52 protein-coding genes, 2 tRNA genes and 3 rRNA genes (2 of these 57 running past the window's edge) are annotated in these 56089 nt (G+C 60.2%); 17 read left to right on the top strand and 40 right to left on the bottom strand.

Features of this window, described 5'->3' with window-relative positions; translation table 11 throughout:
* Positions 1 to 159: the 5' portion of an AzlD domain-containing protein gene (locus ACXX83_RS07100; protein ID WP_015095729.1), read on the bottom strand. 153 nt of this gene lie to the left of the window's left edge; only the first 159 of its 312 coding nucleotides appear in the window; it begins with the start codon at positions 157 to 159; its stop codon lies beyond the left edge, outside the window.
* Positions 159 to 857 (bottom strand): AzlC family ABC transporter permease, encoded by a 699-nt coding sequence (locus tag ACXX83_RS07095; RefSeq protein WP_041474903.1) that lies wholly within the window; start codon positions 855 to 857, stop codon positions 159 to 161. Before ACXX83_RS07095 ends, ACXX83_RS07100 begins: the two co-directional genes overlap by 1 nt.
* Positions 858 to 1026: 169 nt before the next feature.
* On the opposite strand from ACXX83_RS07095, the gene ACXX83_RS07090 reads away from it, so the two are divergent.
* The 3 genes from ACXX83_RS07090 (at position 1027) to ACXX83_RS07080 (ending at position 3559) form a co-directional block, all read left to right on the top strand.
* Complete coding sequence (locus tag ACXX83_RS07090; protein WP_015095731.1) at positions 1027 to 1962, top strand: sensor domain-containing diguanylate cyclase; 936 nt, start codon at positions 1027 to 1029, stop codon at positions 1960 to 1962.
* A gap of 286 nt (positions 1963 to 2248) precedes the next feature.
* Positions 2249 to 3124, top strand: a complete 876-nt coding sequence (dapA, locus tag ACXX83_RS07085) for a 4-hydroxy-tetrahydrodipicolinate synthase (protein WP_458547953.1) — start codon at positions 2249 to 2251, stop codon at positions 3122 to 3124.
* A 60-nt stretch (positions 3125 to 3184) separates the two neighbouring features.
* On the top strand, positions 3185 to 3559 hold the full coding sequence (locus tag ACXX83_RS07080) for a DUF2784 domain-containing protein (RefSeq protein ID WP_458547952.1): 375 nt from the start codon (positions 3185 to 3187) through the stop codon (positions 3557 to 3559).
* Positions 3560 to 3633: 74 nt separating this feature from the next.
* Here ACXX83_RS07080 and ACXX83_RS07075 read toward each other — a convergent pair whose 3' ends face one another.
* Together ACXX83_RS07075 and ACXX83_RS07070 are read right to left on the bottom strand one after the other, a co-directional pair.
* Entirely contained in the window at positions 3634 to 5178 is a 1545-nt protein-coding gene (locus ACXX83_RS07075; protein WP_458547951.1) for a sensor domain-containing diguanylate cyclase, read from the bottom strand.
* Between the two features lie 81 nt (positions 5179 to 5259).
* Positions 5260 to 5787 (bottom strand): DUF3087 domain-containing protein, encoded by a 528-nt coding sequence (locus ACXX83_RS07070; protein ID WP_458547950.1) that lies wholly within the window; start codon positions 5785 to 5787, stop codon positions 5260 to 5262.
* Positions 5788 to 6022: 235 nt separating this feature from the next.
* Between ACXX83_RS07070 and ppnN the strand changes: the two genes are divergently transcribed.
* A complete protein-coding gene (gene ppnN, locus ACXX83_RS07065) occupies positions 6023 to 7396 on the top strand; it encodes a nucleotide 5'-monophosphate nucleosidase PpnN (RefSeq protein ID WP_095967677.1) in 1374 nt (457 codons plus the stop codon).
* A gap of 89 nt (positions 7397 to 7485) precedes the next feature.
* Positions 7486 to 7926: an NUDIX hydrolase gene (locus ACXX83_RS07060; RefSeq protein WP_458547949.1), complete on the top strand. Its 441-nt coding sequence runs from the start codon at positions 7486 to 7488 to the stop codon at positions 7924 to 7926.
* Positions 7927 to 8096: 170 nt separating this feature from the next.
* Here ACXX83_RS07060 and ACXX83_RS07055 read toward each other — a convergent pair whose 3' ends face one another.
* The 17 genes from ACXX83_RS07055 to ACXX83_RS06975 form a co-directional block, all read right to left on the bottom strand.
* Positions 8097 to 8420 carry a DUF6124 family protein gene (locus tag ACXX83_RS07055; protein WP_458547948.1) on the bottom strand — a complete coding sequence of 108 codons (324 nt, stop codon included), beginning with the start codon at positions 8418 to 8420 and terminating at the stop codon, positions 8097 to 8099.
* 952 nt (positions 8421 to 9372) lie between these two features.
* Complete coding sequence (locus tag ACXX83_RS07050; protein WP_015095745.1) at positions 9373 to 9912, bottom strand: type II secretion system protein; 540 nt, start codon at positions 9910 to 9912, stop codon at positions 9373 to 9375.
* Positions 9887 to 10261 (bottom strand): type II secretion system protein, encoded by a 375-nt coding sequence (locus ACXX83_RS07045; protein WP_015095746.1) that lies wholly within the window; start codon positions 10259 to 10261, stop codon positions 9887 to 9889. The genes ACXX83_RS07050 and ACXX83_RS07045 overlap by 26 nt, the downstream gene beginning before the upstream one ends.
* 4 nt (positions 10262 to 10265) lie before the next feature.
* A complete protein-coding gene (locus ACXX83_RS07040; RefSeq protein ID WP_015095747.1) occupies positions 10266 to 10739 on the bottom strand; it encodes a type II secretion system protein in 474 nt (157 codons plus the stop codon).
* Between the two features lie 2 nt (positions 10740 to 10741).
* Positions 10742 to 12568, bottom strand: coding sequence for a secretin GspD/PilQ domain-containing protein (locus ACXX83_RS07035; RefSeq protein ID WP_015095748.1), 1827 nt, complete (start codon positions 12566 to 12568; stop codon positions 10742 to 10744).
* Positions 12565 to 13083: a hypothetical protein gene (locus ACXX83_RS07030; protein WP_458547947.1), complete on the bottom strand. Its 519-nt coding sequence runs from the start codon at positions 13081 to 13083 to the stop codon at positions 12565 to 12567. The genes ACXX83_RS07035 and ACXX83_RS07030 overlap by 4 nt, the downstream gene beginning before the upstream one ends.
* Positions 13083 to 13631: a pilus assembly protein PilO gene (locus ACXX83_RS07025; RefSeq protein WP_458547946.1), complete on the bottom strand. Its 549-nt coding sequence runs from the start codon at positions 13629 to 13631 to the stop codon at positions 13083 to 13085. Before ACXX83_RS07025 ends, ACXX83_RS07030 begins: the two co-directional genes overlap by 1 nt.
* Positions 13618 to 14163 (bottom strand): PilN domain-containing protein, encoded by a 546-nt coding sequence (locus ACXX83_RS07020; protein ID WP_102702445.1) that lies wholly within the window; start codon positions 14161 to 14163, stop codon positions 13618 to 13620. Before ACXX83_RS07020 ends, ACXX83_RS07025 begins: the two co-directional genes overlap by 14 nt.
* Before the next feature lies 1 nt (position 14164).
* Positions 14165 to 14968, bottom strand: coding sequence for a hypothetical protein (locus ACXX83_RS07015; protein WP_458547945.1), 804 nt, complete (start codon positions 14966 to 14968; stop codon positions 14165 to 14167).
* Positions 14949 to 16655, bottom strand: coding sequence for a GspE/PulE family protein (locus tag ACXX83_RS07010; RefSeq protein WP_458547944.1), 1707 nt, complete (start codon positions 16653 to 16655; stop codon positions 14949 to 14951). Before ACXX83_RS07010 ends, ACXX83_RS07015 begins: the two co-directional genes overlap by 20 nt.
* A gap of 84 nt (positions 16656 to 16739) precedes the next feature.
* Entirely contained in the window at positions 16740 to 17273 is a 534-nt protein-coding gene (locus ACXX83_RS07005) for a response regulator (protein ID WP_041474905.1), read from the bottom strand.
* Between the two features lie 225 nt (positions 17274 to 17498).
* Complete coding sequence (locus ACXX83_RS07000) at positions 17499 to 17780, bottom strand: peptidylprolyl isomerase (RefSeq protein WP_458547943.1); 282 nt, start codon at positions 17778 to 17780, stop codon at positions 17499 to 17501.
* Between the two features lie 13 nt (positions 17781 to 17793).
* Positions 17794 to 19344 (bottom strand): cytochrome c/ABC transporter substrate-binding protein, encoded by a 1551-nt coding sequence (locus ACXX83_RS06995; protein ID WP_458550165.1) that lies wholly within the window; start codon positions 19342 to 19344, stop codon positions 17794 to 17796.
* Between the two features lie 8 nt (positions 19345 to 19352).
* Positions 19353 to 19973: an SCO family protein gene (locus ACXX83_RS06990; protein ID WP_458547942.1), complete on the bottom strand. Its 621-nt coding sequence runs from the start codon at positions 19971 to 19973 to the stop codon at positions 19353 to 19355.
* Entirely contained in the window at positions 19970 to 20626 is a 657-nt protein-coding gene (locus ACXX83_RS06985; RefSeq protein ID WP_015095758.1) for an SCO family protein, read from the bottom strand. The genes ACXX83_RS06990 and ACXX83_RS06985 overlap by 4 nt, the downstream gene beginning before the upstream one ends.
* A gap of 12 nt (positions 20627 to 20638) precedes the next feature.
* Positions 20639 to 20833, bottom strand: coding sequence for a hypothetical protein (locus ACXX83_RS06980; protein WP_458547941.1), 195 nt, complete (start codon positions 20831 to 20833; stop codon positions 20639 to 20641).
* 208 nt (positions 20834 to 21041) lie between these two features.
* Positions 21042 to 21650 (bottom strand): lytic transglycosylase domain-containing protein, encoded by a 609-nt coding sequence (locus tag ACXX83_RS06975; protein WP_015095759.1) that lies wholly within the window; start codon positions 21648 to 21650, stop codon positions 21042 to 21044.
* A gap of 194 nt (positions 21651 to 21844) precedes the next feature.
* On the opposite strand from ACXX83_RS06975, the gene gspG reads away from it, so the two are divergent.
* The 3 genes from gspG (at position 21845) to ACXX83_RS06960 (ending at position 24135) form a co-directional block, all read left to right on the top strand.
* Positions 21845 to 22279 (top strand): type II secretion system major pseudopilin GspG, encoded by a 435-nt coding sequence (gene gspG, locus ACXX83_RS06970; RefSeq protein WP_015095760.1) that lies wholly within the window; start codon positions 21845 to 21847, stop codon positions 22277 to 22279.
* Between the two features lie 14 nt (positions 22280 to 22293).
* Positions 22294 to 23481, top strand: a complete 1188-nt coding sequence (locus ACXX83_RS06965; RefSeq protein WP_458547940.1) for a type II secretion system F family protein — start codon at positions 22294 to 22296, stop codon at positions 23479 to 23481.
* A gap of 156 nt (positions 23482 to 23637) precedes the next feature.
* Positions 23638 to 24135: a hypothetical protein gene (locus ACXX83_RS06960; RefSeq protein WP_458547939.1), complete on the top strand. Its 498-nt coding sequence runs from the start codon at positions 23638 to 23640 to the stop codon at positions 24133 to 24135.
* Between the two features lie 143 nt (positions 24136 to 24278).
* On the opposite strand, the gene ACXX83_RS06955 is transcribed toward ACXX83_RS06960, so the two are convergent.
* Complete coding sequence (locus ACXX83_RS06955; protein WP_126050658.1) at positions 24279 to 25175, bottom strand: LysR family transcriptional regulator; 897 nt, start codon at positions 25173 to 25175, stop codon at positions 24279 to 24281.
* 145 nt (positions 25176 to 25320) lie between these two features.
* On the opposite strand from ACXX83_RS06955, the gene ACXX83_RS06950 reads away from it, so the two are divergent.
* Positions 25321 to 26748 (top strand): mechanosensitive ion channel domain-containing protein, encoded by a 1428-nt coding sequence (locus ACXX83_RS06950; protein ID WP_458547938.1) that lies wholly within the window; start codon positions 25321 to 25323, stop codon positions 26746 to 26748.
* Between the two features lie 117 nt (positions 26749 to 26865).
* Here ACXX83_RS06950 and ycaC read toward each other — a convergent pair whose 3' ends face one another.
* The 6 genes from ycaC to ACXX83_RS06920 all read right to left on the bottom strand — a co-directional run bounded on the left by ycaC (position 26866) and on the right by ACXX83_RS06920 (position 32643).
* Complete coding sequence (ycaC, locus tag ACXX83_RS06945) at positions 26866 to 27492, bottom strand: isochorismate family cysteine hydrolase YcaC (RefSeq protein WP_102674533.1); 627 nt, start codon at positions 27490 to 27492, stop codon at positions 26866 to 26868.
* A gap of 68 nt (positions 27493 to 27560) precedes the next feature.
* Positions 27561 to 29399 (bottom strand): amidohydrolase, encoded by a 1839-nt coding sequence (locus ACXX83_RS06940; RefSeq protein ID WP_150724274.1) that lies wholly within the window; start codon positions 29397 to 29399, stop codon positions 27561 to 27563.
* Positions 29399 to 30007 (bottom strand): antibiotic biosynthesis monooxygenase, encoded by a 609-nt coding sequence (locus ACXX83_RS06935; RefSeq protein WP_458547937.1) that lies wholly within the window; start codon positions 30005 to 30007, stop codon positions 29399 to 29401. Before ACXX83_RS06935 ends, ACXX83_RS06940 begins: the two co-directional genes overlap by 1 nt.
* Positions 30000 to 30314 carry a DoxX family membrane protein gene (locus ACXX83_RS06930; RefSeq protein ID WP_458547936.1) on the bottom strand — a complete coding sequence of 105 codons (315 nt, stop codon included), beginning with the start codon at positions 30312 to 30314 and terminating at the stop codon, positions 30000 to 30002. Before ACXX83_RS06930 ends, ACXX83_RS06935 begins: the two co-directional genes overlap by 8 nt.
* A 257-nt stretch (positions 30315 to 30571) precedes the next feature.
* The gene (locus ACXX83_RS06925) at positions 30572 to 30829 is read right to left on the bottom strand and encodes a DUF6124 family protein (RefSeq protein WP_041474907.1); all 258 of its coding nucleotides are present in this window, start codon (positions 30827 to 30829) and stop codon (positions 30572 to 30574) included.
* Between the two features lie 896 nt (positions 30830 to 31725).
* On the bottom strand, positions 31726 to 32643 hold the full coding sequence (locus tag ACXX83_RS06920) for a LysR family transcriptional regulator (protein ID WP_458547935.1): 918 nt from the start codon (positions 32641 to 32643) through the stop codon (positions 31726 to 31728).
* A gap of 158 nt (positions 32644 to 32801) precedes the next feature.
* Between ACXX83_RS06920 and ACXX83_RS06915 the strand changes: the two genes are divergently transcribed.
* Positions 32802 to 33245, top strand: a complete 444-nt coding sequence (locus ACXX83_RS06915) for a helix-turn-helix domain-containing protein (RefSeq protein WP_126050642.1) — start codon at positions 32802 to 32804, stop codon at positions 33243 to 33245.
* A gap of 36 nt (positions 33246 to 33281) precedes the next feature.
* Here ACXX83_RS06915 and ACXX83_RS06910 read toward each other — a convergent pair whose 3' ends face one another.
* Positions 33282 to 34106: an alpha/beta fold hydrolase gene (locus ACXX83_RS06910; protein WP_458547934.1), complete on the bottom strand. Its 825-nt coding sequence runs from the start codon at positions 34104 to 34106 to the stop codon at positions 33282 to 33284.
* Between the two features lie 34 nt (positions 34107 to 34140).
* On the bottom strand, positions 34141 to 34716 hold the full coding sequence (locus ACXX83_RS06905; RefSeq protein WP_458547933.1) for a flavodoxin family protein: 576 nt from the start codon (positions 34714 to 34716) through the stop codon (positions 34141 to 34143).
* Positions 34717 to 35124: 408 nt separating this feature from the next.
* Between ACXX83_RS06905 and ACXX83_RS06900 the strand changes: the two genes are divergently transcribed.
* Positions 35125 to 37929, top strand: a complete 2805-nt coding sequence (locus ACXX83_RS06900) for an ATP-binding protein (RefSeq protein ID WP_458547932.1) — start codon at positions 35125 to 35127, stop codon at positions 37927 to 37929.
* Here ACXX83_RS06900 and ACXX83_RS06895 read toward each other — a convergent pair.
* Together ACXX83_RS06895 and ACXX83_RS06890 are read right to left on the bottom strand one after the other, a co-directional pair.
* Complete coding sequence (locus tag ACXX83_RS06895; RefSeq protein ID WP_126050635.1) at positions 37894 to 39378, bottom strand: ATP-binding protein; 1485 nt, start codon at positions 39376 to 39378, stop codon at positions 37894 to 37896. The genes ACXX83_RS06900 and ACXX83_RS06895 overlap by 36 nt on opposite strands.
* Before the next feature lie 161 nt (positions 39379 to 39539).
* Positions 39540 to 40490 (bottom strand): GlxA family transcriptional regulator, encoded by a 951-nt coding sequence (locus tag ACXX83_RS06890; RefSeq protein ID WP_458547931.1) that lies wholly within the window; start codon positions 40488 to 40490, stop codon positions 39540 to 39542.
* 306 nt (positions 40491 to 40796) lie between these two features.
* Here ACXX83_RS06890 and ACXX83_RS06885 point away from each other — a divergent pair, with 306 nt between their 5' ends.
* Positions 40797 to 41519, top strand: a complete 723-nt coding sequence (locus tag ACXX83_RS06885) for a pirin family protein (protein ID WP_458547930.1) — start codon at positions 40797 to 40799, stop codon at positions 41517 to 41519.
* 41 nt (positions 41520 to 41560) lie between these two features.
* On the opposite strand, the gene ACXX83_RS06880 is transcribed toward ACXX83_RS06885, so the two are convergent.
* A complete protein-coding gene (locus ACXX83_RS06880; RefSeq protein WP_126050629.1) occupies positions 41561 to 42625 on the bottom strand; it encodes an AraC family transcriptional regulator in 1065 nt (354 codons plus the stop codon).
* Between the two features lie 162 nt (positions 42626 to 42787).
* On the opposite strand from ACXX83_RS06880, the gene ACXX83_RS06875 reads away from it, so the two are divergent.
* The 4 genes from ACXX83_RS06875 (at position 42788) to ACXX83_RS06860 (ending at position 45867) form a co-directional block, all read left to right on the top strand.
* The gene (locus ACXX83_RS06875; protein WP_458547929.1) at positions 42788 to 43639 is read left to right on the top strand and encodes a 3-hydroxybutyryl-CoA dehydrogenase; all 852 of its coding nucleotides are present in this window, start codon (positions 42788 to 42790) and stop codon (positions 43637 to 43639) included.
* Entirely contained in the window at positions 43626 to 44285 is a 660-nt protein-coding gene (locus ACXX83_RS06870; protein ID WP_217837835.1) for a TetR/AcrR family transcriptional regulator, read from the top strand. Before ACXX83_RS06875 ends, ACXX83_RS06870 begins: the two co-directional genes overlap by 14 nt.
* Before the next feature lie 89 nt (positions 44286 to 44374).
* Positions 44375 to 44788: a VOC family protein gene (locus tag ACXX83_RS06865; RefSeq protein ID WP_217837834.1), complete on the top strand. Its 414-nt coding sequence runs from the start codon at positions 44375 to 44377 to the stop codon at positions 44786 to 44788.
* Between the two features lie 317 nt (positions 44789 to 45105).
* Positions 45106 to 45867 carry a bestrophin-like domain gene (locus tag ACXX83_RS06860; RefSeq protein WP_217837833.1) on the top strand — a complete coding sequence of 254 codons (762 nt, stop codon included), beginning with the start codon at positions 45106 to 45108 and terminating at the stop codon, positions 45865 to 45867.
* Positions 45868 to 45932: 65 nt separating this feature from the next.
* On the opposite strand, the gene rrf is transcribed toward ACXX83_RS06860, so the two are convergent.
* The 7 genes from rrf to ptrR form a co-directional block, all read right to left on the bottom strand.
* Positions 45933 to 46048 (bottom strand): 5S ribosomal RNA (gene rrf, locus ACXX83_RS06855).
* 169 nt (positions 46049 to 46217) lie between these two features.
* Positions 46218 to 49111: ribosomal RNA gene (locus ACXX83_RS06850) — 23S ribosomal RNA — on the bottom strand.
* Between the two features lie 240 nt (positions 49112 to 49351).
* Positions 49352 to 49427, bottom strand: a tRNA-Ala gene (locus ACXX83_RS06845).
* Between the two features lie 9 nt (positions 49428 to 49436).
* A tRNA-Ile gene (locus ACXX83_RS06840) sits at positions 49437 to 49513 on the bottom strand.
* A gap of 122 nt (positions 49514 to 49635) precedes the next feature.
* Positions 49636 to 51172, bottom strand: a 16S ribosomal RNA gene (locus tag ACXX83_RS06835).
* The 16S, 23S and 5S rRNA genes sit together here with 2 tRNA genes alongside, the layout of an rRNA operon.
* A gap of 699 nt (positions 51173 to 51871) precedes the next feature.
* Positions 51872 to 54076, bottom strand: coding sequence for an OsmC domain/YcaO domain-containing protein (locus ACXX83_RS06830; RefSeq protein ID WP_126050621.1), 2205 nt, complete (start codon positions 54074 to 54076; stop codon positions 51872 to 51874).
* Positions 54077 to 54153: 77 nt separating this feature from the next.
* A complete protein-coding gene (gene ptrR, locus ACXX83_RS06825; protein ID WP_458547928.1) occupies positions 54154 to 55032 on the bottom strand; it encodes a putrescine utilization regulator PtrR in 879 nt (292 codons plus the stop codon).
* Between the two features lie 100 nt (positions 55033 to 55132).
* Here ptrR and ACXX83_RS06820 point away from each other — a divergent pair, with 100 nt between their 5' ends.
* Positions 55133 to 56089: the 5' portion of an aldehyde dehydrogenase family protein gene (locus ACXX83_RS06820; RefSeq protein ID WP_458547927.1), read on the top strand. 435 nt of this gene lie beyond the right edge of the window; only the first 957 of its 1392 coding nucleotides appear in the window; the start codon lies at positions 55133 to 55135; its stop codon lies off the right edge, out of view.

Here is a 56089-nt window from a genome sequence, read left to right as displayed (position 1 = left end):
CACAATCGGCCCACAGATAGCCGTCAACATGCCCGGTACGGCAAACCCGAGGAATTGCCGGGCATTGCTGCTCAGGCGCACCGGCAGGCGCGGTTCGAGAAAAACGTAGCGGTTGAGGAACACCAACACGCCCATTCCGACAATCACAGCCCAGACCATCATGTGCGTCCACCGTAGAATTTATTGCAGACAAACCCGGCGGTCATCCCCGCCAGCCCCGACAGCACCAGCGCTGAACCCCATTGCCAGTAGCTGAACAGCACCGAGCAAAACAGCGACACCGCCACGCACACCACGGTCGGCACGTTGCGTACCACCGGGGTGATCAGGGCAATGAAGGTGGCCGCGATGGAGAAATCCAGGCCCAGGTGTTCAAGGCCCGGAATGCTGCTGCCGAGCACAATGCCCGCCAGGGTGAAGAGGTTCCAGGCGATGTAGAACGTCAGGCCCACGCCCAGGGCGTACCAGCGGTTGAATTGCTGCTTGTCGTGCTGACTGGTCAGGGCGAACAGCTCGTCAGTGAGCAAAAACCCCAGGCCCGCACGCCAGCGCCCCGGCAATGGTGAAATCACCGAGCGCATGCTCATCCCGTAAAGCAAATGCTGGGAGGTCAGCAGCAAGGTGGTGAGCAAGATCGAAAAGATCCCGGCACCGCCCTTGAGCATGCCGATGGCCACCAGTTGCGCCGCACCGGCAAACACAATGCTCGACAGGCCCTGCCCTTGCAGGGGCGTGAGGTTGGCTTCGATGGCCATGGAACCGGCCAGCAAGCCCCAGGGCGCGGTGGCCAGGGACAGCGGCATGATCGCCGCAGCCCCGCGCAGAAAGGCGCTGCGCGGCATGAGTGAGTTGGGCATGACGTTCTACAGACAGGGAAAGACCTGAGACTTTGCCAGCTGTGGCGGCCAATGGCTTGAACAATCTTGCTCACTGATACGCCCGCGTGCCATTCATCGGCTGCCTGCTTGATTCGCCAAGGTGGTAGCAACATGATGGCCCTGCATTTTTCATCGAGGCAGGCCCTTCATGAGTTCAGTCGAAACCGACAGCGACGTTTACAAAACCCTGCTTGAGTCGACCAAAGCCATTCCCTGGCGCATCGACTGGAAAACCATGACCTTCAGCTACATCGGGCCACAGATCGAAGAACTGCTGGGCTGGAAGCAGCACAGCTGGGCCTCGGTCAATGACTGGGTCGAGCGCATGCACCCGGATGACCGCGACTACGTGATGGACTTCTGTGTCTCGCAATCGCGGGCCGGCATCGATCACGAGGCCGACTATCGCGCACTGACCGAAAGCGGCGAGTACGTGTGGATCCGCGATGTGGTGCACGTGGTGCGCAAGGACGGCGAAGTCGAGGCGCTGGTGGGGTTCATGTTCGATATCAGCGAGCGCAAGAAAACCGAAGAACACCTGATCCGCCTGCAAAAACAACTGGAAGAGTATTCCTTCCAGGACGGCCTGACCGGTATCGCCAACCGCCGCATGTTCGACACCGTGCTGGAACGCGAGTGGAACACGGCCCAGCGCACCGCGTTGCCATTATCGGTGATCGTGCTGGATATCGACTACTTCAAGCAGTACAACGACCATTACGGCCACATCAAGGGCGACGAATGCCTGCGCCGCGTCGCGCAAACCTTGTCCCTGGCGGCGAACCGGCCACGGGATTTCATCGCCCGGATCGGCGGTGAAGAGTTCGTCTGGCTGCTGCCGGAAACCGATGCCGAATCCGCCAGACTGGTGGCGCACAAGTGTCTGCACCTGATTCGCCAGCAGCAGATCCCCCATGAATTCTCGAACGTGTCGAAGCTGCTGAGTATCAGCCTCGGCGTCGGCACCACCCTGGCATCGATGCATGCCACGGCCCTGGAATTCATCGAGCAGGTCGATCATCAGCTCTACAAGGCCAAGCACAATGGCCGGATGCGCGCCGAGTTCGCTGATTTTCGTGATTGACAAAAGGCGCGCCGACTTTTAAAACTGGGCGCCTCACTCAGGGTGTAAACAAGTATGTCCGCAACCTTCAAACTCGACTCTTCCGTCATTGGCTTGATTGCCAAGGCGCAAGGTTGCGTTGCGCACGCCCTCAAATCGAAGAAACAGTCGCTCATGTGACCGGGGCGCGCTGTCCCGTCAGATGAGCTGACAGGACATTGAGCGCGACGGACCACACTCCCCTTGCTTACTCTCCTTCCATGCCCCTGACGGTGACGAAATCGGTCAACCATCAGGAGAAAAAAGCATGTCAGCGTTTCAGGGTATCTGGGTTCCACTGGTCACACCTTTCCACAACGGCGCCATCGATTTCGTCGGCTTGCGCCGGCTGGTCAGCCACCTGCTGGAAAAAGGTGTCGACGGCCTCGTCGTTTGCGGCACCACCGGCGAGCCGGCGGCGATGGGCAAACATGAGCAACTGGCAGTGCTGGATGCGGTGCTGGAGCTGGTGCCGGCGCAACGGGTGGTCATGGGCCTGGCCGGCAACAACCTGACCGAGTTGTTGCAGTTCCAGAGCGAGATCCTGAAGCGCCCGGTGGCGGGCCTGCTGGTGCCGGCGCCGTATTACATCCGCCCGTCCCAGGCCGGCCTCGAAGGGTTTTTCCGCACGGTCGCCGATGCCTCCAGCGTGCCACTGATTCTCTACGACATCCCCTACCGTACCGGCGTGGCCTTCGAACAGGCGACCCTGCTCAACATCGTCGCCCACGAGCGGATCGTCGCGATCAAGGATTGCGGCGGTAACTTTTCCAACACCCTCGCCTTGCTCGATAGCGGCCATGTCGACGTGCTGTGCGGCGAAGACAACCAGATCTTCAATGCCCTGTGCCTGGGCGCCAAAGGCGCGATTGCCGCGTCGGCGCATATCCATCCGGAACTGTTCGTGCAGCTGCACCGGCAGATCCGCGACAACCAATTGGCTGAAGGTCGTGCCACGTTTTTCCGTTTGCTGCCACTGATCAACAGCCTGTTCCTGGAGCCCAACCCGGCCCCGGTGAAAACCGCGCTGGCCCTGCAAGGCTTGATCGGAGACGAACTGCGCGCACCGATGCAACGCAGCAGCGAATCGATGACCGAGCGTTTGCAAGGCGTGCTCAGGACATTGGATCGCGACAATCGATAGAGTGCCCGCCACCGGCCCGAGTACCATGGAGCGATTCGATCAGCCTTCAGGGGCACCGACATGCTGTACCGAATCGCCGCCGACGGGCTGATGCTGTTTCACCTGTCGTTCATTGTGTTTGTCGTGTTCGGCGGGCTGCTGATACTCAAATGGCGCCACCTGATCTGGTGGCATCCGCCCGCTGCGCTGTGGGGGATGGCGGTGGAGTTCTTCCACCTGCCCTGCCCGCTGACCGACTGGGAAAACCGCATGCGCCATGGGGCCGGGCAAACCGGCTATGGCGCTGGGTTCATCGAGCATTACATTTGGCCGGTGATTTACCCGGCGGGCCTTACGCCGACCATTCAACTGGGTTTGGGCAGCGTGGTGTTGGTGATCAATGTGTTGGTCTATCTTCGATTAATCAGGCAGTGGCGATTGCGGCGGGCAACCTGAAACCAGGATCAAAAGATCGCAGCCTGAGGCAGCTCCTACACAGGGAACGGACCGGTTTGCCTGACGCTTGAGCCTCAGTTGGCAATCACACTCATATTGCGCCCACTGGCCTTGGCCACGTACAGCGCCTTGTCCGCCGCACCGATCAGGTCTTCGGAGCGAACCTGGGACGCACCATTGCTCGCACACACGCCAACGCTGACGGTGACGGCGCCTTCCGGGCTGTCGCTGTGGGCAATTGCGGCCTGTAGCACCGCGCGACGGATTTTCTCCGCCACCAGGAATGCCCCCACGTAGTCGTTGCCGGGCAGCACCACTGCAAACTCCTCGCCACCATAACGGGCGGCCAGGTCACCGGGGCGCTTGATGTTGTCGGTGATGATCGCACCGACCTTGCGCAAACACTCATCACCGGCCAGGTGACCGTAGCGGTCATTGAACGGTTTGAAATGATCGACATCGATCATCAGCAGCGCCAACTCACTCTGGCTACGCCGGGCACGGCCCATTTCGGCATCGATGAAAGCGTCGAGCTGACGCCGGTTGGCCAGCCCCGTCAGCGCATCCTTGAGGGCCAGGCCTTCAAGGTTGCGATTGACCTCCAGGAGCTTGTCCTGGGTGTCCAGCAACTCGACCTGCGCCAGGTTCTGCTGCTTCATCAGTTTGATCAGCCGGAACCCCAGTACCCCGAGAACACCAAGCAAAAGCGTGACGATGCCGGCGCTGAGCAGCGTTTCCTTGCGCCAACTGGCCAGCACTTCATCCTTGTTCAGCGCGGCAAACACGATCAGCGGATAACCCTCGACCCGGCGGTACCCCGTCACCCGCTCGACACCGTCGACGACCGACGTGATCGTGGCCGTGCCCGCATCGCCCTTGGGCAGCAACTGGGTGAACAACGGGCTCTTGGCGAGACTGCTGCCGATATCCGACTCCTTGAAGGGTCGGCGAATGACAATGCTGGCGTTGTCGGCGATCAGGGTGATCACGCCGTTGCTGCCCATGTCGATGCTGTCGTAGAGCTGCAGGAAATGACTGAGGTAGATCGTCGCCAGCGCCACGCCAGCAAAACTGCCGTCGGGATGATTGAGCCGACGCGAAACCGTCAGGATCCACTCGCCGCTCGAGCGGCTCTTGATCGACGGCCCGATGTGCGGCCCACGGCTGGGGTTGTCGCGATGGAAGATGAAGTATTCGCGGTCGGAATTGTTGACGCCGGTCTGGCCGGCGCCATTGGAATTGGCGAGCCACTGCCCTTTTTCGTCGAAAACGAACAAGCCATGGAGCTGGCTCAACTCACTGCGCTGGGCATTGAGCAATGCCGGCAGCCGGGATTGATCCACGCCGTCGTGTTCCAGACGATCGACCAACGTGAACAGCAGCGTATCGGCCTGCTTGATCGTTGCCTGTGCTTGCGAAGCCAGCGTCTGCGCAAGGTTGGACATCACCACTTCCTTGTCATGCAGGTGGTACTGGCGTGAGCTCCAGGCTTCCCAGATAACGATAGCCACCATCGACAGGCACACCGCCATCAGCAAGGTCACCGCCGAGCGGACCTTGAGCCTTGGCACGGCTGACCGAAGCATTTGAATTTGATCGTTGATCAATGGATGTCCCATGGTAATCCCTGTGTCGATGACGGACGAACCTTCCTGATCGCCGTTTTTGCTCACTATGCCCGAGCCGGGCTCGCAATGATGTTAGCGCGACACCTGCTTGACCGCCTCCAGCCACGCCGGATCCAGCCGTGTCTGTTCGGTTTCGATTCCCTGCGCTTGCATCCGTTCCTTGTGCTGGTCCATTTCGCGGATCAACTGGCCATGGTCGCTGGAGTTGCCATCGAGTTGATGCATCTGGTTCAAGCCCAAATGGTAGAAACGCAACAGCTTCATCGCAACCGGATCACCCCGTTCCACGGCCGCCGTTACATGATGCATGACATTGGTGATGCTCATCAGGCTGCGCTTGAGCTGCCAGCTGTAGACCGCAGGCGCCATCCACGCCTGGCGCCAGAACACCTTGCGCATCAGCGCGACCATCGCCAGCACGGCAACAAACACGCCGCCGACGTTGAAGCGCAGATTGTCGCCCCCGGGCGTGCCGAACAGCGCCACCGCCGCCGTGGACAGCAGCATCGCCAGCGCCAGGAAGATCAGGGCAATGATGACCGTGCTGCGCCGCGTCTGTTGCCGGTAGGTGTCAGCGTTCATCGGCTGGATTTCAAACATTGCGTCGGTTTTTCCTGAGCTGAAAGGGTAAAAAGGGGGCTGAGGCAAAAAGTCAGCGGGCCATTATCGCCTCTACGAGGGATTTAGCTATGCTGGAGCTCCTTTTCATCTTTTCATCGTCAATCGGGGGACATGGCGAGACCGCGCAGTTCGTGCCATCTTCTTTCATGAATACACATCATTCGGATGCCATTCGTAGTTGCTGTGTGAATGACATCGTTTTAAGGATCATTGAATGACCCAACGCCAAGTTATCAACGCCTCCGTCAGTCCCAAAGGCAGCCTGGAAACGCTCTCGCAACGGGAAGTCCAGCAATTGAGCGAAGCCGGTTCCGGCAGTATCTACAGCCTCTTCCGCCAGTGCGCCCTGGCCATCCTCAACACCGGCGCCCATGTCGACAACGCCAAGACCATTCTGGAAGCCTACAAGGATTTCGAGATCCGCATTCACCAGCAGGACCGCGGTGTACGCCTGGAACTGCTGAACGCTCCGGCCGACGCCTTCGTCGACGGCGAAATGATCGCCAGCACCCGGGAAATGCTCTTCAGCGCCCTGCGTGACATCGTCTACACCGAAAACGAACTCGACAGCCAGCGCATCGACCTGAGCAACTCCCAGGGCATCAGCGACTACGTCTTCCACCTGCTGCGCAACGCCCGCACCCTGCGCCCCGGCGTCGAGCCGAAGATCGTGGTGTGCTGGGGCGGGCACTCGATCAACACCGAAGAGTACAAATACACCAAGAAAGTCGGCCACGAACTGGGCTTGCGCAGCCTGGACATCTGCACCGGATGCGGCCCCGGCGTGATGAAAGGCCCGATGAAGGGCGCGACCATCGCCCACGCCAAGCAACGCATCCACGGCGGCCGCTACCTGGGCCTGACCGAACCCGGCATCATCGCCGCCGAAGCGCCGAACCCGATCGTCAACGAACTGGTGATCCTGCCGGACATCGAAAAACGCCTGGAAGCCTTCGTCCGCGTCGGTCACGGCATCATCATCTTCCCGGGCGGCGCCGGTACGGCCGAAGAATTCCTGTACCTGCTGGGCATCCTGATGCACCCGGACAACGCAGGCCTGCCCTTCCCGGTCGTCCTCACCGGGCCCAAACATGCCGCGCCGTACCTGGAGCAACTGGACGCGTTCGTCGGCGCCACCCTGGGCGACGCCGCCAAGCAGCACTACCAGATCATCATCGATGACCCGGCTGAAGTGGCGCGCCAGATGACCCAGGGCCTCAAGGCGGTCAAGCAGTTCCGCCGCGAGCGCAACGATGCGTTCCACTTCAACTGGCTGCTGAAAATCGACGAAGGCTTCCAGCGCCCGTTCGACCCGACCCACGAAAACATGGCCAACCTGAAACTGAGCCTGGACCTGCCCTCCCACGAACTGGCGGCCAACCTGCGCCGCGCGTTCTCCGGCATCGTCGCCGGCAACGTCAAGGACAAGGGCATCCGCCTGATCGAAGAGCACGGGCCCTACCAGATCCGTGGCGACGCGGCGATCATGCAACCGCTGGACCTGCTGCTCAAAGCCTTCGTCGCCCAGCACCGCATGAAACTGCCGGGCGGCGCGGCGTATGTGCCGTGTTATCGGGTGGTGGCTTAACCCTTTCGGTGTAATAACGCCGACATGAGCTTTACCGTCGCGGGCCGCAGTGAAAGCTGCGGTTTGCGGCACTCTATGGAAAGAAAAAAATGCGCCAACGTAATTCCGCCAGACTGCTGGTGATCAATCCTGCACAACAGGTTCTGCTGTTTCACTTCCAGCACAAAGGCGATGCCCTCGACGGCCAAAGCCACTGGGCGACACCCGGTGGCGGGCTTGAGCCGGGTGAATCCTTTGAGGCGGCGGCGGTTCGTGAACTGTTTGAAGAAACCGGGCTGAATGTCGCAGCCGTGGGAGCCAGCGTTGCAGAGCGCAGTTTTCCGATGATGCTGCCAAGCGGCGAAACGGTGCTGTCGGTTGAGCAGTATTTTGTGGTTCATACCGACAGTGAACGCCTGTCCCGTGAGGGATGGACGGCTCACGAAGTCCGGGTAATGGCTGACCATAAGTGGTGGTCCGTAGCCGAACTGCGAGAGACCCGAGAAACGGTGTGGCCTGAGGAATTGATCAAGATGCTGGAAAGCGCCTGATGCGTTCCGGCGTACACAAACCCTGTGGCGAGGGGGCTCGCCCCCGTTGGGCTGCGCAGCGGCCCTAAAAGCCGTTACCCGGTTTCCCGGAGATAAACGTAAGGACCCTTTTTTGGGGGGTGCTTCGCACCCCAACGGGGGCAAGCCCCCTCGCCACAAAAGCTCGGCGTTTAGTCCAGTGGAGCAACGTTATCCAGTGCACGGTTGACCGCCAGGTCCGCCAGCATGATCACCTGCTGGATCCCCAGCAGCATGCTGCGTTGCGGACCATCCAGGAATGTTGCGAAATCACTGGCCATGACGCTCGCCGAGGCCAGCGATTCGCAGGCGTGGGCCAACAGGCTTTCGGTGTCGATGTTTGGCGCGATGATGAACATTGTGCTGGGGTTGTGGGGTGCGTTGTTTTTGAGGATGGCGGGTTTGAGGTGGAGAGTTGATGCACTCCGGGTGGTATCGGTTTCTGATTCGGGGGGATTGGGTGTGGGTTTGACCATGACGAAGCTCCTTGATTGATGGAGCCGCCACGATTCGCTGCGAAACGAAGCAGGTGGCGGCCATACGCAGGTTCGCAGACCGGGAATCAAGGAACCCGGCAGACCCGAAAGTCTCCCGCGCACAGCCGCCATAACGCAAAACAGTGGGCGAACAAAAGCGCCAACTGTATGGAAACGGTGGCGCTGAGCGCCTTGATTAACCCGGGCTGCGAAACCCGGTCGCTGAATTTGCAGCGACCCGACAACGATAGAGTCAGGGTCCAAGGCCCACAAGCCGGCGGATTCTGGCGTAGTTGTAGGCAACGACGCAAGGCGGTGTAGCCTCACTCCTGGTCCTACAGCCTTGCCTGACATCCATAATTTCTGGCCATTTCGCTGGTGTGAGGCAGAGGATTTTCGTTGGCTGCAAGGCCGTCTTCGCGAGCAGGCTCGCTCCCACAGTTGGGCTGGGTACATTCGAAAGAAATTGGTTGGCTGGCAGGCCGCCATCGCGAGCAAGCTCGCTCCCACAGAAGAGCAAAGGCAGGTCGGCGTACACCTTCGCTCTTCACCACTCATCAGGCCGAGCGTTAGCTCGCCTGCAGCTTGTGATCTTGATCCACCCGCCCCCTCGGCAGGCTGAGTGGAGGTGTTCATCCGGGGATGGGCGCGCAGCGCCGTTCGACGCAGTCGAACTCATTGCATGTAGGTCGAAGCGAAGCCGACCGGAGGGCAATGCCCCCGGATGGACACCGGAGCGAAGGAACCCCGAGCCTAAGCGAGGGGCCGTACGTAAGGGGCGAGCGTTTTTTGCTTCCTTTTTTAGGCGCTTGTAAAAAAGGGAGTCGCCGTCAGGGCGAAACCATAAGCCGCCGTTACCAAAAAAACGGATATGTACACAGTCAACAACGCCTTCGCGAGCAAGCCCACAATTGGACCCGGTATATCTGGCGCAAAACCCGCTCCCAAGGGTTCAAGGCTGCAATGCCTGGGGCGCGGTGGACTGTTCTTTGGGCAGCCCCTCGGTGCCATCGAGGACAACTTTCTCGGCCACGAACTGCCAATCCTTGTAGCTGGCCATGCCTTTGAAGTCCGACCACTCGCTGGGAAAGTTCTCTTGTTTGAGCGGCTTCTGCTCGGACGGGCAGTAGACACCGCTGATCCGTCCGTCGATACCGCGCATCAGCTCCCATTCGCCCCCCGTCATCGGCTCCGGGTACAACTGGCGGATATGGTGCCTGGCCGACGGGAAGCGCTCGTCCTGCAACAGGTCCGCGAGCTCTTTCGGGTACATGGCGACGCCGGGCGAACTGCGGTAATAGCTGCGCAGCGCCTGGGCATACTGCGTACCGACCCAGAGCAACTGGTGTTCGCGATCCCGGCGTGAAGCGGTGGCCCACAACTCGCCGGCACTGGCCAGGCCCATGCCGATCACGACAATCAGAAACAGCACACCCAGGTAGGTGAAGCCGTCCTGACCCGAAGGCTTACCACTCGGAATAAAGGCTGCCATCACGCGCCCTCCCGCTGGCGCCACTCTTGATATCGGCCACCCCGCCCGCCACGCCATCCGGTGGCGCGACCACGACCCAGGTGTCCTTGCGCTCGGCAATCGGGTCCAGCGGCTGGTTACGCAGGTAGCGCAGTTCGACCAGTTGTTCGATGGAGTCGGGATAACGCCCGGTGTCGCCGTAGTAGTGATCCAGCGCCTCGCGCATGGACGACAGGCTCTGGCGCAGGGTGGTCTCTTTCGAGGCTTCCAGGCTGGTGAAGTAGCGTGGCATGGCGATCGTCATCAGGGTCGCGATGATTGCCATGACCACCATCAGTTCCAACAGGGTAAAACCCTTTTGCCGACGCATATGCTCACCACTCACGATAGGCGATGCCGTTGAGACCTTTGCCCCGGGCCTTGGAGTAAACGTCAAAGACGTCCTGGCCCTCGCGCGGGTTCTCAGCCGAACTGTCATAGGCACGCAGGCCCCAGCCGCCCTCGTCGTCACGCTTGACGGTGGCCAGCGGATCACGGGGGATGCGCCGCAGGAAGTAGAACTTGGCCCCCTTGGCGCTGCGCACGTCACGTACACCCTCGACCAGCACTTTCAGGTTCGGCGGGTAGCCGTTGCTGTCGAGCGATTTCTCGATGTAGCCGGCGTCGAAGGCGCGTTTGTAGGCGTCGATGCCATCGCGGATCTGGTACAGCGCGGTCCGCAGTTCCTGCTCTTTGCCACGGCGCACCACCGTCTCGGTCAGCGGTGCGGCCATGCCGGCCAACAGGCCGACCAGGGCCAGCGTCACCACGACTTCGACCAGGGTAAAACCGCGTTGCGAGGCGCTCATGATCAAGGCTTCCCGACAGTAACCGTGGTGGCGATCGGTGCGCTCATGGGGCCGGTCTGAACCGTCGTGCTCATCGAACGGTCAGGGGCCTGGATGTGCATGCTGGTTTCGGTGCCGGTCGAGAATTCCATGTCCGACGGGCTCTGGTATGGCAGGTTGCGCACGATCCGCGGGGTGATCGACAGCACCAGTTCGGATTTGCTGATGTCGTCTTTGTTGCTGCCGAACAGGCGGCCCAGCCCAGGAATGTCGCCAAGGCCAGGGATCTTGTTACCGCTGCTGCCATGGTCGTTGCGCACCAGACCGGCGAGGATCTGGGTTTCGCCATCATGCAGACGCAAGGTGGTCTGGGCGTTGCGGGTATCGACCTGGACCGGAATGGTGCCCTGAGCGGTCGGCGCCAGCGGCGTGGCGTTACTGACTTCCAGCGCGACCTTGATCGCCACTTCGTTGTTCAGGTGCACGATGGGCTGCACTTCAAGCTTCAGACCGACGTCGAGGTAAGTCACGCTTTCGGTGATCACCGGCCCCTGGGTCGAAGGCACCGAGGTGGCGCTAATGATGGGCACGCGCTGACCGATGTGGATGCGCGCCTGTTCGCGGTTGCTCACCCGGATCACCGGGCTGGCCAGGGTATTGATGTCCTTGTCCTGGGCGTTGATCTTGGCCTGCGGCGCCGGGCTGATGGAAATCCGGCTGGAGTCGATGCCTTTGAGCTGGTCAAGGATGGACACTGGCGAGCCGTCGCTGTTGATCACACCGAAGGTGTTGGGCCATTGCAGGCCGAGGTCGAGAATGCGCTGACGGGCCACTTCCATCACTTCCACTTCCAGCACCACTTCGGGGTTGGACTGGTCCTGCGATTGCAGCAGTTTTTCCGCCATGCGGATGGCGTCGCCCGTGTCGCGCATGGTCAGGGTATTGAGGCGTTCATCGACGAACACGTCGCGGGTCTTGAGCATGGTCTTGATCATGTTCAGCGCGGTGTTGGCATCGATGCTGGTCAGGTAGAAGGTGCGCATCACCAGTTCCTGATAATCCTTGAGCTTCTGCGGCGAGTCCGGGTAGATCAGCAAGGTGTTTTCATTCACCACTTTCTGATGCAACTGGTTCTGTTGCAGCAGCAGTTCCACGGCGTCTTCGATGCGCACATCACGTACGAAGATCGTGGCTTTCATGTCCGGGCGCAGGTCCTTGTCGAAGATGAAGTTCAAGCCGGCGACCTGGGACAGCACTTCGAAAATGGTCTTCAGGTTGGCGTCGCGAAACTCCAGGGTCACCGGCCGGTCCAGGCGCGTGCGCAGCTGCGGGTACTGCACCACGTTGCGGCTCTGCACCAGGCGGATGCTGTCTTGCAGTTCCCGGGCACCCTCGTTCTGCGGGTCCAGTTCGAGAATCTGCTTGACCTGGCGGTCGGCACCGTAGATGTCACCGCGACGCAGGTCGCCACGGGCCATTTCGAGTTTCTCGTCCATGCTGCGCAGGTAGTCGAGTTGACGCAGGGAGTCCTGGGCACGACGGTTGTTCGGTTCGATGCTCAGGACCCGGCTGTAGCCCATGCGGGCCCCGGCGAAATTACGCTGGGCGCGGTCCATGTCGGCCTGGGTCAGCAGTGCCGTCACGGCGCGGGCCCGGCCGCTATTGAGTGCTATGTGCAGATCGGTATCGCGAGGGTTCTCGCGCAATCCCTGTTCGATGCGAGCCAGACCGGCTTCGTACTGGCCTGATTCCATCAGGGCGGAAGCTTCGTCCTTGGCGATCTGCGCCGAACTGCATGCAGCCAGCCCTGCGCAGAGACAAAGGCTCATCAGCAAACGGGATTTGTTCATTCCGTACTCCCCACAGACAGAGTCTGAGCCAAACGCAAAGGCAGGTAGACCAGACTCAGTTCCTTATCGGAAATGCGCTCGAGCCGCCAGGTTTCGTCGATGACATCCCCTTTGCGCACGACGTATATTTTTTCGCCGCTCTGCAAGAACACCTGCAGATCGGAACGGTCACCCAGCCTGCCGACAAACTGGAAGGGCAACGGCGGTGCAGTGGGGACCTGCACCTCTGGAGTCACGACTACCGGTTGTTCAATGACGGTGCCGAGGACCGGCTCCGCATTCCAGCTGCGGGCGGCGAACAGGTCGCCTGCAGGGCTCAGGTCCTTGATCGGCACTACCGCCGCGGCGCTCGATGCAGCCGCCGCTGCGCCCGGGGCCTTGCCTTTGGCTGACGTGGCCACGGCGGCCACCGCAGGGTCGCTGTCGTCAGCCTGCCTGAAGTATTCGGGGAACCAGGCGAGCGCTGCCGCTACACCGAAGAACGCCACCCAGCCCGCCACTCGTTTGGTATTCATCATGACCTCGACAGATAAAGGGTCATGCGGATCCGCCCGGTCAGGTCGGTATCGGCGATATTCTTGCGCTGAAGCTCCACATCCTCGAGCACCACCGCCGGCAACTGGCCGAGCAAGGCGTGCAGGAAACGCCGCAGTTGCGGATAGCTGCCACGTACCGGCAGCAGAATCTGATAGCGGGCCAGGTGCGTCTTGGGGTCCACGCCCAGGGAGTATTCCCCCCGGGACAAGATGATGCGCTCCTGGGCGGCCAAGGCGTAGATCTTGTCGATGGCCACGGTGGCCTGGGGCTGGGACGGCAACTTGCTGCGAAAATCGTCGAGCTGGCGTTGCGGCACCACCGGTGCAGCCACTGTGCCGTCTTCGACCCTGGCCAGGTACTCGGTGGCTTCGCGGGTCTGCTGGCTGAGGCTTTGCAGCGACTGCCAGTCCGGCAGCAATCCGGCCAGGCCATAGCTCAGCGCCAGCACCAGCATGGCCAACCCTGCCAGCCCCGGAGCCCCCAGGCCTTGCAGGTATTCGTGGACGATCAATTTATGGATTTGCATCGCCGATCTCCCAGGTAGCCGACAGGTTGAACTGCACCGGGTGTTCCGGCACGTTGGCGACAATTTCGTGGCTCAGCAGCGACACGTCGGACAGCTCGTCACTGGCCTCGAGGCGACGGTGGAAATCGAGCATGGCGTCCAGGTCCATCGCCTCGGCGCTGATCCGGACCTGGCCTTTGCGGGCGTCCGGGGTCAGGGTCAACAGGGCAATGTTGTCCCGCGGCATGGCTTCCAGCGTGGCGAACAGACGCTCCCAAGGGCGGCGCAATTGCTGGGAAACCTTGCGCATTTCGGCCAGGTTCTGCGCCTGCTCGCGAGTTTCCGCCGGGGTCAGGCCGGGCTTGCTGCCGTTGTCGCCGGTGAGCACCCGCTGGGTGGTTTGCAGGTGGCCTTGCTGTTGTTCGGCCTCGTTGCTCAGGTGCTGCTGCACCAGCGCGCAACTCAGTGTCAGCACCACGCCACCGGCCAGCAGGCTCCAGCCCAGGGGGCCTGCCCGGCGGCGCGGCTGGAAGTCGAGCATCAGGGGGCGCATGTCAGGCCACCGCCCGGGACATGACGTACAGGCAATCGCGTACGGCTGTCCGGTCTTCTTCGAGGGTGCGCAGATGCACACCGGGTACATCAGGGTGCGAGTCGATGCGCGCCGGCGCATGCAGGTAGACCGTCAACGGTCGTTCGCTGGTGGACGCCTGCAACTGGTTCTCACGGCCGATCAGCGCCGTCAGGGCCCCGTCACTGTCGCTGCTGCCCACCGAGCGCACCGAAGCCCAGCGCCCTTCCCGGGCCAGCAGCAACACGCTGCGTACCGGTTCGGCGACCACGAACAGGAAGTCCCCGGCATCAAGGCTTTTATCGAAATGGTTGAACGCCGCCATCAGGTAGGGCTGCACCGAACGCAGGCGCAAGCCACGCGTGCTGACCAGGGCGCGCAGGCGCTCGAGCAAGTCCTGGGGCAGCGCGGTGGCGATGCGGTCATAACCCGCAGGTTCAGCCGACAGCACCAGGCTCCAGGGTTGCGTCGGTGCACCGTAGAGGTCTTCGAAACACAGTTGGGCGAAGCCGAGCAATTCGGCCGGGCTGCTGATCTGATCGCTCCAGGGCACCAGGCAATAGCGGCTGAAGTGTGCGGAGACCACCACCGTCAGTTCCGCCCTGGCAACGGCGTGCTCGGCCAGCAAACGGTCGAGGGTGTCGAGGGCCACCGCCCAGGCCTGGAAACCTTCGTCGATGTAGCCGACGCTGCCCAGCCAGCGGGTTGCACTGCCTTGCCGATACCCCAGGCCTACGCCGCTGGCGCCGAGCACGGCGACAAATTGCTCACGAGATAAAAGTGACACGATTGATCTCCTCGAGAGTGGTCCGGCCTTGTTCCACCATCTCCAGCGCCGACTCGCGCAACAGGCGCAAGCCACGTTTGCAGGCATGGGCCTTGATTTTCGAGATGGGCTGGCGCTCGACGATCATTTGCCGCAGTTCGTCATCCAGGTGCAGCAACTCGGCAATCGCACTGCGCCCGCGATACCCGGTGCCCCGGCAATGCCCGCAACCCTTGCCGTGGACGAACCGGTAGTGAGCGACCTTTTGCGGATCGAGTCCCGAGACCTCCAGCTCTTCTTCTGTCGGGCTGTAAGGGGTGCAGCAACTGGTGCAGACCAGGCGGATCAAACGCTGGGCCAGTACGGCATTGAGCGCCGAGACCAGGCTGTAGGGATCGATTTCCATCTGGGTGAACCGGCCGATCACGTCGAACACGTTGTTGGCGTGGATGGTGGTGAACACCAGGTGACCGGTGAGCGCCGATTGCACGGCGATCTGTGCGGTGTCCGGGTCGCGGATTTCACCGACCATGATCTTGTCCGGGTCATGACGCAGGATCGAACGCAGGCCCCGGGCGAAGGTCAGGCCCTTTTTCTCGTTGACGGGGATTTGCAGTACGCCCGGCAGTTGATATTCCACCGGGTCTTCAATGGTGATGATCTTGTCCACACCGTGGTTGATCTCGGTGATCATCGCGTACAGGGTGGTGGTCTTGCCGCTACCGGTAGGCCCGGTCACCAGCACCATGCCGTAGGGTTCGGCGGCCAGCCGGCGCAACTGGCGCAGGGTATCTTCTTCAAAGCCCAGGGCTTGCAGTTGTACGCCACTGACTTTATCGGCAAGGTCCTGTTTGTCGAGCACCCGCAGCACCGCGTCTTCGCCGAAGATGCTCGGCATGATCGACACCCGGAAGTCGATCTGCCGGCCGCTGATGCCGATCTTGAAACGACCGTCCTGGGGCACGCGCTTTTCGCCGATGTCCAGTTCAGCCATGACCTTGACCCGGGAAATCACTTGCTCGGCGAACTCGCTGCCCTGGATCTTGCTGATGTTGTTGAGCACACCGTCGATCCGGTACTTGATCACCAGGCCGCTGCCGGTGGTGCCCAGATGGATGTCGCTGGCGTGCATTTTCAGCGCGTCGTACAGCGTCGAGTTGACCAGCTTGACCACCACGCTGGCGTCTTCGCTGATGCTGGTCAGGGACAGGCTTTGCAGGGTGTCGATCTCGGTTGCGCCCTCGGCATGGGCGTTGAGCGACTCCACCGCGTGGAAACTTTCTTCGTGACGCGCCAGGTAGGCCTTCAGGTCGTTGGCATGCACCAGGTACAGCGGTGCGCCATGCAGGCATTCGTCGATCCAGGCCAGGCGTGCGCTGTCGAAGGGGTCGGCGAACACGCCGATGACCGCATCGTCGTGACGCAGCAGGATGAATTCTCGCTTGAGGCATTGGGCCAGGGTCACCCGATCGAACACCGGGGTGGCACTGAACAGGCTGTCGGTGTCGAGCACCGGGTAGTGCAGGGTTACACCCAGGCACTGGATGAAAGGCATGGGAGCCAGTTCACTCAACTCCCCGAGGGTGTCCAGCATCCGCTCGCAGGAACTGGTGGCCAGGGCGCGGGCCTGGGCCAGTTGTTCACTGGTGAAACGAGTCGGTACACCTTCCACTTGCGCCGGTTCTACGGCAAGGGATAGACGGTCCATGGCTTGCTCTCCAACGCCCGGGGCTTTGAACCCTGTCAGCGCGGCGAGCCATTTCGGCACGGGCCGGAACGTCTTGTCGCGCCACTACTCCCCGGTGAGCAATTGTTCGTCGTCTGGCGCCATGGAAGCCGATGTATTTTTTCGGCGATCTGCAAGCACCCAACTACCGTCGTACAACTGCAGCGGGAAACTCTCGGTCCTGCTCTGGCGTCGTTCGACGAATCCTTCGGAGGTGCTCACACCCGGCCTGGGCTCGCGCCGCCTGTCCAGAAGATCAAGCACTGCACGGGCCAATTCCGCCAACGGAAAGGGCTTGAACAGGATATGGCTGACTCCCAGTAGCCGGGCCCGCTCGCAAACTTCCGCGGTTGGATGCCCTGTGATCAGCACAAAATGGCACTTCCTGTTCTGGCGGACGGCATCGAGCACCTGAAAGCCTTCCATATCGGGCAAGCGGTAATCGAACACCATCACATCGGGTGCGAAATCGTCTGCTTCGGCGATTCCATGTGCACCGTCGTGAGCAATCCGGACTTCCAGCGCTTGCGCCTGCAGGTAATCCTGGAGGTTTTGTGCCAGCAGCTGTTCGTCATCAACAACCAGTACTTTGTTCAACAAGGTCGACTCCTTGAAACCGCAGGTCCGGGTTTTGAACCTGGCGGAGCGCGTGCCCTGAGAGGACTAACGCACACTTCATGCCAGACTGAGCGCCGGTAATTTCAGGCATTCATGTCCTTGAATTTAAAAACAATGCCTTTTTTGTACAGCAATCCCATCCCCCAAAAACGGGGAAAGCGATCGGATTGGCATTGAAGTTTTTCCCCCACTGTTGGGGAACGCCCCCTAGTCATCGTCAATCCGCTCGATCCGATGGTGCGAGTGGCTGATGGCCCCCGGTGCCAGGGCAAACGCTGCAGCCTCGAACTGCGGCACCATCCGTCCACGGGGAAAGTAACCCAGGTGACCCCCTTCGCAGGCCGACGCCTCTTCGGCCTCGGCAATGATGGGGGCCCTGATCGCAGTTAAGCGTAGACCCGCGGCCTCGACTGTGGAAGCGTCAGCACCGGGCGCTACCTTGACCAGGATATGTCGGGCCCGCAGGACCGGCAAAGTGTCGAGTTTCATGATCGGCCTCCGGTCAGGGCGTGGCAGCGACAGGTTTATAGGGGGCGACCAGATAGAATCGCTGGTCCGGCAGATCCACCGTGACGATATGGGCACCGCTCAAGCCCAGGCGTCGGCCTGGACCAAAGCTCATCAGGGGCGTCAGCCCGGTATCGAAGTCATGCAGGCCTTCCAGGGCACTGACCAGCTTTTCGCGGCTGGCATCCCGCCCGGCCTGCTTCATGCCTTCGCTGAGCAGCATCATCGAACTGAACGCGCCCACTTGCAGTATCGCGTGCTGGCCACCGAGGCCCTGGTGTTCGCGCAACTGAGTCAGGGCCAGGCGCCCGGCCAGGGTCCAGTCGCTGGGCACGAACGGATAGGCCAGGAACACCCGCCGGGAAAATCCGCTGGGCACCTGCGTCAGATTGCCCGCCACCTGGTTCGAGGTGGCGAACAGGTAAGGCACCTGCCCCGCCGTTTGCAGGCGCTCGGCCAATCGGCTGAAGCCGCTGCTTGTGCCCAGGTAAAACACCGAGCGCGAGCCCAGGGGCAAGTCGTCCCCGCTCGGGTCGTAGGCCTGCAGGCGCACCTTTTGCCAGGCGCGCCCCTGCAAGTACCGGCTGAGTTCCTGTGCCGCCAGCCGTTGGCCGGATTCGTCCGGATAGGCGATCAACGTCGGTCCCTGAAGCACCCGCAGGCTGGCACTGGCGTAATCGGCCAGGGCGATCAATTGCTCGCGAAGCCCCGGTAGTGGTTCGAATATCTGCGGGCTGGCGTGGGGCGTGCCCTGCAAGGACAGCGGCCCGATCAGCGGAATGCCGGCCCGTTCCAGGTGCACGCCGAGGTCCATGTCCAATGCCGGCGCCAGCGGAGCGATCAGGGCGAACACCTGCTCTTCATCGATCAACCGGTTCAGCGCCTTTTCGGCACTGGCGCGATCGGTACCGGGGTCGAGGATGGTCAGGCGCAACTGCCGGCCGTGAATGCCCCCCGCCTCGTTGATACGCGTCACGCAGCCCTTGAGCACCGCTGCCACCGTGACGCTCTCCTCGCGCAATGGCCCGGTGCCCGGCAGCAACGTGCCCAGGTGCAGACTGTCGGGGGTCAGGCCCGGATCGCGGTCTTCGGCCAGGCGTTTGAGGTACGCCGTGAGATTGCGTTGATCGTTCATCGACAACACGAATCGTGGCATCGACGGATCGAGCCGGTTATTGCCGGGGTCGCGCCCCTCCTGCACCGCCTGCGCCAGGGTGCTGTCGCTGTAGGCCGGGTAACTGCGGCCGTTGATGTGCTGCTGGCCATGGCTGCCGGCCAGCCGCGACCAGTTCAGGTCCGGTGGGCGCACCCCGCCTTCCGGGCGCCCGAGGCCGTCGTCGCCATGACATTTGGCGCACGGCAGGCTGGTGGCCGGCAGCAGCATGTTCGATGCACCGACCCGGACCATGATCGGCTCGCCGCTGGCCGATATACCTTCGCGGTACAGGCGCTTGCCGGCACTTTCGCTGAGGTTCAGCGGCAGCGCCTGGACGCTGAGCGTGAGGCCGCCGAAGAGCAGCAGGCCAAGGACGAGGGCAGTATTGATGGCCATGGCTAGCGTCCGGCCACGGGCATTGTCAGCAGCTGCAGGCGCTGGGCAATGGCGGCCGCCGGGGCATCGGGACTGATTTTGCTCCAGCGATTGTTCGCCACGTCACCGACGATCAAGTGAGTGGAGTGCTGCTCGGGGGTCGGCACGATCTGACCGATACGACCCAGTACAAGGTCCATTTGCGCCTTGTCGCCGGTAAGAAAAAACCAGTGGGGCCCATCGATGCCCTGTTTCAAGGTGTAAGCCTTGAGTACCGCCGGGGTGTCCCGCAGCGGATCACTGGTAAGGGAGATAAAGGTGATGCCGTCGGCCTTGTCGCCGAGCACTTCACGCACTTCTTTGAGCTTGCGGGTAATCAGCGGGCAAGCATCGTCGCAACGGGTGAAAACCACATTGAGCAGCACCACACGGTCCTTCAATGCGTCGCTGTAGAAGCGCAGCGTGTTGCCGTTCTGGTCCTGCAACGGCGTGTCGGTGAACCAGGTTTTCGCATCGTGGGTGCCGCTGGACAGTTGCGCAGCGGCCACCACAGGCGCGGTCTGCTCATGCCCTTCGTGGGCAAACGCCACTGAACTGAAAATGCAGTAGCAGATGCCCAGGGTGAAGCAGTCGATGGCTCTCATGGCTGTCGCTCCATGGCAATGGCAGTGTGCTTGACGTGGGTATTGCGTTCACCACTGAGCTTCTCGACGGCCCGGGCCAGTTCCGTCGGGTCGGTGAAACCGTAATAGCGGGTCCAGAGGCGGTTGTTGCCGTCGCCCACCAGAATCAGCGGCGAGTGGTTCTGGAAGTCACCGCTGTAGGCACCCAGGCCCTTGAGGGTGGCATCGACCGACTGCGGCGAACCGGTCAGCCAGCTCCAGCCCGGCCCCTGCTGGAAGGTGCGGGCGTAGTCGTTAAGGCGTTGGGGATCGTCACGCTGCGGGTCGATGCTGATCGACACCAGTTGCACTTCGGTGCCGACCCGCGCACCCAGCCGTTTCTGCACCTTGCCCATGATCGAGGACACCACCGGGCAGACCGTGGTGCAGTTGGTGTAGATGAAACCCATGACCACGATCTTGTTGCTCACCAGGTCTTTTTCCAGGCTGACGACCTTGCCGTTCTGGTCCAGCAAGGCCACGTCGGCAATCCTGATCCGGGCGGTCTCCTGGCCGACCTTCCTGGCTGCCATGTCGTGCCCGGCGTGCTCGTCCGTCGAATGAGCCGGCACCTGGTCGATACCGAAGGCCAACAGGCAGAACGTCAGCATTGCGCGATGCGCGAATCGGTTCATGTCAGTTTCCTCTTAGTGGGTATCGCCTGGTTCGCCCCGAACACACAAAGCGTCACCGGACAAGGGTTGGCCCGAGGCTTTGTCCATCACACGAAATTGCACGTCGGCGGGGTAGGCCAGCAGGTTCTTCAGATTGATGGTCAGGCAATCGTCGGCAGCCACCCGCTGCAAATTAATCAAGGACAAAGCGCGGGATATGCCGATCATGGACTCGGACCTCGCTGCGGGTTATCGGGGAAAACTTCTCGATAAATCGTCTGGAGCAATCCGCATGCCAAGAAAAATACGTTATTAATCAGCAAGATATAATCACGACTTGATAAGCCGGGGGATATTCCCCACCCAATCCCCAACTTTCCGACTGGGGCCACCATTCCCCACTATTGGGGAAAATCGCCCCCCCCGGAGGTTTCGATCACAGCGGCGCATCCGCGGACAAACCCTGCAAACGCCGATACTGCTTCAGCACGTTGGGCACATAACGCTGGGTTTCGGCGAACGGCGGGACCACGTTGCCACGGCTGAGCACCGCTTGCGGGCCGGCGTTGTAGGCCGCCACGGCGAGGCGGATATCGTTGTCGAACATCGTCATCAGGCGTTTGAGATAGCGGGCGCCGCCCTGGATGTTGGCCTTGGGGTCGTAGACGTTGGTCACGCCCATTTCGCGGGCGGTGTCGGGCATCAACTGCATCAGTCCGCCAGCGCCCTTGGGTGACGTAGCGCGGGCGTTGTAGCTCGATTCGGTCTTGATCACCGCATGCAGCAGCGCCGCCGGCAGTTCGTTGGCCGTGGCCGCCGCCGCCACCAGTTCGGCGTAGGGTTGCGCGGCGATCATCTGCGGCTGCTGGTCGAGGCTGACGACCGGCGCATCAGGTTCTCGGATCACCCGTTCATAGTGGCGTCCGGGGCGGTGGACATTGGACAGGACGTAGCTGCCATTGGCGTCTATGGAAACAAACACATCGGCCTGGGCGGCGCCGGTCAACACCAGCAGACCCAGCAACCCGGTGGTGAGTAACTTCATTGTCAGACCTCCCCTCCCGGCCCCGAAAAATGGGGGTATTGCCCCAATGGCCAGTCGTGCAACAGCCATACGCAAGCACTGTGCCGTAAGTGAGAAGGCGCATGGCACGGGGGGTGCAGAAGGATCACCGATCATGAGCATGGCAATTGCATGCAACTGCATGGCAACACTGCTGCCTACCGTGCGAGGTCATCATGAATCAGCATCTGCGTTATGCCCGGCGAACCCAAAGCGGGTTCACCCTGCTCGAACTGTTGGTGGTGCTGGTGGTGCTGGGGCTGTTGGCCGGCATCGTGGCGCCGAAGTATTTCGCCCAGTTGGGCCGTTCCGAAGTGAAAGTGGCCAAGGCACAAATAGAAGGCTTGAGCAAAGCCCTGGACATTTATCGGCTGGAGGTCGGCCATTACCCCTCGACCGAACAGGGATTGCAGGCGCTGGTCACGGCCCCCGCCGACGAACCGCGCTGGACCGGCCCGTACCTGCAGAAAAAACTCCCCCAAGACCCTTGGGGCCGCAACTACAGCTATCGCTATCCCGGTGAAAACAGCGAGTACGACCTGTTGTCCATGGGCAAGGACGGGCAACCCGGCGGCGAAGGTGAGAACGCCGAAGTCACCAACTGGAACTGACGGATATGGCGACCATGCGCTTTCATCTCAAAGCCGTCGGCAAGGCCGGTGTCGTCTCAATGACCGTCGATGCGCCGGGGCAAAGCGAAGCCAGGCGCATCGCCGAAGAACAGGGCCTGCGGGTTCTCAGCCTGCATGCCGAGCGACATTGGCGCGCGCTGCGCCTGCAAAGGCGCGAGACGTTCAACCTGGTGTTGTTCAGCCAGGAGCTGACCACCTTGCTCAACGCCGGCCTGCCGTTGATCGATGCGCTGGAAAGCCTGGCGGAAAAGGAAAACGCGCCACAAGCCCGCAAAACCCTGAGCGAGCTGGTGCGCCTGCTTTACGAGGGCAAATCGTTTTCCCAGGCCTTGGGCCAGTTGGCGGCCGTTTTCCCGCCTTTGTACGTGGCGCTGGTGCAGTCCAGCGAGAAGACCGGTGCCGTCGGCGATGCCCTGGGCCGATATGTCAGCTATCGACAGCGCATGGACGAGGTTCGCCAGAAGATCATCAGCGCGTCCATCTACCCCATGCTGTTGCTGGTAGTGGGTGGCGGCGTGGTGTTGTTCCTGATGGGCTACGTCGTGCCGCGTTTCAGCCTGGTGTTCGAAGGGCTGGGGTCGAACCTGCCGTGGTTATCGCAGATCCTGATGAGCAGCGGCATGTTCCTTCACGCCCACCAGGGCGAATTCTTCGGTGGCTTGCTGGCCGTCATCGTCACCCTCGTCCTGCTGCAGCGCCAACCGGCGTTTCGGCGGGGACTGGACCGAGTGATCGAAAAACTCCCCGCGGTGCACCAGCGCATCTTCATGTATGAGCTGGCACGCTTCTACCGTTCCCTGGGCATTCTGCTGCAAGGCGGCATTCCCCTCGTCACCGCCATGGGCATGGTCCGCAACCTGCTCACCGTCGCCTCCCGCAGCCGCCTGGACCAGGCCTGCGAACGGGTGCGCGAAGGGCAATCGTTGTCCACCGCGCTGGAGCTCAATCAACTGGTGACCCCCGTTTCCCTGCGCCTGCTGCGCGCTGGCGAACAGTCCGGCAACCTCGGGCAGATGATGGAGCGCAGCGCCGATTTCTACGACGAAGAAATCAGCCGCTGGATCGAATGGTTCGTACGGCTGTTCGAACCCTTGCTCATGACCTTCATCGGCCTGTTGATCGGGGTGATCGTGATCCTGATGTACATCCCGATTTTCGAACTGGCCTCGAGTATTCGCTGACCTTTGGAACAGGGCCACGCTGTCCGTTGCATTTCTTCAACCACCCAACTGAATAAATCAGCCCGCCGAGGTGTTTAACAGGCTCCCATGGGAAAAAAGCAGCACGTTGCAAGGTTCATCAACGTTCCAGGCTCAAACAAGAAGACGGAGAACGACATGCAGATCAGTAAGCTTTTACTGGCAGTAGCTATTGGCGCGGTTCTGTCGGCGTCTACCGTACTGATTCCGGACAGCCTGTCCGGGGTATCCAGTGCTCAGGCCAAGGATGGGGGTAGTGGTGGTGGCGGGGGTGGTGGCGGCAGTGGTGGTGGAGGCGGTGGCGGCAATGGAGGTGGCGGTGGCGGCAGTCACGGCGGCGGCAATGGAGGCGGCGGTGGCGGCAGTCACGGCGGCGGCAATGGAGGCAGCGGTGGCGGCAGTCACGGCGGAAGCGGCAGTGGCGGCAACAGCGGCAGTGGCCATAGCGGCGACCACGGCAGCAACAGCGGCCATGGCAGTGCCAACAGCGGTTCGAGCCACTCCGGAACGGCCTCGTCCTCAGGACGCAGCGGCACCCATGATGAAGCCGGGGATGACCATGGCGTCCATGCCAATGGCGAGCCCGGCGATGACCGAGGCGTCCATGCCGAACCCGGTGATGACAAAAGGAGCTGATTCCTGCTGATTCCCATGCAACACAAAACCCTGTGGGAGCGGGCTTGCTCGCGAAGGCGGTGTGTCAGTCAACAACTTCTTTGACTGTCACACCGCCTTCGCGAGCAAGCCCGCTCCCACAGTAGATTGTGTGAACCCTATCCTTACAACCCACCCTCAGACTGATCCAGCGCCTCGCGCAAGAACTCAACCAGCACCTGCACCGGCCGCGAGCTCTGACGATGCTGCGGATACACCGCCGACAATGTCAGCGGCTCCGGCCGCAAATCCTCCAGTACCTCCACCAGCCGTCCATCCTTCAACGCCGAGCCGACGATGAACGCCGGCAAATACGTGATCCCCAGGCCGGCGATAGCCGCATCCCTGAGCACCTCGCCGTTATTGACCCGCATCCGCCCGGTGACGTTGACCGTCAGCGGCTTGCCCTGCCCCGCAAAACGCCATTGCACCTGTCGACCATGGCCGTACGGCAGACAGTCATGACCATGCAAATCCTCAGGTTTGAGCGGCGTGCCGCGCTCGGCCAGGTACGCCGGGCTTGCGCAGTACACCCGCTGGATCGACGCGATCCGCCGGGCAATCAAGGTCGAGTCCTCGAGCGTGCCGATGCGCAACGCCAGGTCGTATCCCTCACCCAGCAAATCCACAGGCCGATCGCTCAGATCCATCTCCACCGTCACGTCGCGATAGCGCTGCAAAAACACCGGCAACAGGCAGCCCAGATGCGCCAGTGCGAACGACAGCGGAGCGCTCACACGAATGGTCCCGCGTGGCTCGGTGGTCTGGCCGGCAATGCCCTGCTCCACTTGTTCGACTTCGCTGAGCAGGCGCAAGGCTGACTCGTAATAACTTTGCCCCAGCGGCGTGACATCCAGTCGCCGGGTCGAGCGATTGAGCAGGCGCACGCCCAGGCGCTCTTCGAGTTGCATCAAGCGACGACTGACAAACTGCTTGGACAGCCCCAGTTGATCGGCGGCAGCGGTGAAGCTTCCAGACTCCATCACCTGGCAAAAAATACGCATATCTTCAAAGGGGTTCATTGTCACTTCCTGGTTGACAGTCAAACACTTTATATCCGCTATTTCCCTTTCAGGCACCCTATTACTCTGTGTTCACGGTGTTGAATTCACCCCCACCACAAAGTGCCTCTGCGCTCTTCAGATCTACGCACACCGGAGCAGCCCCATGTCATACATTTTCTCCCACCTGCTTTCCCTGAGTTCCCTGCTGTTGGCCATCGACGCCCTGCTCTGGCACCTCGCGCCATTCAAGCATCGCGTCAGCCGGGTCGGTGTGCGCCTGGCGCTGTTTGTGCTGTTCAGCGCGGTGCTCATCAACGCCGGCGTCAGCCCGTTGCAGGCGCCGTTGTTTGCCGATGATCGCGTGGCACAACTGGGGGCCACGGCGCTGGGGATTCTCTGGTGGTTGTACGCGGCGCGGGTGCTCACCGAAGTGATCGGCCTGGCCCTGATGCGGCGCATTGGCCACAGCGGCCGGCTGTTGCAGGATGTCATCGGCGCACTGGTGTTCCTGATTGCGGTGGTGGCCGGCGCCGGCTACGTGCTGGAACTGCCAGTGAAAGGTTTGCTGGCGACCTCCGGCGTCGTCGCCATCGTGGTGGGCCTGGCATTGCAGAGCACCTTGAGCGACGTGTTCTCCGGCATCGTGCTCAACACCACCAAGCCCTACCAGGTCGATGACCGGGTTTCCATCGACGGTATCGAGGGCAAGGTGCTGGACATCGACTGGCGTGCCACCCACCTGCTGACCAGCGCCGGCAGCACCGCGGTGGTGCCGAACTCGGTGGCGGCCAAGGCGAAGATCGTCAACCTCAGCCGCCCGTTCAACATGCACGGCGTGTCGATCAGCATTCAGGTACCCAACCACATTCGCCCGCGCCGGGTACTCGATGCCCTGGACCGTACTCTTCAGGGCAGCAGCAGCCTGCTCCTCGATCCGGCGCCGAAAGCCGTGCTCAAGGAAGCCGGCGAAACCATGTCCGAATACGTGGCCAGCGGCTTCATCGCCGAATTGGGCAAAAAGGGTGAAGTGCGCAATCAACTGTTCGACCTGGCTCATCGGCACCTCGAAGCGGCAGGCATTTCCCGGCAACCCGATGGCGTGATCGAGCCGTCGACCCGCGCACGGGCCTTGCTCGACGAAGTGAAAATCTTCCGTTCCCTGAGCGCCGAGGAACGGGATCGCCTGGCCCAGAACATGGTGGCGCAGCAATACGCGGCCGGTGAGGTGGTGCTGGACCTGGAGGAAGTACCGGACAGTCTGTTCGTCATCGCCACCGGCGTGGTCAGCGCCACGGTCCCCGACGGCAACACGCAGATCGAAGCCGGGCGCATGGGGCCCAGTGAAGTCATGGGCGAACAAAGCATCCTCGCCGATACGCCGTCCCAGGCACGGTTCACCGCCATGACCTCAAGCATCATCTACCGCCTCGACAAATCCCTGACCCGCGACTGCATGGCGCAACGACGGGAGGTCGACCGGGCGTTGAACAAGCTGCAAGCGGTGCGCCAGCAGAACAGTCGGATGGCGTTGATGGCCAAACCGGCGGCGGTCAGGAAAAGTGGGTTTTTGGGGTGGTTGCAGAGTCGCTGAAATGGACTGAGCAAAAACTGTGGGAGCGAGCCTGCTCGCGAAGGCGGTGTGTCAGACGACATCAATGTCACTGATACTCCCTCTTCGCGAGCAAGCTCGCTCCCACAGGTGTACGTCTTACTTGGCCGTGAACTTCATGTAGCTGTTGATCAGGTTGCGATAGTTCGGCAGGCGCTCGGACAGCAGGTTGGCCAGGCCTTCCATGTCGTTGCGCCAGTCGCCTTGCAGCTCGCAGGCCACGGAGAACCAGTTCAGCAGGTGCGCACCGGCGGCCGACATGCGTGCCCAGGCCGCTTGTTGCACGGTGGTGTTGAAGGTGCCGGAAGCGTCGGTCACCACAAACACCTCATAGCCTTCGGCAATGGCCGACAGGGTCGGGAACGCCACGCACACGTCGGTCACCACACCGGCGATGATCAGTTGCTTGCGACCGGTGGCCTTGATCGCCTTGACGAAGTCTTCGTTGTCCCAGGCGTTGATCTGGCCCGGGCGGGCAATGAACGGCGCGTCCGGGAACTGCGCCTTGAGCTCCGGCACGATCGGCCCGTTCGGGCCGCTGTCGAAACTGGTGGTGAGGATGGTCGGCAGTTTGAAGAACTTGGCGATGTCGCCCAGCGCCAGCACGTTGTTCTTGAACTCGTTGGGCGAGAAATCCTGCACCAGTGAGATCAGACCGGTCTGGTGGTCGACCAGCAATACCACGGCATCGTCTTTGTTCAGGCGTTTGTACGGAACGTTGCTCATTGGAAGCTCCTTGATGGATGGTTGTTGCATACCGCGCCGCCCTGTTGGGCGGCGCTTTCTTGAATGCGTCAGAAGGCAAAACACGAGCAGCCAAAGGCGCCCCAGAAACCGGCGAAATCGCTGACCGGCGCGTTCGACAGGCGTGCCCGTTCATGGCTGTGGGAATGCACCGCACAGGGCCCGCTGCAGTGGTGAACCTGGGCCTGCATCGGCGACGTCGGGCGCCAGTGGCCCGGCACCTTCACCACCGGCGACCAGTCCGGCAGCACCGGCACGCTGGCCGGCCCGAGTTTCTCGAAGTCACCGGCGCCGTACACCACCTTGCCGCCGACCACGGTCAGCACCGACTCGATCCACTTGATCGCCTCTTCATCGACGCTGAAGAAGTCCGCGCTGAGGGCGGCGACGTCGGCCAGTTGCCCGACCTTGATCTGGCCTTTCTTGCCTTGCTCGGACGAGAACCAGGCGCTGCCGTGGGTGAACAGTTCCAGCGCCGTCAGGCGTGAAAGACCTTCGGCGTGCAGTTCCATGCCGCCGACGGTGCGGCCGCTGACCATCCAGTACAACGAAGTCCACGGGTTGTAACTCGATACCCGCGTGGCGTCGGTGCCGGCACCGACCGGCACACCCTCGGCCAGCATGCGCTTGATCGGAGGCGTCGCTTCGGCCGCTTTCGCGCCGTACCGCTCGACGAAATATTCGCCCTGGAAGGCCATGCGATCCTGAATCGCAATGCCGCCACCCAGCGCCCTCACCCGCTCGATGTTCTGCGGGGTGATGGTTTCGGCGTGGTCGAAAAACCACGGCAAGCCGTTGAAAGGAATGTCGCGGTTGACCTTCTCGAACACGTCGAGCATGCGACTGATGGATTCGTTGTAGGTCGCGTGCAAACGGAACGGCCAGCGTTGCTCGACCAGATGGCGCACCACCGGTTCCAGTTCGGCTTCCATGGTTTGCGGCAGGTCCGGGCGCGGCTCGAGAAAGTCTTCGAAGTCCGCCGCCGAGAACACCAGCATTTCCCCGGCGCCGTTGTGGCGCAGGTAATCGTCACCCTGGTGCAGCTTCACGCTGCCGGTCCAGTTCTTGAAGTCGGTCAGCTCTTCCTTGGGTTTCTGGGTGAAAAGGTTGTAGGCGATGCGCACGGTCAGTTGCTCATCCTTGGCCAACTGCTCGATCACCTGGTAATCGTCCGGATAATTTTGGAAACCACCGCCGGCATCGATCGCGCTGGTCAGGCCCAGGCGATTGAGTTCACGCATGAACTGGCGGGTCGAGTTGACCTGATACTCCAGCGGCAGCTTCGGCCCCTTGGCCAGGGTCGAGTACAGGATCATCGCATTGGGCCGCGCCACCAACATGCCGGTCGGCTCGCCATTGGCGTCGCGCACGATCTCGCCACCCGGCGGGTTCGGCGTGTCGCGGGTGTAACCGGCGACACGCAACGCTGCGCGGTTGAGCAAGGCGCGGTCGTACAGGTGCAACACGAATACCGGGGTGTCCGGTGCCGCCTGGTTGAGCTCGGCCAGGGTCGGCATGCGCTTCTCGGCGAACTGGAATTCGTTCCAGCCACCGACCACCCGCACCCACTGCGGCGTCGGCGTGCGGTCGGCCTGATCCTTGAGCATGCGCAAGGCATCGGCCAGGGACGGCACACCTTCCCAGCGCAGTTCCAGGTTGTAGTTCAAGCCACCACGGATCAGGTGCAAGTGCGAGTCGTTGAGCCCGGGAATCACACAGCGGCCCTTGAGGTCGATCACTTGGGTGTTCGAGCCACGCAGGGCCATGGCCTGGGCATCACTGCCCACCACGACAAAGCGACCGTCGCTGATCGCCACCGCGCTGGCGAGCGGCTTTTCGCGGTCAACGGTATGAAATTGACCATTGAACAGAATCAGATCGGCGTTCATCAGGGTTCCTCGTGCAATGTGGCAGGAGACAGCCAGGGCGCGAACAGACGCGTCGCCATGGGCATGAAGATGTAAACCACCGAGAGCACGATGGTCAGGGTGATCAGGAACGTGGCCACCACGTAGTTGGAGAGCAAGACGTTGAGCCGTAACAGCGGCCCCCAGAGCAGCGGCACCAACAAGGTGTGCGGCAGGATCACCAGCAACGTCACCACGGCCTGCTTCCAGCGCGGCGGTGGCGTACCGGCTTCGGCCTGGGGCGAAAACCAGAACTCGTTGACCGGATTGACTTCGGTCTGGTCGCCATCGGCCAGCATCGGCGCGGCTTCGTCGACCAACGTCTGGCGCTGCGGCGAATCGAGCCAGTTCTGCATCGCCTCGGTCGAGCAAAAGCGCAGCACGCAGGTGTAGGTGTCGAGGCCGGCGTTCTTGCCGCGCACCACATCCACACCCAAATGCCCGACATTCTGCGCCGCCACCTTGACGATGTTGCGCAGCCAGGCTTCATAAGGCACTTCGAAACCGGCCTTGACCCGGTGCTTGACGATCAGCGTCACCACCTCATCAGGCCCGGGACTTGCCGGCTCACGGCGATTGAGATCAGACATAACGCAAGGCTCCGGCGAAACGGACATTGAGCACCAGCCGTCCCGGCCCGGCGATGAGAATGCTGGTGAACACGATCAACAACAGCCAGCCGACGATCAGCAGCGGGCACACCACCTCGGCGAAGATCGCCACCATCAGCGTCAGGTTCGCGCCCACGTGGAAAGGATCTTCGATGTTCTGCAACTCGGCACTGTAGTAAAGCAGCTTGGGCAAACCATGCACCCACAACACAAACAAACCGCCGCTGACCCGCAGGAACAGCAGCCCCCAGTCATGCGCCCGATCATCACGTCGCGAAGTGTCCATGGCCCACCTGCACAAATGAAAAACCACCGGCGTCGATGCGCCGGGACAGGATTCGATAGTGCCGGGACGGGAGGAGGAAAAATTGAATGTACGTGCTCTGTTTGCAGGAAGACCGAGAGCGACCAAACGACATAGTTCCCTGTGGGAGCGAGCTTGCTCGCGATTGCGGCACAACATTCAACATTGATGTTGGCTGATCCACCGCCATCGCGAGCAAGCTCGCTCCCACAGGTTTATTTGTTGTTGCTTCTACCGGGTTACTCCTGCGGATCGAGATTATCCAGCGCCCGATTCACCGCCAGCTCACCCAACATGATGATCTGCGCAATCCCAAGCAGCGCGTTGCGATGCGGGCTCTGCAGAAAGCCTGCAAGATCACTGGCCATGATGCTGGCCGAGGCCAGGGATTCGCAGGCGTGGGCCAACAGAGTTTCGGTGTTGATGTCGGGGGTGATGACAAACATTGTGCTGGGATTGCGCGGTGAGGCGGGGGGATTCGGGGTGGGTTTGAACATGGTGGAACTCCTTGATCAATGGAGCCGCCACAGGTCGCTGCTAAACAAATTGGGTGGCGGCTGTACGCGGGTTAGCAGACCAGGGATCAAGGAACCCGGCGCACCGAAGTGCCCCACGCACAGCCACCATCATGCAGACCAAAATGATCTTGAGGTGACACTGGCGAGCCTTGAAATTTACCGAGCTGCTAAACCCGATCGCTGCATGGACAGCGATGCGGAGAACGTTAGAGATCAGGGCCAAGACGCACAAGCCGGCGGATTCTGGCGTAGTTGTAGGCAACGACGCAAGGCGGTGTGGCCTTCAGGAATGGAGGCTGACGGCTTTTAAACAGGGCTGTCAGAACACTGCATATTCCCTGTAAGAGATTGGTTGGCTGGCAGTCCGCCTTCGCGGGCAAGCCCGCTCCCACAGGGATTGGGGGACATCTGCAAAAATCAGGTCGGCTGGCAGACCGCCTTCGCGAGCAGGCTCGCTCCCACAGAAGAGCAAAGGCAGATCCGCGTACACCCAAGCTCTTCACCACTCATCAGGCCGAGCGTTAGCTCGCCTGCAGCTTTTGATCTTGATCCACCCGCCCCCTCGGCAGGCTGAGTGGAGGTGTTCATCCGGGTATGGGCGCGCAGCGCCGTTCGACGCAGTCGAACTCATTGCATGCAGGTCGAAGCGAAGCCGACCGGAGGGCAATGCCCCCGGATGGACACCGGAGCGAAGGAACCCCGAGCCTAAGCGAGGGGCCGTACGTAAGGGGCGAGACCTTTTGGTTACTTTTGGGGCGTTTGCCAAAAGTGACCCGCTGTAAGAGCGGAACCATAAGCCGCCGTTACCGCAGAAACGGATATGTACTCAACCAACCAAGAACCTGGTCGGCCCAGAGGCCGCCAAGGTCAAAAGCCTAACGAATATCCAAAGCCACAGACATGAACTGACTGATCCGCGAGCGCAACCACCGCTCCGCCGGATCATTGTCATGCACCCCGCTCCAGGCCATCGACAACTGCGCCGCCTCAATCTCGAACGGCGGATCCTCGGCGCGCAACCCACACCCCTCGACCAACGCACAGGCCGCATAATCCGGCACGGTAGCGATCATCTCGGTGCCCGCAAGCAACGCCCGCAACCCACTGAACTGCGGCACCCCCAGCACCACACGACGACTACGCCCGACCTTCGCCAGATCCAGATCGATATTGCCGCTCAAGTCACCGGAAAACGACACCATCGCATGGGGCCGTTCGCAGTACTCATCCAGGGTCAGCGGCCCCGGCCGGGTATCACCGCGCAGCACTTTGCAGGGAATATCGCGCAGCTTCTTGCGCTTGGCATTGGCCGGCAGATCCGTGGTGTAGCTCACGCCCACCGAGATCTCCCCCGACGCCAGCAACGCCGGCATCAACAGGTAATTGGCCCGCCGCACGACCACGACGATGCCCGGCGCTTCCTCTTGCAACTGACGCAGCAACGGCGGAAACAAACCGAACTCGGCATCGTCCGACAGCCCGATGCGGAACACATCGCAACTGGTCGCCGGATCGAATTCCCTGGCCCGGCTGACCGCACCGGAAATGGTATCCATCGCCGGCTGCAGCTCCCTGAGAATCGTCAGCGCCCGCGCCGTCGGTTCCATGCCGCGCCCGTTGCGCAGCAGCAACGGGTCGTCGAACAGATCACGCAGACGCCCCAGCGCGGCGCTCACCGCCGGTTGGCCCATGAACAGTTTTTCCGCGACGCGGGTCAGGTTCTTTTCGAACATCAGCGCCTCGAAAATCACCAGCAGGTTCATGTCGACGCGACGCAGATCGTTACGGTTCATAAGCACGGTTCCCTTGTGTGTTCGGCCAGGCGCGAGGTTGAGAAGTGTGTCTGACTTTACCCGGGACGTCCCGCGCTTAACGAGGAATTAACAACGATTAACTCGCAAGCCAGAGCCTTCGGGTCCAAGAATGAAGCCTACCGACACGGACATTCACCATGGCTCACGTTCAGCAAAATGCCGCGCCCGCGCCATTCACGCCTGTGCCAAAGAAAAGCACCGGCGGCCTCAGCCCGCAGCGCGAACGGCTGGTTAAACAACTGATCCTCGAGCGCCTCGGCGACAGCCTGGAAGTCACTGAACTGGCACAGGCCTGCGCCCTCTCGCGCAGTCATTTCTCCCGCGCCTTCAAGTGCAGCACCGGACTCTCGCCGCAGGACTGGATTCGCCGGCAACGCATAATCCTGGCCAAGCAATTGATCCAGTACACCGACATGAGCCTGACGCAGATCAGCCTCGAATGCGGCTTCTGCGATCAGGCGCACTTCTGCCACCTCTTCACCCGCAGCGAAGGCATCAATCCGTTTGCCTGGCGCTGTCAGATGGTGCATGGCCTTAAAAGCAAAAGATCGCAGCCTTCGGGCATGCACGCTAGCGTTTAGGAGCTGGCGAAGCCTGCGATCTTTTGATCTGGCTTTTTAACCTTTCAAGAACGCCAACAGGTCAGCGTTGAGCTGATCCTTGTGGGTGTCCGTCAGCCCGTGAGGGGCGCCCGGGTAGATCTTCAGGGTCGAGCCTTTCACCAGTCTGGCCGAGGAGACACCTGCCGCCTCGTAAGGCACGACCTGATCCGCGTCGCCATGCACCACCAGCGTCGGCACGTCGAACTTCTTCAAGTCTTCGGTGAAGTCGGTTTCCGAGAACGCCTTGATGCAGTCATGGGCGTTCTTGTGGCCGGCCATCATGCCTTGCATCCAGAACCAGTCGATCATGCCCTGGGACGGTTTTGCGCCGGGCTTGTTGAAGCCGAAAAACGGCCCGCTGGCGAGGTCGATGTAGAGCTGCGAGCGGTCGGCCAGCGAGGCCTGGCGGATGCCGTCGAACACTTCCAGTGGCAAGCCACCGGGGTTGGCCTCGGTCTTGAGCATCAGGGGCGGCACCGCGGAAATCAGCCCGGCCTTGGCCACGCGGCCGGTGCCGTGGCGACCGATGTAACGCGCCACCTCGCCACCGCCGGTGGAGAAGCCGAACAGCACCGCGTCTTGCAGGTCGAGCAGCTCGATCAACTGCGCCAGATCGTCGGCGTAATGGTCCATGTCATTGCCCGACCACGGCTGGCTGGAACGCCCATGGCCTCGACGGTCGTGGGCGATGACCCGATACCCGTTGGAGGCCAGGAAAATTATCTGCGACTCCCAACTGTCGGCGTTCAGCGGCCAGCCGTGGCTGAAGACAATCGGCTGACCGGTGCCCCAGTCCTTGTAGTAAATCTCGACGCCGTCGCGGGTGGTGAAAGTGCTCATGGGTGATGCCTCCTTAACGAGGGTTGGGGGTGAATCAAATCGCAAGTGGGTTCAGGCGATCGGCCAGGCGCGCCACCCGCTCGCCCAGGTGCGCGGCGGTGCAGCGATCCTCGGGGGGCGGTGCATCGTCGGGGGATTGCTCGACATTCGACTGGGCCATGGCGCCCAGTGAGCTGCCCAGGCGATTGAGTTGGCCGTTGAACGCGCCGGTGCTGGAACGCGCCGGCAGCAGGTCGAGGCCGACCCAGATCATCGAGTGCTGCGCCGCGAACACCGCCATCTGCAGCAAAGTGTTGAGTTTGTCGCCGCACAGGCAGCCGGAATTGGTGAAGCCCGCCGCGAGTTTGTCGCGCCAGGGCTGGGTCAGGTAGAACGCCGCCGTGGCCTCCATGAACGCCTTGAAGGCCGCCGAGGCGCTGCCCATGTAGGTCGGCGCGCCGAAGATGATGGCGTCGGCGTTGTGCAGCCGCGCCCAGTGCTCGTCCACTTCCTCGACCGGGATCAACTGGCAAGTGCTGCCCAGGTGCCGCTCCACACCCGCGGCCACGGCTTCGGCCATGACCCGGGTGTGCCCGTAGCCACTGTGATAGACCACCACCACGTTGCTCATTGCTCTGTCCTTTGTGGGAGCGAGCCTGCTCGCGAAAGCGCTGTGTCAGTCACCGCATAGACTAAATGTGACACCGCCTTCGCGAGCAGGCTCGCTCCCACATCGAGCTGCTCGCGGCTTACTGACATTTCATCCCTGCCTTCAGTGGAAGTTGAAGAAGGAGAGTTTTGGGCGTAGACCGGACGCGCGACGAGTTAAACGTTGTTAATTTTCCTTGGCGCGCAAAAAGCCCCGGCCAGTCCCGCCCATCTGTCGCACCCAATGTTTTCGGGACCGACAGCAGTTGGTCGATACGCTAGAGTCAATGCCTGCCCTTTCAGTCACCGGGGCGGCACATTGCGCTGCGTAAAAAACCTGAGGAATATGCTCGTAAACCGCGAACCAGACGGCTGCAGCAGGAGCGACTCGTTGACCCTTTCCCCCGAACAGGCTGTGCATTTCGGCCCCTACCGGGTCTACCCCGGACAACGCCTGGTGATGGAGGCCGACCAGCCCTTGCGCCTGGGCCGGCGCGCCATGGACATCCTGTTGATCCTGCTGGAACACGCCGGCAACGTGGTCAGCAAGCAGCAATTGATCGCCCGGGTCTGGCCCGACAGCGTGGTCGAAGACATCAACCTGCGGGTGCACATGGCCGCGTTGCGCAAGGCGCTCGGCGACGGCCAGGCCGGTCAGCGCTACATCGTCACCGTGGCCCAGCGCGGGTACAGCTTCGTCGCACCGCACTCAAGGGAGCAGGTCGAACAACCGTCTGCGCCCATGGCTTGCGCGCCGAGCCGGCATAACCTGCCGGTGCGCCGCACACGCATGATCGGCCGGCGGACGCTGGTCGACAATCTGGTGGTGCAACTGCCGCACCAGCGCTTCATCACCCTTGTCGGCCCCGGCGGCATCGGCAAGACCACCGTGGCCTTGCGAGTCGCCGAACAAATGATCGGTCGCTACCGGGACGGCATCCGCCTGCTGGACCTGGCCCCGATCAACTGCCCGCTGATGATCGACGGCCACCTGGCGACGTTGCTCGAACTGGCCCTGCACGATGACGAGCCCCTGAGCGGCCTTGCCGACTGTCTGCGCGACAGGCAAATGCTGTTGGTCATCGACAACTGCGAACACCTGGTCGACGCCATCGCCCAGCTCTGCGAAAACATTCTGCGCAGTGCGCCGCACGTGCACATTCTCGCCACCAGCCGCGAGAGCCTGAGGGCCGAAGGCGAGTTCGTCCAGCGCCTGGCATCACTCGACTGCCCGCCGCCCATCGCCGTCCTCGACCGTGCCCAGGCCATGACCTTTTCCGCCCTGCAACTGTTTGTCGAGCGGGCCATGGCCAGCCATGACAGCTTTGAACTGACGGACGATGAACTGCCGCTGTTGATCGACATCTGCCACCGACTGGACGGCATTCCGCTGGCCATCGAACTGGCGGCGGCGCAAGTGGGCAACTTCGGCTTAGCCGGCTTGCTGGCGCAATTGCAAAGCAGTTTCCGGGTGTTGACCCAGCCCTGTCAGACGCCCCCGGCACGCCATCAGACCCTGCGCGCGACACTGGACTGGAGCTTCGAGCTGCTCAACGCCTGCGAAAAGACCTGCCTGCGCCGACTGAGCGTGTTTCGCGGCGGCTTCACCCTGGAGTCCGCAGCGGCGGTGATTGTCGGCGAACACATCGAACCTCGCGAAGTGTTCGGTTCGATCACCCAGCTGGTCGCCAAGTCCCTGTTGAACGTGGAGGTGGGCGATGAAGATGTCTACTACCGTCTGCTCGATACTACCCGCAGCCATGCGCTGGAAAAACTCGCGCAAAGCCCCGACCTGCCCGGCACGCGGGTGCGCCATGCCGAGCGTTGCCTGGCGCTGATGCAACAGGCGCAGGACGAATGGGAGAAAACCTCGACCGGCCTGTGGCTCGAGCGCTATGGCCGGACCCTGGAGGACATCCGCGCGGCCCTCGACTGGGGTTTGCACGGGCAAGGGCCGCAGGCGCTGGCGATACGCCTGGCGGCGACGTCCACGCCCCTGTGGCAGGAGCTGTCACTGCTCAAGGAACACGGCGGTTATGTGCGCAAGGCCCTGGCCCTGCTCGAGCAGTCTGCCGAGCCTTGCCCGCGCTTGCAGATGACCCTCAAGCTGGCCCTGGGCAGTGCCTGTTACCACGCTCAAGGCGCGAGCGCCGAAACCGTTGGCGCCTTTGTCAGTGCCAGAACCCTGGCCAGCCGACTCAACGATGTGGCCGGTCAACTGCGGGCGATTTCCGGTCACCTGGCGGTCAATCTCAGTTGCGGCCAATACCAGATGGCCCTGCGCCAAAGCCGGCAATTCGATCAACTGGGGCTGCATGCCGACGCCCTGTTATCCCTGAGCACCCATCGATTGCGGGTGCTTGCCCTGCATTTTTCCGGCGACCAGCAACAGGCCGGGGAGCATGCCGAACAGGTACTGCAACGCATGGCCCACAGTGGTCATCTCAACCGTTTCACCCATGGCTTCGGCGTGCAATACGACCAGAGTGTCGCGGCGCTGACCATCCAGGCGCGCATCCTCTGGCTGCGAGGCCAACCGGAACAGGCCTGGCGCGCAGCCCGGCAGGCGCTGGACATCGCGTTGCAGATCAACCACGGCACGTCGATCTGCTACACCCTGGCGCTCGCCGGCTGCCTGATCGCCTACTACAACGGTGACACCCGCAGCGCCCGCGAACTCCTGCGCCTGCTGTTGCAACAGGCACAGAAACACTCAGTCCTGCTGTTCCATATCTGGGCGCAACACTACGCGCAGGTGATCGGCGGCGTCGATGTCGCCCCCGCCAGGCAACGAAGTGTCGGATTGATCAAGGACATCATGGTCACGCTGGATTCCACCTGCGTCGATGACGACTTGCTCGAACGTGCGCAAAACGGCACGTCGGGCTGGAGCACGGCAGAGATTCTACGGGCCAGGGCCGAGACGCTGCTGGCAACGGATTGTCCGGCCAACGCCGCGATGGCTGAAACCTTGTTGCTCAAGGCGCTCGACGTGGCAAAAAACCAGGGCGCCCTGACCTGGGAGCTGCGCAGCGCCACCTCGCTGGCGCAATTGTGGCAGCGACAGGGCCACCATCAACGGGCGCATGCATTGCTGGCGCCGGTCTACCAGCGCTTCACCGAAGGCTTTGCCACGCCGGACCTGAAGGCCGTGCGCCACTTACTCGGTGAGTTGCATTGCCACTTGCCGGTCTGAAAGCCGGGGCGTTTGACTGACGTAACCGGCATAACGCATTTCAAGGGTGCGCAGCTCACCACTGAGTTCGAGCTTTTCCAGGGCGTAGGTGCGGGTGGTGTTGAGGAAGCGGTAACGGATCACCCCGCCGCCCTGCTCCAGGGACAGCAGTGATTTGAGCGCGAGGTTGTCCAGCACCTCGATCAGCTCGGCGGCCGGTAACGCGTCGCCGCTGATCGAGCCTATTGCAGCGTCCTGGGTGAAGGCCATCTTGAATACCGCCAAACGCTGCAACACGGATTGCTCCAGCGGACTCAACCGTTCGTAGCTCCAGTCCAGTGCAGCCTTGAGCGTCTGGTGCCGGGGTACGGCCGTGCGGCGGCCCTGGGACAACAACTGAAAACAGTTATCGAGTTGCGCCTGCAACCCCACCAGCGCCAGCGCATCGATTTGCGCCGCCGCCAATTCAATCGCCAGCGGCAGGCCGTCGAGGCGCCGACAGATTTCGCGCACGACCTTGAGGTCTTGTTCGCGCAAGGTGAAGCCTTGCTGACGGGCCCGGGCACGGCTGACGAACAACTGCACCGCCGAATAGCCCATGACCTCGGCAACGCTGCGCAGCGCTGACGCCGGCGGCACCGCCAGCGGTGGCAGACGCAATACGGTTTCGCCCGCGGCCTTGAGTGGCTCGCGGCTGGTGGCGAGGATCGACAATCGCGGCATCGATTGCAGCAAAGTCTCGACCAACGTCTGGCAGCGTTCGAGCAGGTGTTCGCAGTTGTCCAGGACCAACAAGGCATGCCGCTGCGCCAGCGCCTCCAGCGTGATGCCGACCTCCAGCCCAAGGGTTCGCGTGAGATGATCGGTCACTTGCGCCGGGTCATCGATCGCCGCCAGGTCCACCAGCCACACGCCGTGCCGATAGTGTTGCAACAGCAGTTCGGCCACACGCAAGGCCACGGTGGTCTTGCCGATCCCGCAAGGTCCGACCAGGGTCATGAATCGGCGCACCGGTAACTGCCGCACCAGGCTGCCGACAACCGCATCGCGCCCGGTGATCGACGTGAGCCGCGCCGGCAAGTTGTGCAGGGGCTTTTTCACGGACTGGCTCGGGAACGCTACAGGCTGAGGCGAATGCTGTACCGGGGCGACAAAACTGTAGCCGCGCTGGGGAATGTTGACGATGTAGCTCTGACCGTTCTGTCCGTCGCCCAAGGCCCGACGCAGGGCAGCAATGTGCACGCGCAGGTTGATCTCTTCGACCACAGAGCGCGGCCAGACCTGAGCAATCAACTCGTCCTTGCTGACCACCGAGCCCGCGTGCTCGACCAGCACCTGCAACACGTCAAGGGCGCGGCCGCCCAGGCGCAGCGGTCGATCGCCCTCCAGCACCAGTCGCTGACTGAGGTGGAAAGCGTAGGGTCCGAATTGCAGCACCGCTTCGTTGCTGACATCTCTGAGGCTGTTCATGGGCAGTCACCCGCAGGAAACCTGATCTGGCACGTGAGTCCATCCAGGCTCCGCACCTTCCTTGCAATGAGTTACCTCGTATCTTGGCAGCCCTCTGTGACGGTACAACCGCCACGGGGGGAGCGTCACGGCCATTGCGGTGCGCGCAACGGACACGCGCGCTAGCTGAACTGCTCGCGGTATTGAGTCGGGGTCAGGCCAAGCTTTTCACTGAACAGAAAACGCATGTGCCGCACGCTGCCGAAGCCGCTTTTGAAGGCCACGGTCTTGAGCGGCAACTCGCTGGTTTCCAGCAGGTTCCTGGCGCAATCGATGCGTGCGCTTTGCAGAAACTCCATCGGCGTCATGTCCACTTCCCGGGCGAACACCCTGGCGAAATGCCGCGGGCTCATGTTGGCCAGGCTCGCCATGCGCTCGATGCTGAAGGACTCGTCGAGGTGCTCGAGCACATGGTTCTGCACGCGGGTAATCGCCGTTTCGTGAGGCGCGACCGCCGCCATCAACGGGCTGAACTGTGCCTGCCCGCCCTGACGCTTCATCACCACCAGCAAGACCTTGGCCACGTCCTGGGCGACTTTTTTCCCGTGGTCTTGCGCCACCACCGACAACGCCAGGTCGATCCCGGCGGTGACACCACCGGAGGTGATCAGGTTGCGGTCCTGGACAAAGATCTGGTCGGTCTCGACGGTCGCCTTCGGAAAACCCTTGATCAGCCGCTCGGTGTAGTGCCAGTGGGTGGTGACGCGATAGCCGTCGAGCAAACCCGCATGCCCCAACACGAACGCTCCGGTGCAGATCGAGCCGTAACCGGCGGACCGGCTGACGTTGTGCCTGAGCCACTCGAGCAACGGCGGATGCTTTTCGTTGTAGGCACCGGGACCACCGGGCACCAGCAGCAAATCAAAACCTTCGCAGGCCTGATCGATGTGCCGGTCGGCCTGCACGCTCACGCCATTGGACGCCCGCAATGCGCCGGGCTCGGTGCCGATGGTCGACAGCACATAGTGATCGTCGGGTTTCAGATAACGATTGGCGATGGAAAACACTTCCATGGGCCCGGCCATATCGAGCAGGAGAAAGTCGGGAAACAACACCATTGCCACGGTTTTCATGGATTGGAATTCACTGGATTAATTGAGTCGGTACACATCCCTTGTGGGAGCGGGCTTGCTCGCGAATGCGGAGGATCAGTCAACATCCATGCTGACTGATCCTCCGCATTCGCGAGCAAGCCCGCTCCCACAAAAGACATGCCATTCATCAGGGCCGAATATCGAAACAGAATAGCTGGTTTGCGCTCATAAACTGTCAACCCTAACGAGACAGTATTTCAATTTACACCTACTTATTGAATCAGATGGTAAACATTAACCTTCTCCTCACTCGGACGAATTCACGTCCCCACAGGAGATTTCATCATGCTGACTCTTCGCAAAGCCTCGGATCGTGGTCTGGCCAATCACGGCTGGTTGAAGTCGTTCCACACCTTTTCCTTCGCCAACTACCGCAATCCGAAAGAGCAGGGTTTTTCCGACCTGTTGGTGATCAACGACGACCGCGTCGCCGCCGGCAAAGGCTTCGGCCAGCACCCGCACCGCGACATGGAGATCTTCTCCTATGTGCTTGAAGGTGCTCTGGAACACAAGGACACCCTGGGCACCGGGTCGGTGATCCGCCCCGGCGATGTGCAACTGATGAGCGCTGGCAGCGGCGTGGCCCACAGTGAGTTCAACCACTCCAGCACACGGCCGGTGCACTTTCTGCAGATCTGGATCGTGCCCGACGTCAGCGGCGCCAAACCGCGCTATCAGCAGGAGCACTTCAGCCCCCAGAAAAAACGCGGGCGCCTGCAACTGATCATCTCGCCGGACGGCGCCAAGGGTTCGCTGAAGGTGCGTCAGGATGCACGGGTGTATGCCGGCCTGATCGACGGCAAGGAAAGCGCCACCCTGGAGCTGGCCGCCAACCGTTATGCCTACGTGCACGTGGCCCGGGGCAGCGTCGAACTTAATGGCGTGTTGTTGCAGGAAGGCGACGGTGTGCGAGTCCGTGATGAACAGGCACTGACCTTGAGCAACGGCGTGGACGCTGAAGTATTGGTCTTCGACCTGCGCCCGCAGGAATTGCCGGAAATGCCATGACCGATCCCTGTGGGAGCGGGCTTGCTCGCGAAGGCGGAGTGTCAGACGACATCACTGTTGAATGACCTATCGCTTTCGCGAGCAGGCTCGCTCCCACAGTCCCCCTGATAACGGGCCCGATAGCGCCCCGGACTCTCCCCGGTCCACTTCTTGAACGCCCGATGGAAGGCGCTAGGCTCCTGGAAGCCCAGTTGCTCGGCGATATCGCTGATGCTCGCGTCGCTCTGACGCAATTGCTCAAAGGCCACACCGCGGCGTACTTCGTCCTTGATCTCCTGATAGGAACAGCCTTCACGCTCCAGTTTGCGGCGGAAGGTGCTGGGGCTCAGGTGCTGTTCCAAGGCAAAGGCCTGCAACGTCGGCCATTCACTGTAGTGACTGCCACGCAAGCGCTGATGAACCTGCGAGGCCAGGCCATGCTGGTTACGGAAGCGGATCACCAGCCATTGCGGTGCGGTGCGCAAAAACACTTTCAGCGACGCCAGGTCCTGAACCACCGGCAGGCGCAGGTAATGGCTGGCAAATTCGATTTCAGTGCGCTCGGCACCGAAGGTCAGGTTGGGCCCCCAAAGCAGGCGGTCGTCACTCAGCGACAGGCGCGAATGGCGGAAGTCCGCACGGTCAATGGGAATGCGCCGCCCGCCCAGCCAGCACAGCAGACTGATCATCAACACCAGGAAGGTTTCTTCACCAAACCGGCTGGCATCATTGTCCTCCGAACGGGTTTGCAGGCTGATGACCGCACGCTTGCCCCGCACGGCCAGCGAGCCACGAAAGTCGCGAAGGAATAACCCGAAGTTGGCCAGACACTGACGCATGGCCTTGTGCAGATCGGGTTCCTGAATCAGGGCGCGACAAATCAGGGCGAAACTGCCCGGCGGCATGCCATGGGAATCGAGCCCGAAAAACTCGTCGTCGAGCTCGCGGATCTGAATCAGCCACAACGCCGCAAACGCGTTGGCCGGTACCCGCGCCGTGGGTTGTTGCATGACCGCCGGATCAATGCCCGCCTGTTCGAGCACGGCCGTCACGCGCTGCGGATCGTCCCTCAGCCCATGGATCATGGCCTGCACGAAATAGGCGGCAACCGAGTCCTTTTCCCGCATTGGTTCGCTTCTCTCTCATCACTCGAATGGCAAAAAACATCAGTGCCGTTGAACAGTTTTGGCATAGGACAACCGCCCTGCCGGCTCTAGACTCGCGGCAATAGTACGCCTTCGGTCGCATTCGCGGCCAAGGTATCGCAGGGTTTGATCGAAGGACGGAAAATGAATCTGCAAAACATCGGTGTAATCGGCGCAGGCACCATGGGCAACGGCATCGCACAAGTCTGTGCCATGGCCGGTTTCAACGTGACCCTGCTCGACATCTCTGAAAGCGCGTTGCAAAAAGCCGTCGCGACGGTCGGGAAAAATCTTGACCGGCAGATCGCCAAGCAAACCCTGACGCCAGAGCAGAAACAGGCCACCCTCGACAAAATCCGCACCAGCACCGATTACAGCGTCCTGCATGACGCGCAACTGGTCATCGAAGCGGCCACTGAGAATCTCGACCTGAAACTGCGTGTGCTGCAACAGATCGCCGCGCAAGTCGGCAGCGAATGCGTCATTGCCTCCAATACCTCGTCGCTGTCGATCACCCAACTGGCCGCCAGTGTCAGTCAGCCAGAGCGCTTCATCGGCCTGCATTTCTTCAACCCGGTACCGGTAATGGGCCTGATCGAAGTCATCCGCGGCCTGCAAACCAGTGACGCGACCCACCAATTGGCGCTGGACATGGCGACAAGCCTCGGCAAAACCGCGATCACCGCCGGCAACCGTCCGGGCTTCGTGGTCAACCGGATCCTGGTGCCGATGATCAACGAGGCGATCCTAGTGTTCCAGGAAGGCCTGGCCAGCGCCGAAGACATCGACGCCGGCATGCGCCTGGGCTGCAACCAGCCTATCGGTCCGTTGGCCCTGGCGGACCTGATTGGCCTGGATACCCTGTTGTCGATCCTCGAAGCCTTCTATGACGGATTCAACGACAGCAAATATCGCCCGGCGCCGTTGCTCAAGGAAATGGTCGCTGCCGGTTACCTGGGGCGCAAGACGGGGCGCGGCTTCCATGCCTATGCCTGAGCGTTGCTCGCGCTTTGCCGAGTACCGGGACAAGGTCCTGGAGCTGTTTGCCTGCAAGGGGTTCGGCCAGGTCGGCATGCGTGAGCTCGCGACGTGCCTGGGGCTCTCTCCAGGCTCGCTGTACCACCATTACCCCAGCAAACAGCATCTGCTGCTGGACCTGATCGAGGAGTTCTACGAGGAACTGCTGGCCACTCTGGGGCGCATCCAGCAAAAAACGCCCGGCAAACGCGACAAACTCAACAGCCTGATCCGCGCCCATCTGAATCTGCACCGGGAGATGCCTTGGCATTTCCGCCTGGTGGAGCGCGACAGCGGTTGCCTGAACGAAGAGCAACAGGCTCGGGTTCAACAACTGCGCGAGCAATACGAACGCACGTTGCTGAAGATGCTGGGCGCGAAGTCCCGCTTCAGCGAGCAAGGCCTGCTGGCCGCCGGGCATGCCATTGGCGCGCTGCTCAACAGTGCCCCCAGTTGGCTGACGCCCCATGTGCTGGACGAGCAGGAACGTGAGGAGCTGCTGGAAAGCATGGTTAGCGGCGCCATCGAACGTGTGCTGGCGCCGCGGCGTGTGCCGGAGGCGATAAGCCTCGCCCGGCCTATGGAAAAAACATCTAAAGAAACACAAGCTCCGACAAGGATTTAGCGCTTTGCTTGTCGGCTCGACACAATCGGAATTCGCCGAAAAAACCGGCGTCCAAACCGATGTATGCACTCGAGCACCTGGAGCCGAACATGAAAATCAATCCCTACCTTATCTTCAACGGCGACTGCAAAGCCGCCTTCACGTTCTACGCGAAGTGCCTGCAAGGCCAGATCGAAGCCATGTTGACCTTTGGTGAAACCCCTGCCGGTGAACACTTCCCCAAGGATCTGCACAACCTGATTATCCATACCCGCCTGATCGTGGGCGATCAGGCGATCATGGGGTCGGACACCACACCGGATCGCCCCGTCGATAAAATGAGTGCCTGCTCGATTTCACTCAACGTCGACAGCATTGCCCAGGCCGAGCGGGTGTTCAATGCACTGGCGGACGGTGGCACTGTGCAAATGCCCCTGGAGACCACGTTCTGGGCGTCGCGCTTCGGCATGCTCGTCGACCGTTTTGGTGTGTCGTGGATGGTCAATTGCGAAAAGGATCAGTGAACGGCCTTTATCAATCGACAGAAATGAAGGCACAAGAAAGCCCAGCCTGAAACGGTTGGTCTTTCTGGCAACTCCCGGCCTGTCTGCTACCGTCAACTTGCCACATCGATAGCTGCGAACCAGAGGAGCAAACCCACTATGCCAGCCCATGACCTGTCCTGGCCCACCCGTTTCAAACTCTTGCTCCTGGAGCCTATGCCAACGGAGCGCTGTGGGCTCGCGACGTGACGACCATCGAGGGACGCAGACTCAAAGGCATCGTGATCAAGTACCGGTAGATTTCTCCCCGCGGAAGGCAGCGTCAACGGAGATTGAATTTGAATGACCTGGTGATCGCCCTCATCGTTTTCGCCTGCCTGTCCGCCAGCGCACTGCTGGGTTCGTACGTGAGGGAGCGGTTACCGAGCCATCATCTGAGCGATGACTCCGTAGCGGTGTTGAAGCTGGCCACCGGCCTCATCGCAACGATGTCGGCGCTGGTCCTCGGCCTGCTCGTTTCCTCAGCCAAAAACACCTTCGATACGGCCAATGCCGAGCTGGAGGGCGCGGCGGCGAAAGTGATTCAATTCGACCGCTTGCTGGCCCGCTATGGCCCCGATACCCAGAGCATCCGTACCGAGCTCAAGCACAACTACGCCGAAATCACCCAAGTGCTCGCGACCCGCGATCGCCGTCAGATTGCAAAACTCGACAGCCCCGAAGTGATCCGTCGTTCCGAAGGCCTGCAACGCCAGGTTGAGTCACTGACGCCTGGCAACGATGATCAGCGCTCACTCAAAGCCAAGGCATTGCAAGACATGGACGCCGTGTTTGCCGCCCGCTGGCTGACCCTGTTGCAGTCCAATCAATCGATTCCACCGGTGATGCTGGTGATTCTGGTGACGTGGCTGGGGATTATCTTCGGCTCGTTCGGGCTGTTTGCACCACGCAACGGGACCATTGTCGTCGTCTTGCTGATGTGTGCCCTGTCGACGGGAGCAACCATCTTGCTGGTGGAGGAACTCAATCGACCGCTTGATGGTTTTATCTGTGTGTCGCTGCAAGCGCTGGAGCACACACTGGAGCGGTTGGGGCAGTAGTTTGAATTTCCTGCGGACAAAAACAAAACCCCAACTGCTTTCGCAATTGGGGTTTCGGAATTTAATCTTGACGATGACCTACTCTCACATGGGGAAACCCCACACTACCATCGGCGATGCATCGTTTCACTTCTGAGTTCGGGATGGGATCAGGTGGTTCCAACGCTCTATGGTCGTCAAGAAATTCGGGTACCGAGTCGTGACCAGTTGGCCTCGCTTCAGCAAATTGGGTATGTGACAGCTAGGTGTTTTGTGAGTCTTTCGAACTTTCGGTTCGTTTCGTCTTCACACACCGCAATCTGGTCTCTTTCGTCTTTTCAACTAGGAGCATCAAATTGCTTGGGTGTTATATGGTCAAGCCTCACGGGCAATTAGTATTGGTTAGCTCAACGCCTCACAGCGCTTACACACCCAACCTATCAACGTCGTAGTCTTCGACGGCCCTTCAGGGAACTCAAGGTTCCAGTGAGATCTCATCTTGAGGCAAGTTTCCCGCTTAGATGCTTTCAGCGGTTATCTTTTCCGAACATAGCTACCCGGCAATGCCACTGGCGTGACAACCGGAACACCAGAGGTTCGTCCACTCCGGTCCTCTCGTACTAGGAGCAGCCCCTCTCAAATCTCAAACGTCCACGGCAGATAGGGACCGAACTGTCTCACGACGTTCTAAACCCAGCTCGCGTACCACTTTAAATGGCGAACAGCCATACCCTTGGGACCGGCTTCAGCCCCAGGATGTGATGAGCCGACATCGAGGTGCCAAACACCGCCGTCGATATGAACTCTTGGGCGGTATCAGCCTGTTATCCCCGGAGTACCTTTTATCCGTTGAGCGATGGCCCTTCCATACAGAACCACCGGATCACTAAGACCTACTTTCGTACCTGCTCGACGTGTCTGTCTCGCAGTCAAGCGCGCTTTTGCCTTTATACTCTACGACCGATTTCCGACCGGTCTGAGCGCACCTTCGTACTCCTCCGTTACTCTTTAGGAGGAGACCGCCCCAGTCAAACTACCCACCATACACTGTCCTCGATCCGGATAACGGACCTGAGTTAGAACCTCAAAGTTGCCAGGGTGGTATTTCAAGGATGGCTCCACGCGAACTGGCGTCCACGCTTCAAAGCCTCCCACCTATCCTACACAAGCAAATTCAAAGTCCAGTGCAAAGCTATAGTAAAGGTTCACGGGGTCTTTCCGTCTAGCCGCGGATACACTGCATCTTCACAGCGATTTCAATTTCACTGAGTCTCGGGTGGAGACAGCGCCGCCATCGTTACGCCATTCGTGCAGGTCGGAACTTACCCGACAAGGAATTTCGCTACCTTAGGACCGTTATAGTTACGGCCGCCGTTTACCGGGGCTTCGATCAAGAGCTTCGCGTTAGCTAACCCCATCAATTAACCTTCCGGCACCGGGCAGGCGTCACACCCTATACGTCCACTTTCGTGTTTGCAGAGTGCTGTGTTTTTAATAAACAGTCGCAGCGGCCTGGTATCTTCGACCGGCGTGGGCTTACGGAGCAAGTCCTTCACCCTCACCGGCGCACCTTCTCCCGAAGTTACGGTGCCATTTTGCCTAGTTCCTTCACCCGAGTTCTCTCAAGCGCCTTGGTATTCTCTACCCAACCACCTGTGTCGGTTTGGGGTACGGTTCCTGGTTATCTGAAGCTTAGAAGCTTTTCTTGGAAGCATGGCATCAACCACTTCGTCACCTAAAAGGTAACTCGTCATCAGCTCTCGGCCTTAGAATCCCGGATTTACCTAAGATTCCAGCCTACCACCTTAAACTTGGACAACCAACGCCAAGCTGGCCTAGCCTTCTCCGTCCCTCCATCGCAATAACCAGAAGTACAGGAATATTAACCTGTTTTCCATCGACTACGCTTTTCAGCCTCGCCTTAGGGACCGACTAACCCTGCGTCGATTAACGTTGCGCAGGAAACCTTGGTCTTTCGGCGTGGGTGTTTTTCACACCCATTGTCGTTACTCATGTCAGCATTCGCACTTCTGATACCTCCAGCAAGCTTCTCAACTCACCTTCACAGGCTTACAGAACGCTCCTCTACCGCATCACCCGAAGGTGATACCCGTAGCTTCGGTGTATGGTTTGAGCCCCGTTACATCTTCCGCGCAGGCCGACTCGACTAGTGAGCTATTACGCTTTCTTTAAAGGGTGGCTGCTTCTAAGCCAACCTCCTAGCTGTCTAAGCCTTCCCACATCGTTTCCCACTTAACCATAACTTTGGGACCTTAGCTGACGGTCTGGGTTGTTTCCCTTTTCACGACGGACGTTAGCACCCGCCGTGTGTCTCCCATGCTCGGCACTTGTAGGTATTCGGAGTTTGCATCGGTTTGGTAAGTCGGGATGACCCCCTAGCCGAAACAGTGCTCTACCCCCTACAGTGATACATGAGGCGCTACCTAAATAGCTTTCGAGGAGAACCAGCTATCTCCGAGCTTGATTAGCCTTTCACTCCGATCCACAGGTCATCCGCTAACTTTTCAACGGTAGTCGGTTCGGTCCTCCAGTCAGTGTTACCTAACCTTCAACCTGCCCATGGATAGATCGCCCGGTTTCGGGTCTATTCCCAGCGACTAGACGCCCTATTAAGACTCGCTTTCGCTACGCCTCCCCTATTCGGTTAAGCTCGCCACTGAAAATAAGTCGCTGACCCATTATACAAAAGGTACGCAGTCACCCAACAAAGTGGGCTCCCACTGCTTGTACGCATACGGTTTCAGGATCTATTTCACTCCCCTCTCCGGGGTTCTTTTCGCCTTTCCCTCACGGTACTAGTTCACTATCGGTCAGTCAGTAGTATTTAGCCTTGGAGGATGGTCCCCCCATATTCAGACAAAGTTTCTCGTGCTCCGTCCTACTCGATTTCATTGATAAGAGATTTTCGCGTACAGGGCTATCACCCACTATGGCCGCACTTTCCAGAGCGTTCCGCTAATCTCAAATCAACTTAAGGGCTAGTCCCCGTTCGCTCGCCACTACTAAGGGAATCTCGGTTGATTTCTTTTCCTCAGGGTACTTAGATGTTTCAGTTCCCCTGGTTCGCCTCTTGCACCTATGTATTCAGTACAAGATAACCATCTTATGATGGCTGGGTTCCCCCATTCAGACATCTCCGGATCAAAGTCTGTTTGCCGACTCCCCGAAGCTTTTCGCAGGCTACCACGTCTTTCATCGCCTCTGACTGCCAAGGCATCCACCGTATGCGCTTCTTCACTTGACCATATAACCCCAAGCAATCTGGTTATACTGTGAAGACGACATTCGCCGAAAATTCGAATTTCTCAACTAAGAGAACTCACAAATTTTACCTTAGCCTGATCCGTTACCAGTGAAAGTAACGTTCAGTCTATCTTTCTATCACATACCCAAATTTTTAAAGAACGATCTAATCAAAAGACTAGAAATCAATATTCATTGCAGAATATTCATTTCTAAACTCTCAAACTTTCGAAGCAGTTAATGGTGGAGCCAAACGGGATCGAACCGTTGACCTCCTGCGTGCAAGGCAGGCGCTCTCCCAGCTGAGCTATGGCCCCATACAAAATTGGTGGGTCTGGGCAGATTCGAACTGCCGACCTCACCCTTATCAGGGGTGCGCTCTAACCAACTGAGCTACAGACCCAATTTCGAGCGCGTAACTGTTAGCGTTGAGCTATCAGCTTGGAGCTTAAAGCTGCTTCTATCGTCTTCTTCAATGAATCAAGCAATTCGTGTGGGAACTTATGGAGCAGCTGAGTCGTCGATTAAGGAGGTGATCCAGCCGCAGGTTCCCCTACGGCTACCTTGTTACGACTTCACCCCAGTCATGAATCACACCGTGGTAACCGTCCTCCCGAAGGTTAGACTAGCTACTTCTGGTGCAACCCACTCCCATGGTGTGACGGGCGGTGTGTACAAGGCCCGGGAACGTATTCACCGCGACATTCTGATTCGCGATTACTAGCGATTCCGACTTCACGCAGTCGAGTTGCAGACTGCGATCCGGACTACGATCGGTTTTGTGGGATTAGCTCCACCTCGCGGCTTGGCAACCCTCTGTACCGACCATTGTAGCACGTGTGTAGCCCAGGCCGTAAGGGCCATGATGACTTGACGTCATCCCCACCTTCCTCCGGTTTGTCACCGGCAGTCTCCTTAGAGTGCCCACCATAACGTGCTGGTAACTAAGGACAAGGGTTGCGCTCGTTACGGGACTTAACCCAACATCTCACGACACGAGCTGACGACAGCCATGCAGCACCTGTCTCAATGTTCCCGAAGGCACCAATCCATCTCTGGAAAGTTCATTGGATGTCAAGGCCTGGTAAGGTTCTTCGCGTTGCTTCGAATTAAACCACATGCTCCACCGCTTGTGCGGGCCCCCGTCAATTCATTTGAGTTTTAACCTTGCGGCCGTACTCCCCAGGCGGTCAACTTAATGCGTTAGCTGCGCCACTAAGAGCTCAAGGCTCCCAACGGCTAGTTGACATCGTTTACGGCGTGGACTACCAGGGTATCTAATCCTGTTTGCTCCCCACGCTTTCGCACCTCAGTGTCAGTATCAGTCCAGGTGGTCGCCTTCGCCACTGGTGTTCCTTCCTATATCTACGCATTTCACCGCTACACAGGAAATTCCACCACCCTCTACCATACTCTAGCCTGTCAGTTTTGAATGCAGTTCCCAGGTTGAGCCCGGGGCTTTCACATCCAACTTAACAAACCACCTACGCGCGCTTTACGCCCAGTAATTCCGATTAACGCTTGCACCCTCTGTATTACCGCGGCTGCTGGCACAGAGTTAGCCGGTGCTTATTCTGTCGGTAACGTCAAAACACTAACGTATTAGGTTAATGCCCTTCCTCCCAACTTAAAGTGCTTTACAATCCGAAGACCTTCTTCACACACGCGGCATGGCTGGATCAGGCTTTCGCCCATTGTCCAATATTCCCCACTGCTGCCTCCCGTAGGAGTCTGGACCGTGTCTCAGTTCCAGTGTGACTGATCATCCTCTCAGACCAGTTACGGATCGTCGCCTTGGTGAGCCATTACCTCACCAACTAGCTAATCCGACCTAGGCTCATCTGATAGCGCAAGGCCCGAAGGTCCCCTGCTTTCTCCCGTAGGACGTATGCGGTATTAGCGTTCCTTTCGAAACGTTGTCCCCCACTACCAGGCAGATTCCTAGGCATTACTCACCCGTCCGCCGCTGAATCAGAGAGCAAGCTCTCTTCATCCGCTCGACTTGCATGTGTTAGGCCTGCCGCCAGCGTTCAATCTGAGCCATGATCAAACTCTTCAGTTCAAACATCTTTGGGTTTTGAGAAAACCCTAAACTTGGCTCAGCAATCGTTGGTTACATCTTTGATTTCTCGCGGAGTAACTTGTGATGCTGATAATCTGTTGACTAGCAGTCTGACTCCACAAGCACCCACACGAATTGCTTGATTCAGTTGTTAAAGAGCGGTTGGTTAAGATCTTTCGTCTCAACCGAGGCGCGCATTCTACAGCAGCCTCATTTGCTGTCAAGTGATTTTTTTTCAGAAGTTTTCAAGGAATCCTCAACAACTTCAACCACTTGCGCCTTCGACCTCTCGTCAGCGGGAGGCGAATTCTACAGCGTTACCCGCTGCTGTCAACACCTCTTTTTCAACTTCCTTTATGCTTCGATGAACTGAAGCAACCCGCTGCCGAAAACTGCGTAACTCTTTGTTTACCAAGGAGTTTTCCGTTTCGACTGCGCCGGAAGTGGGGCGAATTATAGACATCTGAAATCTGCCGTCAAGCACTGATTCAGGTTTCCTATCAATAACTTACAGAAGGCGCTAAAACGCCTCGAAGGAAGCCTGAAAGGAGTGGAAAAATGCGCCCTCTATATAGAAGAGCTTCCTCAACGCCAGCCGCTGCCCAGGTCATGGCCGAATAGCGAGTCCACCGCACACGGAAGATTGTGATGGCCGCCAAAAAACAAAAAAGCACCCAAGGTGCTTTTTTGTCAGCGCTTTCAGCTGAATAACGTCGCCACCCCGGCCCGCGCCGTATGTAGCTTCTTATAGCTGTCGATCAGACGAAGGTGCCTGTCGAGGCCTTCCAGCTTCATGCTCGTCGGTGTCAGACCGTAGAAACGTACGCTGCCATCGACCGACCCTATCGCTGCGTCCATTCGCTCGTCACCGAACATCCGGCGGAAGTTGACCTCGTAGTCACTCAGTTCCAGATCATCGTCCAGCTGCATTTCCAGCACGACGTTCACCGCTTGATAAAACAGGCCGCGCTCGACAGTGTTGTCGTTGTACTGCAAGAAGGCTTCCACCAGATCCTTGGCCTGATCAAACTTCTGCAAGGCGAGATAAATCAGCAGCCTCAGCTCCAGGATCGTCAACTTGCCCCAGGGCGTGTTGTCGTCGAATTCGATGCCGATCAAGGTGGTGATGTCGGTGTAATCATCCAGCTCGCTGCTTTCCAGCCCCTGGGCCAGCGATCGCAGGCCGACTTTGCTCAGGCTGTGCAGATTCAGGATGTCGGCGCGGAACTGCAGCGCCTTGTTGGTGTTATCCCAGATCAAATCTTCCACCGGATAAATTTCCGAGTAATCCGGCACCAGAATGCGGCAGGCCTTGGCGCCGATATGCTCATAGACCGCCATGTACACTTCTTTGCCCATGTCTTCGAGAATGCCGAACAGGGTCGCGGCCTCTTCGGCATTGGAGTTTTCGCCTTGACCGGAGAAATCCCACTCAACGAATTCGAAGTCCGGCCTGGCACTGAAGAAGCGCCACGAGACCACACCGCTGGAGTCGATAAAGTGCTCGACGAAATTGTTCGGCTCAGTCACCGCCTGCCCTTCGAAGGTCGGCTGCGGCAGATCATTCAGGCCTTCAAAACTGCGGCCCTGCAGCAGTTCCGTCAAGCTGCGTTCCAGCGCCACTTCCAGGCTTGGGTGCGCGCCGAACGAGGCAAATACGCCACCGGTACGCGGATTCATCAAGGTGACGCACATCACCGGGAACTCCCCGCCCAGCGACGCATCCTTGACCAGCACCGGGAAGCCCTGCTCTTCCAGGGCCTGGATACCGGCCAGGATGCCCGGGTATTTCGCCAGTACTTCCTGCGGCACATCCGGCAGGGCCATTTCGCCTTCGAGGATTTCGCGTTTGACCGCGCGCTCGAAGATCTCCGACAGGCACTGCACCTGGGCTTCGGCCAGCGTGTTGCCGGCGCTCATGCCATTGCTCAGGAACAGGTTTTCGATCAGGTTGGACGGGAAGTACACCACCTCATTGTCCGACTGACGCACAAACGGTAGCGAACAAATGCCGCGCTGGGTGTTGCCGGAGTTGGTGTCGTACAGATGCGAACCACGCAACTCGCCATCCCGGTCGTAAACCTTCAGGCAGTACTCGTCGAGGATTTCAGTCGGCAGTTCGTCCTTCGGGCCCGGCTTGAACCAGCGCTCGTCCGGGTAATGCACAAACGCTGCGTTGGCGATGTCCTCCCCCCAGAACTGATCGTTATAGAAGAAGTTGCAGTTGAGCCGCTCGATAAACTCGCCCAGCGCCGATGCCAGCGCGCCTTCCTTGGTCGCGCCTTTGCCATTGGTAAAACACATCGGCGAGTGCGCATCGCGAATGTGCAGCGACCATACATTGGGAACGATATTGCGCCACGAAGCGATTTCAATCTTCATGCCCAGGTCGGCCAGGATGCCCGACATGTTGGCGATGGTTTGCTCCAGCGGCAGGTCCTTGCCCACAATGTAAGTGCCCGCCTCGGAGGTCGAGTGCGGCATCAGCAGCGCCTGGGCATCGGCGTCGAGGTTTTCGACCTCTTCAATCACGAACTCGGGCCCGGTTTGCACCACCTTCTTTACCGTGCAGCGGTCAATGGAGCGCAAGATCCCCTGGCGGTCCTTGGCGGAGATGTCTGCCGGCAATTCGACCTGAATCTTGAAAATCTGGTTGTAGCGGTTTTCCGGGTCAACGATGTTGTTCTGCGACAGGCGGATATTTTCGGTGGGGATATTGCGAGTCTCGCAATACAACTTCACGAAGTACGCCGCACACAACGCCGACGAAGCCAGGAAATAATCGAACGGCCCCGGCGCCGAGCCATCACCCTTGTAGCGAATGGGTTGATCGGCGATCACCGTGAAGTCGTCGAACTTGGCCTCAAGTCGAAGGTTGTCGAGAAAGTTGACCTTGATTTCCATGTGCGATTACCAGAATAACGAGCTAAACGATTTGGCCGCCATTATCCGGTTTTTCAGCGCAGACCGTTAACTTTCCACTATTTATCGATCAACGCGACACCACGCTCCTCCAGCAAGCGCACAAACATCGTGAGGCTCTGCGACACCGTCCCCCTTCGCCACACCAGCCAGGTGCGCAGATAGCGGAACGACTCCGACAACGGCCAGACGCTGACCGTCGTACACCCCGGCATGCTTTCGAGCATGCTGCGTGGCATCAGCGCCAGGCCGGCCCCGGCGCTGACGCAGGCCAGCATGCCGTGATAGGACTCCATTTCGAAAATCTTGCCGGGCACCGCCGCGCCATTGGCAAACCAGCTTTCGAAATGATGGCGATAGGAGCAGTTGGAGCGGAAGGCATAGATGTTTTCGCCATTCACATCCTTGGCCTGATGAATCGGCTCATGATTGAGCGGTGCGATCAGGACCATCTCCTCCTCGAATGCCGGTACGCCTTCCAGCGCCGGATGCAACACCGGCCCATCGACAAATGCCGCGGCCAGCCGCCCCGACAGCACCCCGTCGATCATGGTCCCGGAGGGACCGGTGGACAGGTCCAGTTCGACCTTCGCGTGTTTCTGGTTATAGGCAGCCAATAGCTCTGGAATTCGTACCGCTGCAGTGCTTTCCAGTGACCCCAAGGCGAAGGCGCCTTGCGGTTCTTCACCCGCTACGGTGGCCCGCGCCTCTTGAACCAGGTCGAGAATACGTCGAGCGTAATCCAGGAAGCTCCAGCCGGCCGGCGACAAGCGCAGGCGACTCTTCTCACGGATGAACAGATCCACACCCAGGTCCTGCTCGAGCTGCTTGATTCGGGTGGTGAGATTCGATGGAACCCGGTGAATATGCTGGGCGGCAACGCTGATGCTGCCGTGCTCGGCGACAGCCTTGAAAATTTCGAGCTGAACCAGATCCAAGTCATTCTCCAAACGTGAACGTTATGCTCAGTATTATTCAGTTTCCATAAAACATATACCCCCATAACCTGAGCACATTCCTACCCAGCAGGACGGTGCCATGACCCACGTATCCAGCCTTACCCATGCCATTTCGATCAACCCGACCACGGGCGAGCAGATCGGCCAGTACCCTTTCGAATCCGATTCGGCATTACAGGCCGCGCTGGCGCGGGCCACTACCGGGTTTCGCACCTGGCGCGGCAAACCGGTAGAGCAACGCGCGCAGCTGTTGATCAACCTCGGCCAGGCCTTGCGCAACAATGCAGAGGCCATGGCCAGCATGATCACCCTGGAAATGGGTAAGCCGATTGCTCAGGCCCGTGGCGAAATTGAAAAATGCGCACAGCTCTGCGAGTGGTACGCCGAACAGGGTCCCGCCATGCTCAGCGCAGAACCGACCCCGGTTGAAGGCGGCAAGGCACGCATTGAATATCGCCCGCTCGGCCCGATACTCGCTGTGATGCCGTGGAACTTCCCCATCTGGCAAGTGCTGCGCGGCGCGGTCCCCACCCTGCTCGCCGGCAATACCTTCGTGCTCAAGCACGCGCCCAACGTCATGGGCAGCGCCTACCTGCTGCTGGAAGCCTTCAAGCAGGCGGATTTTCCTGAAGGTGTCTTCGAGGTCATCAACGTCACCCCGGATGGTGTATCCAAGGCAATCGCCGATCCACGCATCGCGGCTGTCACCCTCACCGGTAGCGTGCGTGCAGGCATGGCCATCGGTGCTCAGGCCGGAGCCGCGCTGAAGAAATGCGTATTGGAACTGGGCGGCTCCGACCCGTTTATCGTGCTCGACGACGCGGACCTCGATGAGGCGGTCAAAGCCGCCGTAATCGGGCGCTATCAAAACACCGGACAAGTCTGCGCCGCTGCCAAACGCCTGATTGTCGAGCAAGGCATTGCAGAGGAATTTACCCGCAAGTTCGTCGAGGCCACCCAACGACTGGTCGTCGGTGATCCACTCGCCTCCACCACTTACATCGGCCCGATGGCGCGCTTCGATCTGCGCGACGAA

This window comes from Pseudomonas sp. GNP012, assembly GCF_054343835.1.
Note: the sequence above shows the minus strand (reverse complement) of the source record. Positions and strands in the feature narration are given on the sequence as shown.

Excerpts from the sequence above, each read along its gene's own strand:
- ACXX83_RS07070 (WP_458547950.1), bottom strand. The coding sequence starts at position 5,787 with ATGTTTGAAATCCAGCCGATGAACGCTGACACCTACCGGCAACAGACG.
- ACXX83_RS07045 (WP_015095746.1), bottom strand. The coding sequence starts at position 10,261 with ATGCGTCGGCAAAAGGGTTTTACCCTGTTGGAACTGATGGTGGTCATG.
- ACXX83_RS06950 (WP_458547938.1), top strand. The coding sequence starts at position 25,321 with ATGTCATACATTTTCTCCCACCTGCTTTCCCTGAGTTCCCTGCTGTTG.
- ycaC (WP_102674533.1), bottom strand. The coding sequence starts at position 27,492 with ATGAGCAACGTTCCGTACAAACGCCTGAACAAAGACGATGCCGTGGTA.
- ACXX83_RS06985 (WP_015095758.1), bottom strand. The coding sequence starts at position 20,626 with ATGAACCGATTCGCGCATCGCGCAATGCTGACGTTCTGCCTGTTGGCC.
- ACXX83_RS07060 (WP_458547949.1), top strand. The coding sequence starts at position 7,486 with ATGCGCCAACGTAATTCCGCCAGACTGCTGGTGATCAATCCTGCACAA.
- ACXX83_RS07095 (WP_041474903.1), bottom strand. The coding sequence starts at position 857 with ATGCCCAACTCACTCATGCCGCGCAGCGCCTTTCTGCGCGGGGCTGCG.
- ACXX83_RS06865 (WP_217837834.1), top strand. The coding sequence starts at position 44,375 with ATGAAAATCAATCCCTACCTTATCTTCAACGGCGACTGCAAAGCCGCC.
- ACXX83_RS07050 (WP_015095745.1), bottom strand. The coding sequence starts at position 9,912 with ATGGCAGCCTTTATTCCGAGTGGTAAGCCTTCGGGTCAGGACGGCTTC.
- ACXX83_RS06990 (WP_458547942.1), bottom strand. The coding sequence starts at position 19,973 with ATGAGAGCCATCGACTGCTTCACCCTGGGCATCTGCTACTGCATTTTC.
- ACXX83_RS06975 (WP_015095759.1), bottom strand. The coding sequence starts at position 21,650 with ATGAAGTTACTCACCACCGGGTTGCTGGGTCTGCTGGTGTTGACCGGC.
- ACXX83_RS06910 (WP_458547934.1), bottom strand. The coding sequence starts at position 34,106 with ATGAGCACTTTCACCACCCGCGACGGCGTCGAGATTTACTACAAGGAC.
- ACXX83_RS06905 (WP_458547933.1), bottom strand. The coding sequence starts at position 34,716 with ATGAGCAACGTGGTGGTGGTCTATCACAGTGGCTACGGGCACACCCGG.
- ACXX83_RS07055 (WP_458547948.1), bottom strand. The coding sequence starts at position 8,420 with ATGGTCAAACCCACACCCAATCCCCCCGAATCAGAAACCGATACCACC.
- dapA (WP_458547953.1), top strand. The coding sequence starts at position 2,249 with ATGTCAGCGTTTCAGGGTATCTGGGTTCCACTGGTCACACCTTTCCAC.
- ACXX83_RS07035 (WP_015095748.1), bottom strand. The coding sequence starts at position 12,568 with ATGAACAAATCCCGTTTGCTGATGAGCCTTTGTCTCTGCGCAGGGCTG.
- ACXX83_RS06875 (WP_458547929.1), top strand. The coding sequence starts at position 42,788 with ATGAATCTGCAAAACATCGGTGTAATCGGCGCAGGCACCATGGGCAAC.
- ACXX83_RS06930 (WP_458547936.1), bottom strand. The coding sequence starts at position 30,314 with ATGGACACTTCGCGACGTGATGATCGGGCGCATGACTGGGGGCTGCTG.
- ACXX83_RS07020 (WP_102702445.1), bottom strand. The coding sequence starts at position 14,163 with ATGCGCCCCCTGATGCTCGACTTCCAGCCGCGCCGCCGGGCAGGCCCC.
- ACXX83_RS06935 (WP_458547937.1), bottom strand. The coding sequence starts at position 30,007 with ATGTCTGATCTCAATCGCCGTGAGCCGGCAAGTCCCGGGCCTGATGAG.
- ACXX83_RS06920 (WP_458547935.1), bottom strand. The coding sequence starts at position 32,643 with ATGAACCGTAACGATCTGCGTCGCGTCGACATGAACCTGCTGGTGATT.
- ACXX83_RS06940 (WP_150724274.1), bottom strand. The coding sequence starts at position 29,399 with ATGAACGCCGATCTGATTCTGTTCAATGGTCAATTTCATACCGTTGAC.
- ACXX83_RS07040 (WP_015095747.1), bottom strand. The coding sequence starts at position 10,739 with ATGAGCGCCTCGCAACGCGGTTTTACCCTGGTCGAAGTCGTGGTGACG.
- ACXX83_RS06925 (WP_041474907.1), bottom strand. The coding sequence starts at position 30,829 with ATGTTCAAACCCACCCCGAATCCCCCCGCCTCACCGCGCAATCCCAGC.
- ACXX83_RS06890 (WP_458547931.1), bottom strand. The coding sequence starts at position 40,490 with ATGAAAACCGTGGCAATGGTGTTGTTTCCCGACTTTCTCCTGCTCGAT.
- ACXX83_RS07075 (WP_458547951.1), bottom strand. The coding sequence starts at position 5,178 with ATGGGACATCCATTGATCAACGATCAAATTCAAATGCTTCGGTCAGCC.
- ACXX83_RS07010 (WP_458547944.1), bottom strand. The coding sequence starts at position 16,655 with ATGGACCGTCTATCCCTTGCCGTAGAACCGGCGCAAGTGGAAGGTGTA.
- ACXX83_RS06960 (WP_458547939.1), top strand. The coding sequence starts at position 23,638 with ATGCAGATCAGTAAGCTTTTACTGGCAGTAGCTATTGGCGCGGTTCTG.
- ACXX83_RS06885 (WP_458547930.1), top strand. The coding sequence starts at position 40,797 with ATGCTGACTCTTCGCAAAGCCTCGGATCGTGGTCTGGCCAATCACGGC.
- ACXX83_RS06915 (WP_126050642.1), top strand. The coding sequence starts at position 32,802 with ATGGCTCACGTTCAGCAAAATGCCGCGCCCGCGCCATTCACGCCTGTG.
- ACXX83_RS06880 (WP_126050629.1), bottom strand. The coding sequence starts at position 42,625 with ATGCGGGAAAAGGACTCGGTTGCCGCCTATTTCGTGCAGGCCATGATC.
- ACXX83_RS07000 (WP_458547943.1), bottom strand. The coding sequence starts at position 17,780 with ATGAAACTCGACACTTTGCCGGTCCTGCGGGCCCGACATATCCTGGTC.
- ACXX83_RS07025 (WP_458547946.1), bottom strand. The coding sequence starts at position 13,631 with ATGCAAATCCATAAATTGATCGTCCACGAATACCTGCAAGGCCTGGGG.
- ppnN (WP_095967677.1), top strand. The coding sequence starts at position 6,023 with ATGACCCAACGCCAAGTTATCAACGCCTCCGTCAGTCCCAAAGGCAGC.
- ACXX83_RS06830 (WP_126050621.1), bottom strand. The coding sequence starts at position 54,076 with ATGGAAATCAAGGTCAACTTTCTCGACAACCTTCGACTTGAGGCCAAG.
- ACXX83_RS06955 (WP_126050658.1), bottom strand. The coding sequence starts at position 25,175 with ATGAACCCCTTTGAAGATATGCGTATTTTTTGCCAGGTGATGGAGTCT.
- ACXX83_RS06980 (WP_458547941.1), bottom strand. The coding sequence starts at position 20,833 with ATGATCGGCATATCCCGCGCTTTGTCCTTGATTAATTTGCAGCGGGTG.
- ACXX83_RS06870 (WP_217837835.1), top strand. The coding sequence starts at position 43,626 with ATGCCTATGCCTGAGCGTTGCTCGCGCTTTGCCGAGTACCGGGACAAG.
- ACXX83_RS06965 (WP_458547940.1), top strand. The coding sequence starts at position 22,294 with ATGCGCTTTCATCTCAAAGCCGTCGGCAAGGCCGGTGTCGTCTCAATG.
- ACXX83_RS07030 (WP_458547947.1), bottom strand. The coding sequence starts at position 13,083 with ATGAATACCAAACGAGTGGCGGGCTGGGTGGCGTTCTTCGGTGTAGCG.
- ACXX83_RS06895 (WP_126050635.1), bottom strand. The coding sequence starts at position 39,378 with ATGAACAGCCTCAGAGATGTCAGCAACGAAGCGGTGCTGCAATTCGGA.
- ACXX83_RS07080 (WP_458547952.1), top strand. The coding sequence starts at position 3,185 with ATGCTGTACCGAATCGCCGCCGACGGGCTGATGCTGTTTCACCTGTCG.
- gspG (WP_015095760.1), top strand. The coding sequence starts at position 21,845 with ATGAATCAGCATCTGCGTTATGCCCGGCGAACCCAAAGCGGGTTCACC.
- ACXX83_RS07090 (WP_015095731.1), top strand. The coding sequence starts at position 1,027 with ATGAGTTCAGTCGAAACCGACAGCGACGTTTACAAAACCCTGCTTGAG.